Genomic DNA, 51,301 nt, shown 5'->3' on the forward strand with positions numbered 1-51,301 from the left:
AAAGTGAAAGATTTATCTTTTAATAATCCAGTTGATGATATTAATGAAATAGTTAAATATATGATTAGAACTGGAAAACCTGCATATATTACCTTACCTATAGATGTTGCTAAAATTCCTGTTAGTAAAAAAATAAAAGAAAATATTCCTGAAATATTAGACAAAAAAATAAGTGTAAGAAATGACAACAAAAAATTAGTAAATAAACTTGTTTCATATTTAAATACAGCACAAAAACCAGTAGTATTAGTTGGACATGAAATTAAAAATTTACAACTAGGCAAATATGTAGAAAAATTTATTAAAGAAAATAAAGTTCCATTCACTGATCTAGCTTTGGGGAAATGTGCTGTTAATGAAGGATTACCTCAATTTATAGGTACTTATAATGGAGATTTATCTGATGAAAGCATTAAAAAAGTTGTAGATTCATCAGACTTGATTTTATCATTAGGTGCTAAGTTAACGGATTTTGTTACTGCAATGTTTACACAAAGTTTTGATGAAAGAAAAATGATTTCTCTAAATAATAATATTATTAGTGTATTTGGTGAGAGCGAAAACTATATGGATTCTTATGATTTTAGGGAATGCATATCAGAACTTTCAAACAAAAAGTTTAATAATAATTATATTTTTGACAAAAAAATTGAACAAAATAATTTTAAATTAACACCTACTAATAAACCATTAACTCAGGATTTCTATGACAAAGCTTTAGTTAATAGTTTAAATCAAGGAGAAACATTAGTAGCAGAATCAGGTACATCTTTTTCTGGATTATCACCAATGAATCTTGGAAATAGTGTAGATTTTGTAGGTCAACCACTTTGGGCATCAATTGGTTACAGTTTTCCTGCGATGATTGGTAGCCAATTAGCAGATAAAGACAGTCGTCATATTCTATCGACAGGTGAAGGTTCCTTACAACTTACTATTCAAGAATTAGGAATGTTATTAAAAAAACACTTGAATCCAGTTGTTTTTGTTATTAATAACAATGGTTATACAGTTGAAAGACTCATCCATGGTATGAATGCATCTTATAATGATGTACCAGAACTTAACTATACTCTAATGCCCAAAGCTTTTGGTGCAAACAATGATCAATTTTTAACTTATAATGTTAATACTGAGATAGATTTAATTAATGCATTAAAGGAAGCTTCATTGAACAAAGATAAATTCATATTAATTCAAGTTAATATGAAATATAATGATGCTCCTGCATCTTTAGCACAATTGGGAGAAATGATTTCTAACAAAAACGGAAAATAATTCTTCATTATTAATGCAATAAAGGTTCTAAAATTATCAGATTAATATCTGATAATTTTAGAACCTTTTTGTATATTACGGTCCCTATTTTTTAAAATTTTAAATTATAACTATATAAAAACAAAGATGAAATAGTTTGCTGCCTATGTCATCTTTATTAATTAATGTGGTTGAATATAATTGGAAAATAAATGTATGCTTTCACAAACATGGTTTGATTAACAACAAACTTATTATTAATATATAATTTTATTTACGAATAATCTTTCCCGAAGTAGTTCTTGAAAAATCATGTTTCATAAAAATAGGTTTAGTAATTCTTTCAAATAACAATAAACTTTGATTTAAAGTCTTTATATAATCTAATATTATGTTTTTATTAGCATTAGGAGCCCAAATTTTGGCCACTATCCTATCGTTGATTTCACATATAACACAAGCTTCAATTTCTTTACATGCTAGTAATTTATCTTCCAAGTCTTCCGGAGAAACATTTTCCCCATTACTTAGTATAATTAAATTTTTTTTACGTCCAGTTAGATACAAATGATTATCGCTAATGTAGCCTAAATCGCCTGTTTTAAACCAACCATTTACAATTTTGCTATTAGTTAACTTAGCCTCACGGTAGTATCCCCACATTAAAATCTTACCTTTAACTAATATTTCTCGATCTTTGATTTTGATCTTGCAATACTTGTTAATTATTCCCACTGATGTATCTTGTTGTCCAATCCCCAAACTAATTACTGGACCACATTCAGTCATACCATATCCATTAAATAATTGAATGCCTAAGTTCTTAAATAATATTTTCAAACTGTTATTTAAAGTGGCTCCACCAGAACAAATACGATATACATTGCCGCCTAAACAAGCTCGTGCTTGTTCAATAATATTTTCATATTTCTGTATATCGCCAGATCTTTTTTGTTCTAAACGCTCTATTTGGGGTACTTGGCGTTCTATTAATCGCTTAAAATTAATGACACCTCTAGGTACAGTTAAAATTTGCGTTGGTTTAAAATTTTTTAAATCTTGTTGAAAATTAAAATAATTATGACTTAAAAATAATTCATGTCCATTTTGTAAGGACGTTAATAAAAAGGACGTTAAAAAGAAAATATGATGATTAGGTAAGAAAGTATACATTTTTTCTTTAGTTTTAAGTTCTCTGGTGGTGTTAATAAAATCAATATTTTTTAAAATAGATTCATTTGATAGCATAACTGCATGTGGTTGACCATTAGTACCTGAAGTAAATACAATTTCTGCAATATCTGCTAAGTTATTCTCATTATTTTGAAATTGATTTTCATCAATTTTTAGATTGCTTACATCCTGCACCTTTATAAGAATGTTGCTTTTTTCTGGATGCAACATTGTAGTTGTTGCAGTATCTGTGACTAAAGTTAATGTAGGCTGGATAAATTTCAAACGTTGCTGGATTAATTTTTGACTTAATTGATAATCAATTGGAACCGCAATGTTGCCTGACAATAAAATACCAAGATAACTGCTTACCCATTGGTAAGTTGTAGATCCAATAATTGCTATTTTTTGTTTAGACTTTGTCGTTTTAAGTTGAATTAATGTTGCTATTTTTAGTGCCTGATGTAAGGCTTGTGCATACGTTTTATTTACATAATGTTGCTCTTCATAATAGGAACAGAACGTACGATTATTATATTTCAGCATATAATCTTTAATATATGTTCCAAGATTTGATTGCTTTAATAACATGGTACACTCAACTTCTTTCACTAATCTTTCGCTGAACTAAAATATTTAAATCATTTACCGTTTGAATATTTTGGTACTCATCATAGTTAATTTGAATATTAAATGTTACTTCAATATCATGAATCAAACTAACAACTTCCATAGAATATAAACCCAAGTCCATAATTAGATTTGATTGTAGAGTGATGTTTTTAGGAGTATATTTAGCAATCACTATATTTAATTTTGTCATTACAATACCTCATGGTGCATGATAAATTTATCTAAGACATTAAGATCATAAATACTCTTTGTGCAAAAAACATGGCTTTGTGGGTTAATTTGTTTTACTAATTTAGTTAAAACATTTCCTGGTCCCACTTCAATAAATACAACTTCTTCTGAACTTTGTTCAATCATGGCTTTAATACTTTTATACCAATTAACCTTTGAAATCAATTGATTGCTTAGTTCTTGCCGGATATTATTCGCACCTCTAATAATATCGGCATTAATATTACTAACTAATGGAATGTTAATATCCTTAAAATTAATTTTATTTATATATTCTTTTAATTTGACGTTATTAGTCATTTGTAAAATACAGTGAAAGGCTCCATTAATAGGCAATAATTTCACTTTCACTTGATCATTTGCTACAAACTGATTTTGTATTTTGTGTAAAACATCTTTATTGCCTGCTAATACAAACTGATCATTAGAATTTTGTATTACAATTTCGACAAAACGTTTTTCTTTTTTACATAATTGATTTAAGGCGTCTTCTTGCATACCTGAAATAGCTAGCATTCCTTCATTATTTACAGAATTGTTAATAATTTCAGTTCTATGGATGAGAAAACTGAAGAAGTCTGTGTTACTAATGTAGCCTGCTGCACACATCGCTGTAATTTCACCTAAACTATGTCCCATAAAAGTCTTAATGGCTAATCTGGGATATTTATTGGTCAGATAGTTAAAAATCGCCAAAGAATGTACTGCTAAGGTTAATTGAGCATTAGCAGGATTGAATACTTCTTTGCTCTGGTTAATTTTCATTAAATCCATTTTTAAAAAATTACTTGCTTGGGTATAAACCTGTTCAATATCATGAAAAATCTTCAATCCATTAAACATTCCAATGTGTTGGCTACCTTGCCCTGGAAACATGAAAACATATTTCATATTAAGTCCCTCCTAGCTTTTAAAAGCATCAATAAGAAGTTGATCAATCATGTTACCTAATTGTTTACCTAACTTATGATTCATATAAATTGAATAATGATTGCCATTAACATATATAGCTTGAATGGGTTGCTGAAATCTTCTTTGCCATTTACGTTTATCTAAATATTTAATGTGCAGCTGTCGCAATAATTCCGTGTTCTCCTGCTCTTTACAAATAAAAATTTTCATGGGCAGATTTAATTTAGCTGTTGACTGATATGTTTTTAACATTTGATGGTTAATTTTCCAAGTAGTTAAAAAGGTCTTTTTATCTTCAGCTCCAATGTGTTGAACATTTTTTAAGATTTGGCTTTGCATAATATGTTGAGCTGCTTTACTAATAGGAACATTATCAGCATAGGCCTCAATTGGATGTGTATCTAACATTATCAATAACTGCGGTTTTATCGATTTTTGCTCCACTAATTGTTTTGCAATTTCAAACGTGATGTTCCCGCCAAACGAATAACCACCTAAAACAAAGGGTTGATCTTTATTAATCAGTTCAATTGCATTTTTATACAATTGGGCTAACTGCTTTAAGTCATACTGTTTTACATATTCCAAATGTGTGAACGGAAAATCAATTAGAATGATATTATATGGATAATATTTATCTTGGAACATATGTTGATAGCCCATAGTTGTTCCACCAGCAGGATGAATTAAAAATAAGTTTGGTCGACTGCCATAAAAGTCATTTAGATAGGTGATAAAATTAAACGTTTTTTTGTTTTGTAAATGTGTTTGTATTACCGATTCCAATAAATCAGAATTATTAACTTCATCTATTGAAATGTGTAAACCATATTGTTTATTAGCTCTTAGAATTCGTTCAGGCAAGCTGACTTGGGAATCAGTATTTTCGGTATTCCCAGAAGTATTTGTTGACTGAATTGATGTTTGATCTTGTATTAAACTCTTACAAAATGACATTACAGTTTCATCAGAAACCAAAAGGTCAGTCAATTTATATTGCTTTTGAGTGACTTGATTCAAATTTTCAACTAATTCCACTAATAGGAAAGAATCTATAGGTAAATTTTTTAATTTACAGTTTTTTAAATCAATATTATGTTCGTTAGTACAATAAGTTTCAAAAATTTTAAATATATCTTCTATTGTTTTACTATTTGGCTCACTTTTAGCTACTACTTTGGGTTCTAACCATAATTTTTTTTCCATTAAAGGCTCTGATGGCATTTTTATTAAAGGAAACTTCTTTAATTCAAGATGTGCTCTTTTTTCGGTAGTTAAATCATAGTTATCCTCTTGATTTAACAACTTAGTATTAACTTTAAAATGTCCTAACTCATTGGAATAACTGACTTGTAGCCAACTAAGATGTGCTTGTTGGACACTTCTGAATAGTAGATTATGCAAACCACCCATAAGACTAGTAACCGTTTGGGTATCATGAATGAATGATTCAACTCTTTTTATATGTTGTTCATGTTGTGACAATCGTTTCGAAAATATCGGAACATTATATTGATATTGTTGTTTGAGATACGGAGATTTCGGTGATTTATATTGTGTAACAATTATGTGAGCATTGGTCCCACCCATACCAAAGGAATTAATGCCAATAGTTTGGATTTTTTTCGGCATTGAATTAGTCATAACTTTGATACCAGGATTAATTTGTTTTATTATTTCGGATAATTGACTAAAGTTAGCTTGTTTAGGAATAATTTGTTTGTTTAGCATCCAAATGGCTTTTAGTAAACCTAAACCTGCTGAAATTGTATCTAGATGTCCAAAATTAGCTTTAGTCGATCCCACTACTAATGGCTGACTAGGAAAGGCTTGTTTTAGACTAGTGGCTTCAATTGCATCACCAATTTTAGTTCCTGTACCATGCAATTCTAAATAATCGATTGTATGTTTATCTATACCTGCACTTTGATATGCAGTATTAATAGCCTTTAACTGTCCAGTAACTCCTGGTGCCGCATATCCAGACTTAGTGTCTCCATCATTTGAAACCCCTATTCCATTAATTGTACATAAAATTTGGTCATGAGCTTTTTGAGCATCCTTTAATGTTTTTAACGCAATGACAACTACTCCATTACCTGGGACCATACCATCAGCATCATTGTCAAATGGTCTACAAGTGCCAGCTTTAGAAAAAATGCTATCAGGAATGTATTTATAACCGTTTTCTGCATTTGCAATGATATGCGCTCCACCTACAATGGCCATCTTTAAACGATTAGCTTTTAAATCTTCACAGGCATAATATAATGCAGAAGCAAAGCTAGAACAAGCTGAAGAAATATTGGCACTGATACCACCAAAGCCAAATTTATAAGAGGTTTTAGAAGCAGCTGTATCTGGAATATTATTCAAATATGTGGAATACGATAGGTTATCGTTAGAGCTTATATTTTTCATTAAATAATCACTAGCCGACATGGCTGAAAAAACACCTGTTTCCTTCAACAAACTGGAATTATTTCTCAAGCCATACTCAGTAATCAGTTTCCAAACATTGACCAAAAAGCGTCTATGTTGCGGATCCATGTTTTTAATTTCTGAATCAGAAAAGCCAAAATACTCAGCATCAAAGTTTTTATAATCATTTAAAAGATAACAACAATTGATGTTATTTGATTTCCTTTGCTTGTTAAAGCGTTTAATTGTATCTTGACCATTATTGAAAATATCAGTCAAGTCTTTATCATTATTAACTTCAGGCAATTCATATGAACATCCTATAATCGCGATTTTCATAGTTATTCCTTTCCTATAATTGAATGCTTACTTTTAAATTCATCAATACTTTGATATTGAAAAAGATCTACTACTGTTAAAGCTGGATTAAATTTAAACATATCGTTCAATTCACTACATAGATCAATTAAATCTACAGATGATAAGCCCAGTTCCATAAAAGACCGTTTTCGATTATAGTTCTCAAAAAGATTCTTTAAGTTCAAATAGTTAATTAAAAAATTGTCAAATTCATCATTATGTTGCTTTAAAGACTTAACACTTCTAGGATACAAAATAATATTTTGTAATTTTTCTTCATCGATTTTGCCATTTTTATTAGTAGGAAAGGAATTTAAACGAATAAATTTATGCGGCATCATGTATGTTTCTAAAAAGTTCTCTAAAGTCTGTCTAAATAATGCTAATTGCTGTGGGGAAAAACTGGATGCCACATAAAAACAATAAATATGCCCCGTAAGGAAAATACATTTAACCATTTTTAACTCTGTATGGGTTTCAATAATTGTTTCGATCCCTGATAATTCAACTCTATGACCATTCACTTCTACTTGTGAATCTTTACGGTATAAATATTGAATGTTTCCATGCTTATCATACTTACCAAAATCACCAGAATAATATGTGGTTTGCAGAAAATCAAAATGATGCATCGTTGCTTTGACGTTGTTGAGATACCCAAAAGCAACCGTAGGACCAGCTACAACAATTTCTCCAGAGGCTTCACTACGAAGCCCCTTATCATTAACTAAATAAACATTGTCTTTGAACAATCCCTTCCCAATATTTGAAGAATTCGAATTGTCAAAGTCAATGTCAGTAATTTTATGGATAGTAGCATGAATTGTTACTTCCGTTATGCCATATAAGTTAAAAAAGCTAATTTGATGTTTATATTTTTTATAAATTGCTTTTAATTTGTTGTAATCTAGTTTTTCACCACCAAAAAGAATGTGATCAATCTTACCTAAATTAATTTTATCCAAATAAGGATAAAAGTTCATAAAAACAGATGGGGTCTGATTAATCACATTCACATGATGTATATCTATTAAATTAGTTATTTTATCAAATTCAAAGGGCTTAACTTTATCGCCTAATAAGACTAAGTTATCACCATAGCATAAAGGAGCAAAAATTTCCCAAATGGAAAAGTCAAATTCAAAGGAATGTAAGTTGATCCAAACTTTTTGGCTTGTCTGTTTAAAAGTTGGAGTCAATCCTTGTAGCAACATATATAAATTTTTATGCTTAATTTCGACGCCTTTAGGTTTACCAGTAGTCCCCGAAGTAAAGATAATATAGGCCCCATTATTACTATCAAATGGGGGTAAAACATTAGTTTTTTCCAATGGCATTAGTTTATTATTAACCATTAGATCATTATTTGAAGACAGACTAATTTCAGTACTTGAGGATAAGATTTGAGCTATAGAGCTCTTTGTAGTATTTGAAGCATGTTTGTTAATAGGTACATAACATTTTCCAGCTAACCAAATCGCAAGTATTAATTTTAAGGTTTTTGTATTACTCTCCGCGTTTATTAAAATATATTTATCTTTGATATTAACTAATGTTTGTGCCAAATGTTCTGCTTCAATAACCAACTCAGCCACATCGAATTTTTGATTATCTTCAATGACGTATTGGCTCGCTTTGGGAATCTTTTTTATAATGGCTAATAAGTTATTCATGGCAAATTAAGCTCCTTTATAATTCTGTTGTTAAATCCACATTTAAACTATTCATATTGTCATGGATTTTTTTACAAAAAACATTAAAAGTGGATTTGGAATATAATTGTGTTTCAATCGTTAATTGGTTTAGATCATCATAAGTGATATGAATTTCGGTTACTGAATTCATATTTAATATTCTTGTTTTAGTTTTAGTCTGCTTATTTTTATTATTAGGATAGTACGAAAACGTTACATTAAAGGGAGCATATTTAGAAAAGTTACTTGTAAAATCAAAATGGCTATATTTTAGATTCATATATAATTGTTGTTGTACATCGTTTAAAATTTGTTCGCTATGCTCCACCTCATTTCGCTTAATTATTATAGGCATAATATTTACAAAACAAGATATTAGCTTGCGATTAGTTAATTTTCGATTAGGAACGGGAACTCCAATCATAAGGCGATCTATATTAGTCATTTCAAAGATGGCCTTGGCAAGTGCAACAAGCACAATTGCCGACCTCAGATTAGGTTGTTGGTTAGCTAAAATAATTTCTCGTTGATCACATTTAAAATTACTTAAGCTTGTACTACCAATAATTACTGATGGATAAAATTCATTCTTAGTCTTTCTTTGATAGTATTTTTTTATAGTATCTGCGTCCTTGTTATCTGCATGTATAATACTTGCTTTGATTTCATTTTGTGTTTGTTCAGAGATTGGAGTTAAGGCTTGCTGCAAAATTATTTGTTTATAAAAATCTTTTTTAAATTTTAAAAAACTATAAAAATCAAAAATAATATGATGAACTTTTACCAATAATGTATAATGATCATTTTCATACAATAATTTTAAAGCAATCAATTTTTCATTATTGAATAAATTAATAGGCATATGAAAAAAAGCATTTTTTACTTTATCAAAGTTAACATTGGCATCGTTTAAATCATCTACTGCAACATCATTTTGAGTGAATGGATTACCAGAGTTTAAATTAACGCTCTTTCCATCGTAATTAATTTTCGCACATAATTCTGGATATAAATTAATTAAACTGCAAATAGATGCAATGTTTTCTTGAACTGTGTTATTGGAATTATATTCGAAATAAAAACATAAACTGTATTTTAAATTTGCCTTTTTTTGTAACAGTTCATCTAAAAAAATTTTTTTCTGCATCGGTGTCATACATATTTTCATACTTGAATAAATCCCTTCTTAGCTTTAATAACTGCTCAGTTATAATTTCCAAGCAATCAGCTTTAAATACAATCGTAATAATAAAATCATTAATTAAGAATCCCATGCCTATTACAGTAGGAAAACAATGAAATTTACACTTGAATAAAGAATCTGATGTTTTTGTTAGCTTATTAATCCGGTAAATCATAGGATCACATAATAAACCCATGCCTATATATTTGCCTAAACTTTCTTTAAAACTCATTTGGATGATCGTCATATATGTTGATAAATCATTTAATTTATCATATTTAGTATATGCGATTAAATTATATTTATTGGACATACGTTGAATGTCTGCTCCAATAATCAATTGACTGTTAAACAGAACAATTAAAATATATTGATAGCTATGCGAGATAGACAATCCCAAATTATTGTTGGGCACTAAAAATGGTTTACCATTTTCATCTTTGAATAATTTAGCATGATATTGATTATGAATATAATCTAGCACTATTGCATGCTGCTGCTCATAAGAGGGGAATTTATTTTTAATTACTAATAGATTGAAATAAAATGCATTAGTATCAAGCTTCATTTGAAACATCTCTAATAATAAATTTTATTCCATATTGCCAAGTTTGATTACTATCTCTTGCTAAGCGCCTTAATTCGCTATATACAGGCATACCTGCTTGTGGCTTAATCCCACCAACGTCAACCAATTCACCAATTGTAAAGGGACCTTCTATCAATTGAATAATGGCCATGTACCTAGCGGTTAAATTACGATAACCGATTACTGTAATTTGTGGAATATTATTTTGCTCTACATTCACAATTTTTCCCTTACCAGAAAACCTTTTATCTAATAATTCCCTATGATGACAGAAAGGACAGACCAATCGTTTAGGATAAAAAGATTTTTGACATTGCACACAATATGAACCAACTAATCGATATAAACTAGGATAGTTTCTCCATATGGCTAAAGAAGATTTTAAAATAGGATTGCTCACCTGGTCGTAATATTGATTGGCCAATTTTAATCATCTCCATCCATTTTTGATAATATAACAGCTCCTGCATCGGCATAATAGCCACCCATAAATGTAGAAAGTGCATGGTGAACGGGATTTTGAATTTTTAATCCTTGTTGAGTATTCGTTAATTGCCGATATAACTCAATAATTCCATATAGACTAGCGGCTCCACTAGCAAAGCCTCGGCCAATATTCCCACCATCCGTATTTACTGGACATTTTCCATTAACATTAGCTTCTCCATTAATATAAAACATGGGTGCAGTGCCGATTGGACAAATGCCAGTCGCTTCAAGCGCAATGAATTGATTTACAAGTTGATCATAAACCTGTACTGTATCGATATCTGTAGGTCGTAGGTTGGCTTGCTTATACGCACGATTGCAAGCAATTTTCAAGGGTAGCCCTTCAGCCAAATCTGAAACAGCTTTACTTTGATTATTCATTATTTGCTGATCACTATATCTATGTCCCACATAATGGGAAGTGGATAGCCATGAGCGCCCATGCACAACTACTTTATTTTTTCGTCGTGCTTTGACACTCTTGGTTAAAATAATGGCACTTGCGCCCTCACCAGAAGCAAGCGTACAACCTAATGCTGGGAGACTTTTTAAATCATAATAGTTACTAATTTTATCAAAATATTTCGCCTCAGGATTATACTTACCATAATTGCGAGCACTCATAGCAACCGCTAGTAGACTTTGATATTGTATGTCCTTGTTAATATGATGTTTTGCAAAATATTCCGTACCTAACAAAAATGAATCTATATGGGAATAGCCCAAACGATAATCAAATAAGCTATCGGAGCTTAATAACATATAATTTTCAAAGGGAATTACGTCCGTCATTTTACCAAAACCAGCAACTAAAACCGTATCGTAATTACCACTTTCAACCATGTCACACCCCTGCATAAAAGCTGCATGCGCACTGGCACAATTAGCACTATCCGTAAATGCGGGCAGTGGCGACAGACCAAGGGCATCCACTAAGGTAGGAGCAATCCCTCCATAGCCCACTTCACCTTCTCCGGTATAAGAAAAAACTGCACCATCAATTTGCTTAGGTGATATATGCGCATTGTCTATGGCTGCATAACTGGCCTCTACGATTAAGTCTTTAAAACCTTTATCAATATGTGGTTCACCAGGATTAATAGTACAACCGACGCCAATAATAGCGGGCAGCTTTTCATTCATTGAATGAATCTCCTTTCAAAAATCACAAAAAAGAATCAAAAGCTTGATTGCTTTGAACCATTTTGTCTTCTGCTTGCAACATTTCAGCATAATTGACTTTAAATTGCGGGTCGCGACTGACCTGGCTTAAAGTATTGGCTTGTGATACTTGATGCCAATATTGTTTTATGAAATCAGTAACGGTTAAAGATATACATATTGCTTGTGCTGAATGTCCGTATGAGATTAACAATATTTTATCGTTAGCATTGGCTTGGCTTAAAGCAACTTGCAAACTCACAAAAGCTCCAGCACATCCAAGTTCTCCTAATTCTTTGAAGTAACTAATCTCTAATAATTGTTTGGCTGAGATATTTAAGGCCTTAGCTAAACGACTTTTACCATTCAAAGAAACCTCCGGTAGGATAATCTTAGTGTAATCAGAAACACAACTTTTACTTTTAGCTAAACAAGTTTTAAAGGCTTTAACGCAATGTTTAATCATACCTTCATCAATAATTTTAGAATTTAACGATGTTAAGTTTCTAAAAAAGCGTTCGTCCTCTGGTCTAGCCACTTCTGGGAAATCCGAGCTAATACAAGTAACTTGATCAATGGTAGCTATAACATTATCATTGCCTAAATAAATGCTAGCGGCCGCTGACCCCGCATAGTATTCTCTTAGATTTCCTGGTTCAATATGTCTTCCTAAAGTATCGCTACCCACTACTAACACATTTTTACTGATTTTCGCATGAATTAAACTATAAGCATTTACTAGGCCCATCACAGCACCATTTTCTGTATCTTGAATATCTTGAGCCCATACTTTTGAATTTTCTAAGAACATTTCTTTCAGTTGAATAGCATTACACCTATACAGCTCCGGCATAGTGGTACTACCCAAAATTAAACTATCCAAATGAGGAATTTTAGGTGCTAAATATTCACAGCGGATCATTTTATTAATCGCTGCCATCGCTAACGTTAAAGCATCTTCATCACAGCCAATCACATTGCGGGATTCAATGCCAATTTGTGCTTTTAAAAAATGCCAATTCGAATTATGCCAAAAATTTAAAATCGTTTGACTCGCAATCCAATGCTTTGGAATATAATTGCTCATACCTACAATGCCAATGGCATTATCCATAACTTCACCTCCTTTAGAGGTAACAGATGTTACCCTTTCTTAAATAAACAATACCGCAAGCACCTTTTAAAATCAACATAAATATGTAATGCTATAATTATGTATTTTTTGCATTTAAGGAGCATATAGAACATGAACAAATCAGCAATACGCAGTGAAGAAAGGATTGTAAATGCATTTTTTAAACTACTTGATCAAAATGATATTTACAATATATCAGTAGTAAAAATTTGCGAGGTAGCACAAGTTTCTAGAAAAACTTTTTATAAACATTTTAGTGTGAAGGAAGACATTATTGAGCGTTTTTTTGAAACTAAAGGGCAACACTATTTGAACAGTTTGAAATACAAAAGATTTAATAGTTTTAATGAAGTTATTGTTTATTATTTTGAATTTTGGAACCAATATAAAAGAGAAATGCAAACATTGCTCAAAAATAATATGATGGCTCCATTTTTCAATCCCAATTTGCAACCTTTTTATGAGATATACAGGAATTTAAATTTTCCTTGGCATTCCGCAACCAAAAAAAATGAGATCGCAATTGTTTCTTATTTTTTCTCTGGAGGTTTGCAAAGTTTATATTTATATATTTTAAAAAACGATTGTCCAAACAAAATCAATATTATTGCATCAACTTTAATGCAAGCTTTTGCTAAAATTAGTTCCAAAAATAATTTGGCATAAAAAAACAAGGAAGAAATCTTCCTTGTTTTTTTATTATATTTTTTTAATTGCATCATAAATAATTCGCGTTAGCTCGTTAGGGCTAATCGCTTTTTCATCCATCAACCAACGGCTCACGATATTGATATAGCCACCTAAGAAAAAATCAAAAACATATCCTAATTCATGATCATTTTCTTCAATGTGCCAAGGCATTTTAAATGTATGATACATCTTATCTGAATAATTTGAATACACCGCAAAAAGCCGGGAAAACAAATTTTGCTGAATTAAAATTTGGGCTAGTTCTCGATGATTCCACCAGAAATTTAAAAATATTTTAATAATATCATTGAATTCAATGCGCATAGTTTTTTGCTCAATAGTCTGTTGTAATATGAAAAAATATTCATTAACTGAGCATTCAAATACAAATTTTAAAAGCTCATTTTTATTCCTAAAGAACCGATAAAAAGTTCGTCTTGATAAATCAGCATTTTTAGCAATTTCCATTACCGTAATACTTTCATAACTTTTTTGTTTCATAATGCTAAGCAACGACGTACTTAGCCATTGCTTGGACATAACACTTATATTATTTTGACCATTAATTTCCATAAATTACCTCACTGTCACACATGCTAAGTATATGTAGCACTTGCCTAGATTCTATTGACTAATTTTTTCATATTAACTATATTAAAAAAAGTGTTAGGTTACAAGTGAGACATGAAAGATTTATTCATCGAATTGTTTGTATGCCGACCAAAATATAGAAAGAAGTGAGGACATTGTTAAAGAAAAAGCTGATTTTACCTGTTTTAATGCTTGGTTCTTTGTTATGTATGATGGATGTTTCTGTCATGACTATTTTATTGCCTGAGATTCAAAATGCTTTTAATCAAAGTTTAGAAAACCTATCTTGGACTATAAATATTTATACCATTGTATTTGCTACATTGATTATTCCATTTGGCCGTATTGCCGAGAGAATTGGGCAAAATAAATTCGTATTTATTGGATTGTTTGTCTTTGGATTGGGATCATTATTATCCGGTTATTCACCCAATTTAACATTCATGTTAGTTGCCCGTTTTATTCAAAGTGTCGGAGCTTCAGCCATTATTCCCACAAGTATGGTAATTGGGATTTCCAATTTCAGCGTAGAAAAGCGGCATAAAGTTGTAGGTGCATTGGCAGGTTCACAAGGCTTAGCCGTTGCAATTGGACCCAGTTTTGGGGGTTGGATTTCACAATCTTGGGGTTGGAACTGGGTATTTTATGTCAATGTACCCATTGTAATTCTAGCGATGATCATTTTTGCAATGATTTTACCCATGAAAAATGAAAAAACCAGTCCAATAAAAATAGACTATCTAGGTTCCATTTTGAGCATGATAACATTATTTTCTCTGTCACTAGGGCTCATTCAAGGAAACAAATGGGGCTGGTCATCAGTTGCAATTATTTCATTATTCATAATTTCAGCAATTGCATTTATCACTTTTATTACCGTAGAAATGAAATTAGAGCATCCAATGATTGATATGAATTTGTTTAAAGAGAGAAATTTTAATGGGGCTGGATTATCTTTAGTTTCCGCTAACTTTTTATTGGGTGGGTTTGTTGCTTTAATTCCAACTTTTCTAACCAAGATTCATGGCGAAAGTGAATTGCAAGCTGCTTTATTAATAACACCATATTCAATTGCCGTTATGTTTTCAACTATTTTATCATCATTGCTAATTAAAAGGGTCAATAAAAAGCTCTTTATTTTCTTGGGATTCATAAGTATTGCTATAGGCTATTACTTCTTTTCTATTATACCGGTGGATAACAATTTCAAGAATTTATTAATTGGCGCTATAATCCTAGGGATTGGTTATGGAATGGTCGCCGCAACTGCTAATATTCTAGCCGTTGCTAATTTTAAAGGGAGCTTATTAACTGAATCGCAAAGTGTTGCTAATGTATTAAGACAAATTGGTATGGTTTTAGCAATTGCCATTTTTATGACCATTTTATCGGGAAACGTTCAAACAGCAAAAACAAATACCATAACCTATGCTCATAATCAAATTACTAAGATTGACTTGCCTTCTGACAAGAAACAAACAATTAGAAACAAAATTGATGATAAATTAGATACTAAAAGTAACAAAGTTAATAATGTAAATAGTTCTGTTAGTTTCACTCCTGTTAAGGTTAATGCGGACAAGAGAAATAAGATTATTAATCAAATATATTTAAAAAAGATGGCTGCAATAAATCATCAAACAATTATGCCTCAAAACTTCAAACAAATATTAAAGGCTAACATTACAAAGGACGTAAATAGAAAAATCGATGCTAAGGTCAATAAGGTAAATCGGAATGTTAATAATTTAATTTCAGATGTTAAGCAACATATTAAACATCAAATGAATGATGCCTTTTTAAACGTATACAGAATAATGATGTGGTTACCTATTATTTCAGTTTTAACAATTCCAATTTTCAAATTTCGCACAAAACGTAAATAAGAAAACTCAAAATGCTAAAGTACCTTAAGATAATGAACTAAAGGCATGCAATAATGCGTATGCTGTATTGGAAATAACCGTGCGAATATTTCTAATGCAAAATACTATGAAAAAGTAACTTTTCTTGAATACCTTTAGATAATTAAAAAGTGTAATGCTTTAGGCATTACACTTTTTAATATTATATTGTTTAAACAAGAAAACCAGTACTAGTTTATGTAACATATAAAAATTATTACTTAAACATCAAATGGTTCATTAGAATTATATTTTATAGCATAATAATTATTTTTATCGTAATATTTATAAAAAAAGGTTGGTGATTAATATGGATAAAAAAGAGCTAAGTATTATTCAAGTAGAAGACATGGTTTCCAATTGGCTAAATAGTAATAAAAAGGATTACAGGATTAAAAATGTGCAACAAACAACGCCTTGGGTTCCTAATGATGAAATCGTTCTATCAATCAGATGTAAAAGAAAATAAGTGAACATTTAATAATTTTAATGCAATGAATCATAATAAAATCTAATATTTTATGTGGAATCATGATAAATATATTTGTATAATTTAAGTGTAAAATGTTTTTATACCTTATTTCATATATTTTTTATTGTTATCAAAAGCCCCCTCAACATTATTTATTGAAGAGGCTTTTTCATAATTATGATATCGCATCTCTTGATAATGAATGGCATTATCTAAAGATGTAATCGTGAATTTGTTTTCTGGACGCGGCTGTTGTTCATCTAACTTATTTAAATGTTGTTTAACAAATTTAAGCACATCTATTACTTGACAACCATTAACCCCCACTTCTTTAATAGTTCCTTCTTGCCATTTAACCTTAATATATTCATCTTTAATCATTCAATCACGTCCTCATTATTGTTGATATATTAAAAAGCATACGACTGCTGCAGAATAATGTATTGTTATAACATTGTTTATCAATAACTTATATCTTAAAACTTTGTTATAGCATAAAATATATTATTTTATATTGATTGACTTCCGTAATGATTGTTAGGCTACTAGATAATTATTAAAATATGTTATTAGTACATTATATTCACATAATTATAAAGTCAATATGAATTCTAATTTATTTTAAAGAGCTTATATAGTTTTATAAAAAATGGACATATCTAAGATAAAAGTTTAGAGAATAAATCAAAAATCATCTTCAAACCTTTTCAATCCATCATATAATCTGATCATAAATGGCAATTTTCACTCAGAAAAATCTTTCTACTTGATCTTGACATATGATATTTCATAAATTATTAAGTCCATAGTGATTTAGTGGCTGTTATATATAAAAAGGCAGTCAACTTAATGACTACCTAATACTATGAATTATCGGAAATGCATGACTCTAATATAACATAAGTACATTATTTGATACCAATATACAAAACATTTGAAATGAAAAGTTTGTATAGTTTTATATAATAGAGAAGTATTCGATAATAAAGATTCTAAAGGTTTGTTTTTGTTATTGAATACAAACGTGTCAATGTTCAATATTCCCCGTTTGAATGTTGTTCTCCTAAAAGTAGGTGCGATGCTTAACGCATTGTGCCTATTTTTATTGTAAATAACATAAAATATACTATCATAAATCAGATAAACAACTATAATTATTTTATTTGATAAATATATACATAGTAATTGAAATTAATAAAATAACTAGCCTATGAATCAATAACAATGACAACAGGATTAACGTCGCGACAGAAAGCATCAAAATCATTAGCATATTGTTGGCCATCTTTCTGAATTTGTGCTTTAGAACCATAAAAGTAGTATAAATCAGTACAATACCAAACTCTGTTAGTACCTAATTGCCACTTTTCAAAGACCATTGGGTGATAAATACTGTAATCGACTGAAATTAGACTTTTAGTTAGTTGTACACCATCAGGAATAGAATTAGCAACCATCTTATCTCTATTGAAGTTAGGGTAAAATCAGTCCGTCTGCTGATACCCAATTACCTAAGATATAGCGTTCATAGAAAGCACCTGTGTACATATTGGATGCATCTTCAATATCCTTTTTAGTCAGAATAGGATTATCTTGCATATTAAAGTGAAGCCTAATTGCATTCTTTTTAGTTCTGCCGTCAATCCACTCAATTTTAAAATAGTGAAATGGATTAGTGACGTCACCTAAAGTAATAATGAGCATATTCTCAGACTTCTTATCGGTAATTACATAACCAAGCCCACGTAATCGTTTAATCAAGCCTTTAATCACGTTTCTACGAAGAGACATGATAGTCTTACCAGCCATGATAAAGTCGAAACCATTAAACTGGTTCATTTCCCATTGCACAAATCCTAGTGACATCCACATAGTCTTACCTGTACGAATGGAACCATCAGCGATGAATGCTGTTTTATGTTTATATTTAGGATGTAACCACCAGGTCTCAGCGAATAGCTGTTTCCATGATGGAGGCTTAATTGTATCTGCTTCTACTGCCATGTTATATCACCACCTTTGATTGATTTTTATGTATAAAAAAAGAACTCACGAGGAGTTCTGTAAAACATATTTTTATGGTATTATGAAAAAAACTTAAAAATTTCTTAAAAATATTTTGTTTATTAAAAATATTATCAAAACAGTTGGTATATTAATCGCTCATAAGCAATGTGTTTAGCTACCCCTACGCTTTCATAATACTTTCATTATGTAGCTTAATTTCTGCGTTTGATAAACATAATTAATAAGCGTATTATTTGAAATTGTTCTTGATAAGTGATAATTGTATTACAAAATTAAAATAATCACTAGGAGAGACTTAAATACATGAAAAACTTTAAACGCATTTTATGCGCGGCATTTACAGTTACTATATTTGCAAGCACTTTTAGCGGAGTTGCAGCACATGCTGACAATATAACTGGTAAAAATGAGCAAGAAACAAATAATGAAATACAAAGGCTCTACAATCAAGGTAAATCAAAGGGCATAATAACCGATGAATACACCCCTTATAATCAATTCTTTCAAAATATGAAAAAATCATTGATCCCATCATTATTATGCTGACGATGCATCAACATATGCTTGGCATAATATGTATGATAATGGAAATCCATTTTATGCAATCACACCTGATGTATATAATACATTAACTAGCTATTGCTCAAAATATGTTTACCTTTCTTTTTATAAAGGCGCTACTAGTAAGATCTCATCTGGCTGGTCTGATCCATGGAGTAAAGTACTTGGACTAACAGCAGATATTACTAATGCATATAATGTTATAAGGCCTCATGTCTTGACAAAGTACTTTAGCAAAGACTTTAAATTAACATGTCTACATCAAATAACAAGTTATGATTAAAAATTCAGTTAACATTATAAACATAATTCTCAATTCAATATTATTATTTTTCTTAATTATAAATATGTTATTTTCTTTAAATACCCTTTATTACACGGTCAATGCCAATATTATAATATATTACATTTCATTATTTATTTTATTGATAGCGCTTGTGTTTCAAATGATTTGTACAAGCACATTTAAAAAAAATAAAAATAAAATAATGTATCAATTGCTTTTAATAATATTTGATATTTATATATTCTTTTTATTTCCAATAATAGTAATAAATATTATTTCCACTACAATAATTATCATTTTGCTAATGTCAGATAATATGAATAAAAAATAAATATTACATTTTAGTTACAATTTCAAAAAGCCCTGTGATTTAAGATAATCACAAGGCTTATTTTGTTGTTTTGAAGTTGCTTGAAGCATTGTTATCGCAACGTTTATAGCTTGTTAAAAGTTGTCAATAAAAACTGGTTTGTTGCAATTTATTTTGATATTTAGGCACGCAAAACTCATTCTCATTTGTCAAATACAATTTTCACAATTTATTTTGTGAATTCGTAGCTTGTGAAGGGGGCTTCACAAAGTCTAAATTTAGCAATTATTACAAAATTATTTATAAAATAAATAGATTGCATAGCAAAATGACATTAATAAAATATCAAATAAAACAATGATTACATATTGAATTATCTTAAATGACTTTGTATTTTTATTAAATAAATCTAAATTAATTCCTATAAAATCATTATAGTTTTGCAAAAGACGTTTAGCAAATACTGTAGCAAACTGAAAAGCTAGTATTATAAAGAATAATATCCAACATATAACGTATATTTTCAAACTGTAAAGGAACGCAACTATAATGATGGAAATTGACATTCCCATAAATATTCCTAAGCTAACGTTTGAAATAGTAGCAATTTTTCTAGACTTTGTATAGAAGTTCCATCTTGATCTATCTTCAGAGGATAAAGAATCAGCAATTTGTTCAAGATTCTTTTTTCTTTTTGTTGAAAGATAGATTATATAAATGAATGATCCGATTAGCATTAAGAAAAATATTAAAGACATATATTATACGCATCTCCATAATTAATAATTGAAAATATTATAACATTACGCCTAAATATCGTCATTGTTGACTGAGTTCTTCATACTATCTATCAGAAATAGTCTTAACACAATATATAAACCGCAACGGCTTATATAGACAAAAAATTGAAAGTAATTATTATTTGAAATGGTTCTATATAATTATAATGTTTAAAAGATTAAATATAGTATAAATTAATTTATTGAATCTTTAGGTAAAAAAATTTTCATAAAAATTAATCAACGCTACATCTTTTTTCATGAAAAATATCAATCTTAATATACCAAATGTCTAGATATTATTGAATAAATTCCAATATTTGTATACAGTTGTTAATCTAATCTATTAGGTATTGAGCTAATAGTCTCAAAAAATTGAGTAGCATTAATTTCCACTAACTACTTTGTTTTTCAATCTTATGTTGTTTTTGGTCTTAATATAAAATTAAAATTGCTTGTTCAATAAGTTATTTTTTTATAATAATCACTCCTAACTACAGTAATTTAACTTTTCTAATTTTATTAAATTCAGTTACCTTAATATCATGTTTTTTTAAACATTTATTATAGTCACCTGAATTTTTAGGTAGTTTACTAATCAAATTGTCTTTATATAGTTTTTCCATTACTTTATATTTAGTAAGTTCCACTGCTAATATCACACCATTCTTTTCTGCACGATAATATCGGCATTTTAAGTGAAATCTTCCAATAAATCCGTTTATAGAACCAACACTTGTATTTTCTTTTTCAGCAATTTCAGATATCGAATATCCATACCTCAACATCGTTTCAATTCTTTTAACATATGGATTATAAGTCTTTAATTCTTCATCAATACTATTAATAGTGTTTAATTCTTTTTCATTGGGCATATTGGCATTTACTAATTTTTGAATTTTAAGCATAGATATATCATTAGCTGGAACATTCTTAATTGAACCATATCTTTTTTCTAAACTCTCAATTAATTCAATAACTTCTTTCCAATTGCTATTAATCATTCATTGCCCCCTTTATCTGAAAAATTTAACTTTTAAATAATAGTCTTAGTTAGTTTAACAGGTTTGATATGATATTTTTGTGTAAACGCCTTAACACTTCTCTTAAGGTGTTATGTATAATCACTACGGAAAACACTCCATGCATATCTGTTGCTGAAACTTTCAATAAATTAGTAAGTTTGTACTTCTGTTGTAAAAAGGACCAAATATAAAAGTTTAGTTGAAAAAAATAACACAAAAAAGAGGACATCCTAAGCAAATAGGAATGTCCTCTTTTCATAAGAAAAAATAAAAACCGTCCCTTTAAAAATCTTTGGCAGATTATAGGATAGCTTAAATAGTTGTTAACAACTTATGTCACCATCTTTTAAACGACTTTACTTTAAAGTCATGTTCTAACAGAATTTCTTTTTTATTAACAATTGAAGTATAAAATATATTATGACATTTATCAGTTAATTAACATAATTAGTTTTTATACAATTAAGTAATTTTACTAAAAAGGGAAATTTAGTAAATAGTATAATTTTAGTAAATTTACTTAATTTATACTATTTACTATTTTTAGCATCTAATAGTTTATAAAGCTTTCTATCGCCTTCTGGAGCATTATTAATATAGTTATCAATTAATAATTCGATTGCTTGATAGTCAAATTTTTCATTATTAATATCCTTAACAATTTTTAAATGTTGATATAATTCATCTGATATTTTAATTGTATGTTTTTGATTGGATGTTTTTTGTTTACTCTTTTTTATAGTATTAGAATGCTTTTTTTCTTCTTTATAGTTAGATGGTTTAATAGCTCCTGGCTTTCTATTATTAGCGCCATTTAAAATTCCCATTGATTGATTCATTATTTTTCACTCCCTGACATAAATAATCCAATTCTTAGTATTAATTCGTTAGTCACTAATTGATACTTATGCATAATTCTATGTTCATACATATTATCGTTAGTAATGCCTAATACAGGAAAACGTTTTATTCTAGCCATTTGGTTAATAACATTCTTAAACATATTTTTTTCGCCAAACGATTCTGAAGCTTTTTCAATAGTTTCGTTATCAACTCTATTTCTGTCATCAGTCAACATAGGCAAAAGTCCCACTACTTCTATATCTTTCAAATTATATTCTTGAACAAGCGGAATTAAAGTATCGTTAATATAATCAGTTGCACCATCTAAACTACCTTGTTGGGTTTGTAAACTAATCAATACATAGTCTGACATGATAACAGCATTATCATTAATTTCTTTAGATAATGGCGGGGTATCTAAAATAATTACATCATATTTCTTTTTAAGTGGCTTAAATAAAGGTTCAAGTACATGATCCTCATCATAATCATTATCAGTATTTTTATATATATATTTTGGAAAACCTTTAAAATCTACATGAGATGGTAACAAATCCAAGTTATCCATTATATTAATTGGTAAATTTTCCAAACTGTTATCTTCTATTCCACTCATAATAGTTTTATTCAAAATAGTTAAATCATCTTTAACATTATCTCTGGTAAGAACTAACATTTTTGTAGAGTTAGCTTGTGGATCCAAATCAGCAACTAAAGTTTTGATACCCATATTTGCTAAAGTGTAAGCAATCAAGCATGAGTTAGTTGTCTTACCAACACCACCTTTTTGATTACCAACTAATATTGTGGTAGCTTCATTATTCGACTTTATATTATTGATAATTGAATTTATTTTATTTTTTTCTACTATTTCTTTTTTCTGCATAATTATCCCCACCATTTATTATTTAAACAATATTTTAACACTATTTATAGAAACTAGTAAATGTATATAATTTACTAAATTTGTTAAATGTTAATAATTTAGGCAAATGAGTAAATTTAGTAAAAATATAGTGTAATTATTTTTTTCAAATGTTATTAAATTAGCATTTATGGAATTAGGCTTACTCAATTTAGTAAATATTATAAATTGAGTATTTTTAGTAAATTTAGTAAAAAGGGTAATTATTAGTTAGTTTGACAACCAATTATTCTAAGGGTATTCTATAAGCATAAATAAAAAGCACCAACCAAAAGGCTGATGCTTAAAAATAAATGCATAGAAAAAAGAGCGTTGATAGGAAGTTATTGACAGTAACAACTTATCAGCTAACAAGTACCTAACCTACTTGCTTACCTTACGCTCTAAAAAAGAATTTTTATTTAATTAGTTTAGTTGATTGCTACAAACAACCAACGATTATGAATTAATTATATAACTTTTTTGGAGTAATTTCAATGACAATACATAATTGAAAGGGTGCAAGTAAATAAATTACTTGCACCCTTTTTTCTATCTCAACCAAAGGAGATAGTCACAATGAACAATCAATTTACAAAGAATTTTGTAGCATTCGAAGAGGATGGTTTAAATCCAACTGCATCATCAGTAGCAACACATTTATATGATTATGGAAACTTAAGTGTAAAAAATGGATGGATCAAAAACGGAATGGTTTTTGTGAAATGCATGCGTGAATCATTAGCTAAAAAAATAAATGTTTCTGTCGATACAATCACTAGAACTTTAAGAATTTTAGAAGACAAAGGCTGGATTATTGTTAAACGTCAAAGAAATGCAGCTAACATTTACTTTTTGCCAAAATACTATGATTTAAACTTAGATACCAAACAGCAAAATGCGACTCTGGAAAACGCAAATTGCAACCAGAATCAAACTAACTTTAAACAATCATTTACAAATGAAACAGATGTAACAAGTAAATCATCAAAAAATAAGCAAATTGAAATACCTAAGACTAAGATTGGCAACGAAGAAAATAAACAAATTCATATTTCTGGTTTTGATCGTATGCAAAATTTAGTAGACTCACTAAAACAAAAAGCTTGTTTTGGTCATGACTTAATTAATATATTGGTTAAATACTCTGAAAATACCGGGGTTCTATATAACTACGCACAATTAATTTTTAAGGCTAAGAAAACAGTAATTGCTAAGTTAATACAAAATGGGAAACCAGAAGCTAAAGATGCACTAAGATTTGAAAATAATATTAGCTTAATGCCAGAATTAACTGAATTTATGAAATCTCTAATTATCAAGACTAGATGCACTAAGAGCATTAAAAATGTTGCTGGATATATAACTAAGGCTTTGCATGAATTCTTTACAGATGCTGTGGGTGGATATATGAGCATAGAACGCCACGCCAAGCTATCTAAGAATACTAAGGACTTTAGAATTCCAATAATTCAGTTGGATAAATAATAGTCGAAAATTTAATATATGTGAGATGAATGTTTTGGAAGATGAAATTTTGTATAATGATGTTTACACTCTTTTACATGGAATGTTTGCAACTCAATTGCCACCTTTAATTGATGAAATATTAAGTAAAGATTCATGTATGAAATTATATGAAGAATCTAAGGAAGATAAAAAAACTATATTTAAATATAATAAAAATTTTTCTGGATTTATAGATAATTTATCTAATGAAGTTAAGCCACCACAATATATATATGGTAATAATTGGGCAGCTGAGTCAATAAAATTTTTTACAATAAAAAAAGATGATTCATGGAGACCTATGGCAATTCCAAATATAAAACACTCTTTAATGTTTATGAAAAATAGTATATTAATTTCTGAATTTGGATTAAATGAACTATATTCAAAAAATGAACGTTTGAATGGTATAACTCATAATTCTGAATCTCCCATAATAGGAAGAAATGGAATGGTTTCAGCTATGATATACGAAGAAAATGATGGTGATATACAAGGAGTAAATGATGATCAAGCAATTGGTTATATTGGGTACAATGGCACAAATAAATTTTTTCAAGAAAGTAAACTACAAAGATTTAAGATGGAAAAGACATATCCATACATATTAGAAATAGATTTAAGTAATTTTTTTGGTAATATCTATACACATTTATTATCTCAAATAAGTGATAGTAATATTTTTAGTGGTAGTAATCATAAAAAATTAAAAATCTATCTTCAATGGCTAGATGAATATAATCAAAAGATAAATGATAATCATACAAAAGGTATAATTCAGGGGCCTATATCTTCTAAGATTTCAGCAGAATTACTTCAATTGTCATTAGATGAGATAATAAATAATATGATTGATGTAAATAGTATGGATATAACATTTACAAGATACGTTGATGATTACAGATTTTATGCTCGAAGATATTCTGATCTTGATTTATTAAAAAAGCATTTAAATAAATTGTTTAGAAATTATGAATTATTAATTAATAATTCTAAGATAAAAATATATAAAGGTTTTGAATTACAAAGACAGGCACATCTAAATGAGTATCCTTTGATAAAAAGTCTAACTATCGGTAAAACAATTTTTTATTTTAAGGATTATATAAATTTAAGAGAGATGTTATCTCAATTAATTAATAAAGATGATTTACCTACAGTAAAATCCATACTAACATTATTAACAAAACAAATAATTACAAATAATATTAGATTCAATGATAATGAATTAGTAATATCATTTGTAATGTTTTTAATAAAAATAACTTACGTTAAACCAATTCTTTCATCTAAAATATATATGTTAATTAAAGTTATTGCTGACAATACTTATAAAATGAAACATAAAATTTGGAATCTTTTAGTTGAAGAAATGCCATATATTGAGGAAAATTTTTCTGATACAGACTTGGAAACATGGTACTTTTATGTAATAGCTAATATTGGTGACGTAGATGAAACCAGTAAAGCTTTCACCAAATATAAAGGATTAAATAAAAAAATGAGTGTATTAGTATTAACTGCTTTTTTAAAGCGTAATAGTAAAAAAACAAATTGTAGAATTGAAAGACTAATACTAGATATTTTGGATATAGGAAATGATATAAAAGTACAGGAAGTTTCTCAAACAAAATGGTGGTTACCAATTGCAAAATTATGGATAGTAAGCAATAGAAATGTTTGCAAAGAGTTAAAGCAGCTTTTCGTTACTAAAAATAATCAAGTATTTTGGCAAAGATTGGGAATAATTGAATTTTTGCTAAAACAATCTTAAATAATTGTTAAATAAGAATACCCACTAGCTATTAATTTAGTTAGTAGGTATTCTTGTATTTTTAGCTTAATGTTATTATCTATTTGAGGCGATTAATATGAAAAAAGAAACTAAAGATTCATTGAAAGACTGTTGTTGATTTAATTTGTTACTTAGTTGCAAGCATTTTCCATATAATATCTAATATATTTTAGACAAATAAAAAAGACAGTTAAATTAACGACTGTCTAAATACCATGAATTATCAGAAGTGCATGTTCCCATGCATGTCTAGTATGACATGAGTATAATATTTGATATTAATATACAAAACTTTTGAAGTTAATGCTTTGTATATTTTTATATAATAAAGAAGTATTCAATAATAAAATTTTCTATTATCGTTTTGAATATTATTGGATATAAACGACTTTATGTTTAAGCATTCTCGTTTGGATGTTATTCTCCTAAAAGTAGGTGCAATGCTTAATGCGTTGTGCCTACTTTTAGGAGAATAACATAATAAATATTATCATAAATTATGTAAGTAACTATAATTATTTTCTTTGATAAAAATATACACAATAATTGAAATTAATAATTTTATATGATTGCTATAATTAAGTTACATCCTACTTTAAAAAGATAGGATTTTTCTAATTATGCAATTTATGTTCGAATTAGATTTTAAGCTTTCAGCAATGTTCAAATGTTAATTAATAAAGAATGTGGTACATTTTGTACTGCATTCTTTATTTTTATCCTGTATAATAATTTTAGTAGGGAAGTTAAGGCGGTGGCTACTCCAAAGGAAGTGGTGCGTATGGTTTTATAACTATATTCTTCATCTATCCTAGAGAAAGGAGTTGCCGAAGTGTCTGTTGCAGACGCTTTACAATTGATGTTAATGTTTGGCACTTTTATAGTTGCTCTCATTGCATTAGTTGTTGAGATTGTTAAACAATCAAAAAAATAACCGCCTTGGCTCTGGTCAGCTAGCGGTTACTAGTAATTATTATTAACTGATAGTAGCCACCGTCTTAAACGGTCCTACTTGGAAGTCCTGTTGAAGCAGGGCTTCTTTTTGTTTACAAATATAGTATACCATATATTATTTTATTTGCTAGTTTAAAGAATAAAAAATCACCCCCCACAATAAAGAACATCATGGGTGTGATTATGAAGAGTGAAAGCTCAAAAATAAGTAAAACTTCCACAAATTCATTGTATCAATTATTTAAATTCATATTTAACTAATTGATTTGAAATGGATTAGTAGCTTCTGCTAATGAAAATATTTAATATAAGATAATACATTAGTTCATATATGATACACTTAAGTTCAACGAAAAAAACAAGCATTCAAGCTTGAGTTGGAATGTCACTATTAATTTAGTGGCATTTTTTTATTCTAAAAAGTCATGAACACAATTTATTAATTTTTTTACTTCATCTTTCTTAAGATAGGATTTATTGTAACAATTTCTTTCCCAATTTCTGGGAGTAACTAAATCTTTTATATACCAATCTATAGTTCGGGCAACTAAAAATACAGCTAACCCTGGGTAACCAAATTTTACGTTGCTTTCTTTAGTAATTAAAACATGCAATAACAAGTGTTCAATTAGATCACAATAAACTAAATTATCTTTTGTTTGAACTGCGAAAGGTGGCATTTGCTGTGTAATAAAATCCAATTGAACTAAATTTAAATATTCATTTTCTTTAATTATGATGACAATATAAACCATCTTTTGTTCTTGAATGTCTTCCTCTTGTTATGATTCTGATAGGACATAGCATTCGATTAAAAACAAAAAGTCCTACTAGCTGTTAATTTAGTTAGTAGGTACTTTTTGTATTTTTAGCTTAATGTTATTATTTATTTGAGGCGATCAATATGAAAAAAGATACTAAAGATTCATTGATAGATTTTATATGTTCGGGTGCTGATTTTATTTGGTACTTAATTGCGGGTGTTTTTCATATAATATCTAACTTATTTTAGCTAAATAAAAAATGCAATTACACTAATGACTGCATTACATAGATATACTGTTTGATGTTAATACACAGAACTTTTGAAGTTAATAATTTCCATATTCATATATACTAAAGAAGTATTCAATAATAAAGTTTTGCGGGCTTGTTTTTATTATTATTGAATACAAACGACTTTATGTTTTAGCATTCCCGTTTGGATGTTATTCTCTTAAAAGTAGGTACGATGTTTAATACACTGTACCTATTTTTATTATAAACAATACAATACATATTATCATAAATTACATAATCAACTATAATTATTTTATTTGATAAAGATATACAAAATAGTTGAAATTCATATGCTTGCTATAATGGATTTGTCTCCTACTTTCAATATAGGAAGTTTAGACTTATGTAATTTTTATTACCTCTAATTCTTAAAATTTAACAATGTTTAAATAATTAAGTAGTAAAGTTAAGGTAAATGATTATTCCTATGTTTACTAATATAAAAGGAGCAAATATAAATATTTGCTCCACAGGACTTTGACTGTATATGCTTAATTAAAAGCACAAGTCCATTATACAACATATTGTTAGGTATACCTAATTAAGATAAAAGTAAAAAAGATAGCACAACTAATGACTATCTAAGAAACATGAGTTATCAGCACAATATTATGTTTTAATTACAGTTCAAGTAATATAGGGTATATTATTTGAACTAAACATAAAGAATATTTGAAGTTAATATTCACTACGTTCATATATACTAAAGAAGTATTCAATAATGCATAATTTTATTATTGAATATTTATATTTCAATGATCAGTACTCCTGTTTGTATTTGATTCTTCTAATTTGTATTTGGTTCTTCTAAAATAAGTGCAATGCTTAATGCTTTGCACTTATTTTAATCGATGAGCATTTGTAGACTATAATGCATAAAACATGTATTCTCTATAATTATTTTTGCATAAAAATAAAAAACAAGTAATTTTTTTACCTGTTTTTTATTAAATCTAATTTGCTTACGTAGCCTTAGATTATAGGAGAAATATATGTTGGAAATATACTTTGAAAAGTACGTTGAAATAACGATAGCCTACTTTTGATAAAAATGCAAATTATAATAATAGAAAGTAAAATTTATAATTTTTAATCTATTTTATATTTTTACATAAAACCTTTGAAGTTAATCCTAACTTCAGTTATATATAATAAAGATGTATTCAATGATAAAAATTTTACAGAGTTTTTTTATTACTGAATACTAACATAGTAAGATTTAATGTCATTAGTTCTATTTTCCTTATACAAATAGGTACGATGTGAATAAACATTGTACCTATTTTGATGCCAATGTTAAAAGTAAATGTTCACGATCCGGCATATGCAATTAGTTATATTGATTATTTAATCATTAAGAAAAATACATATTATTATGATATAGCTATCGGCTAACTATGTTAGCTACTTCAATTAATAATATTAGAATTAAATAGTTTAATAAAATAGTTAATTCTAATATTATTGAAATTATGTTATCAAATTCCTAATTTGTTAGATGGTATTCTGAAAAATATATTTGTATACTTTAAATGTGAACAGAATACAATCACGCCTTATTTTACAAATGTTTATTCGCGAACAAAGACTTTCAATAATTGTTATTGAGGGTCTTTTTTAGTTTCTATTTAATTTGATACTAATTTCTACATAAATAGAATTTAATAATTTCTATAATACTATAAAATAAAAGAGTAATTATGTTTGAATAAACATTCAATGAATCTTAAAGGAATGTTTTATGTTTATTAGGCTGCCAAATGTTTTATAACGCCTTCAGCAAAATTAAATATACAAAAAAAAACTCCCCGGTAGGCCACCGGGGAATCACATAACAACAGTATGTGATTAATTATATGGTATCTTTTAAAAGAAAGCAAGCGTTAAATAAAAATATAATTAGTTTTATTTGGACCATGCGGGAGCCAAGCCGCATAGATGCGATAGTGATATCAAATCATAGTACTAAGTCAGCTCCGTTATAAGTTTGCTACTTAAAACCGTTGATGGTTGGAAGATAAAAAGTCGACAGGTCGATCTTGAGCCGCTGCTATAAAATCTGGATAGGACCTTCAAGTCCTCTTACACTGCTTGAAGGTCTGAACGTTAGCACCGCAAGTGCTGGAGTGGAAAACGTAGCTTAAACGGAGTTGTAGCAAAACTCATAACGTGAAGACTAGGGACTTTAATATACGTCCTGTTTAGAACTACTAACAAAATAATTAAGCAGGACGTCCAATAAAGGGCGTTTTTTTATTTGGATCAATTCGAAAATGTAGAATTAGTATATTAACGTGATAAGTAAAATTATCAAGAATAGTGTGAGCTGTTTCGATGCCGGAACGACCGACAAACTGTCAACAAAATTGATGATACAGATTATCTTTCTTTTGTATTTATTTTTTAATGTTAAATAATTATTTAAATACAGGGGAGAATCTGTATCTCCGCACAGAACTTCCCTCTAAACTATCAACAACATAACAGAAAAACAATTAAATAACATAAAAAAACAAAATAAAGGAGATAAAATGATTAAAAAAAACAACAATATAGATAACATAGATAACGGAATTAGCGAAGTCTTTTTTTAAATAGTTATTAGTGAAATTTTTAACTTTGTGAAATTTATATGTAAAATCATTGGACATATTATATTACATTAACAATATGTCATTACAAAGATTGCATTCGTATAAAAACACTACTTACTAAACTATTGAAAAAGGAGGCTGATACAATGAAAGCAATATATGAATCTATAAAAAAATTTTTATTGGACACTTTGAGGTTCGTAATCATAGTATTTTTAGAATCAGCCATAGAAATGTTTATAATGAATCCCAATAGTGAAAGAATTTCTATTACCGGGATCAAAATGATTAAAAGAATTTATAGTAATGGAGGCAGTAGTTTTAATATTTCTGGTACATATAAATGTACTACCCTTTATATATTATTTATTGTTTTATGTATTTTGATACGAGTTGTAATAAATAGAGCTAGAAGGTAAAGTATTTGTAAAAGGGGCTGATATCTTTGAATGAATTAATAAATACTTATATACAAAACCAAACTATCTTAGAAATATATTCAAAATCTCGTGATAATTTTGAATATGAGAATTTTATATTAGGCATAATTATATGTAACCTAGACGAATATATATTGGTTAAAACTTTGGATAATGCAGCAATGATTGATTCTTACATATTAATATTGCGCAGTGACATATCTAAGTTAGCTGCTAACACTTTTTACACTAAAATGTTTCAAAAATATATTAATATAAATTTTCAAAATAACGTTTATGATCCCTTTGATTTAGAAGCACAATTTCAAGTATTAAAGAATTTAAAGTTAAATGAAATAATCGGGTATTTTTTAGACAACATCAAGGTTTTATCAGTGTGCACCAATTTAGATGGGGAAACACATAGAGGCGAAATTATAACCTATAACAATCCTTTTATAGCCTTAAATGAAAAAAGATATGAAAAGGCATTTGGTGATTATACTAGGCAAAAAAATACAATAATTAATTTAGCAAATATCACAGCGGTTGAATTAATAAGTAAAGAAAATTGCTTATATGAAGCGTATTTAAAAGATAAATAATATCAAGATAGCCTAAATTTCAAATTGACATTGAATAATATGATATGCCAATGGAATTTCATTTATATTTGCTGAAATCAACCGGCAGCGATTTAGTAGTTTTGGATTAATGTTCAAGCATCCTTTTATTGCGATAAATTGCAGATCGACTGACTCCATTTAATCTAGCTATTTCTGCGACCGTCATTTTATTTTGATCACGGTTTAAATACATGTGGATGGCCTTAATTAATTGCCGATTACCGTTTGTATATTTTTTAGGCCGTCCGTTATAGACCCCTCGCTTTTTGGCTAATGCAATCCCTTGTCGTTGGCGTTCTCTAATATTTTTCCGTTCTTGTTGAGCCTGATATGCCATAAAATTAATTAAAAATTCATTCATCATACTAGCAAAATCATCGTTCATGCCATTATCGTTATAAAAACCCTTAAAACTAGCAATCACAAACATGGCTCCCTTAGCTTTAATCATAGCGGTTAATTTTTTAGTATCTTTATAATCTCTACTGAGTCGATCAATAGAAGTAACAACCACTTTGTCGCCTTCACGTAATGTGTGATGAATAAAGTTCATTAATGCAGGCCGGTGTATATAATCTTTCCCTGATTGTTTTTCGGTAATGATATTTTTACGGGGGATTCCATAATTTTGTAAAAGATTAATTTGCCGTTCCAAATTTTGTTGTTTACTAGACACTCTTGCATATCCAAATTCCATGATTTTAAGCTCCTCTTTTGACACATGTAATTGACACAATTATAAATTGATTATAGCGAACTTACATTTTTGTGTCAACGAGTATACCCAAAGGATACATTTTTGTCGTAATGACAGCATAATATTTAATTTTTCGAATTTGGATTGATTTGGAAATTGAATTGTTTTTTTAATTTATATAGTTTATTTGATAAAAATATCAAAACAAAGTAAAATGTAAGACGTGGAACGTAAGAAGTGAAAGAAGGAGATATTATGGGAAAGACTAATGTAATTACCGCAAAAGTTTCTAGCAAAGGACAAATTGTGATTCCCGTTGATCTGAGAAAACAAATGAATTTAAATAATGGAGATAAAGTATCAATTACTCAAGTTAATGGAGAACTTTTAATTAAAAAAATGCCATCTGGTTTAGAGTGGCAAAATTTAATCAACCAAATTCCTAATGAACAAGTTAATATTGATAACAATGGTAATTATGATGCTGAAGAATCACCAAACTTTGATAAATGGATGAAAGAGGAATAAATGTGTATGCAAGAAGCAATGGATATTTATATTGCTGATGTTCCATATGATTATAAGAATAAAAGTAAAAGGCGTCCAGCATTAGTAGTTGCTATTAATAATAATTATGTAACAGTATTTAAGATAACTTCTAAATATAATAAAAAGTCTGCTGCCATTCAGAAAATTTATTATCCAATTAAAGAATGGCAAAAAGCGGGGCTGAAAAAGCAGTCTTATGTTGATACGCACATTACTTATAGTATTACACGTGCAGAAGTATTTAAACGTCAGCCTCTAGGTAAACTGTCTGACAATGACACTATCAATTTGTATCAGTTTATTAATGACAAAAGTTAATTAACAAAATTATCTCCATATTACATTATTTCTCCAATTTAAATTCATATTAATTCATGAATTTATAATTTAAGTATCAAAGAAGGAGTTAAATATATGAAAAATACTATATTAAGTAAATCAATTGATAATCTAAGCATCAAGGACTTCTTTGATAATAGTAGGGAAATAGATATTTATTTGTTAACACAAAAGCTTTTAAATGAAACAGATAAAGATAAAATTAATGTTTACAAGGCTTTGTATAATTTTGTTTTAGATCAAAGGCAATATGAAGTAATAAAACGAAATAAGTTTATAATATGAAATACAAATAAGAAATCACTTGTCTAGATAATTCGATAAAGTTTAGCAGTCATAAGCTTTAGCCAAAATAAAAACAATCATTCTAATTAGAATGATTGTTTTTATTTTGGTATTTAATGGGTTTATGATTATTAATAAACTCAGCAAAAATTTTTAAGAAGTCTTCAGTTTCTTTGACTGATAAATTATTAATATTAAAATATTTTTCAAGTAAAGCGCCTTTTTGAATTAAACGGCGCGAACGAGCTTTACGCTCCTGCTGATTTTTATAATAGTTAGATTGTTTTAAAGCAAATTCTTCTTGTTTTACTTTTTTTTGAACTTTATCGCGTTGTTGTAATAATCTTCTATAATGTTCGTTCATAAAATAAATTCCTAAATAAATATTTAATTTTGTTGAAGGCTAGTATTAATAGACTGGCTTATTTTTTTTGCATAATTTTGAATCGAAACTTGATCTAATTCTATATATTTTAAACCTAGTTCTTTAATGATAGCATGCCCCAATCTTTGATCAATTTTTAATTTTTGTTCTTTAATCTCAGCATTCACTTTGACTAGTTTTTCTTGTTGCTTTGCTAAGCTGCCCCTTGTCAACGTAATCACCTCTTTTATGTAATTAATTATAATGGATAACCTTTTTAGTGGCATATCAAAGTAATTGTAGTCTATTTCATAGATCTTTGATGGTTAATCTGCAGTAGTAATAGTAGTCTAATGCTAACAAAATACTGATCATATTGCCGAACAGCGTGAGGTAAATGCGCATTTACACATCAAATAAATTGATGTTAACGCAAAAGCTAAGTACCTGTATTAGAAGTCGCCTTTGGCGACAAAAATAAAACAAATTCAAATCATACAATTTAAAAAGAAGTGAATATATTTGGCCATTTTCCATATGAGTTTTAACAATATTAGCGCAGGTAAAAAAAGAAGCGCAATTGCCAGCGCCAGTTATCGTAGTGGTGAAAAACTATATGATGAACGAGAAGAAAGAAATTATTTTTATCCCCGCGATGTCAAACCAGAAACAATGATATTAGTTCCCACAAATGCACCATCTTGGGCGAAAAATCGGGAAAGACTATGGAATGAAGTAGAACGTAAGGATAGGAAAGTTAATTCACGCTATGCAAAAGAATTTAATATTGCACTGCCAATTGAATTAAAGAATAATGAGCAAAAAAAATTATTACAAGAATATGTTCAGGAAAATTTTGTAGATGAAGGTATGGTAGCGGATATTGCCATTCATCGAGAGCATATTCAAAATCCGCATGCACACGTTATGTTAACTAATCGTCCATTTAATCAGGATGGTACATGGGGATTAAAATGCAAAACACAATATGTTAAAGATGCAAAAGGCAGACAATTATACACTAAAAGTGGTTTCAAAAAGCAACGTAAAATTTGGCTGGTCGATTGGGATAAAAAAGAAAAAATAACTGAATGGCGTAGAAATTGGGCAATTAAAGTTAATCAGTTATTAGCACAAAAAGAATTACCTGACCGTATTAGTGAAAAGACGTTAATTGCACAAGGAATTAATGAAGTAGCAATGAAACATGTGGGGGTAAATGGAAAACAACATGAAAGAAAAGCTTTTAACGAGCATGTTAAAAATTATCGAAAAATGCGAGCAAAAGCACATAATTTAGATACTAAAATTGGCAATTATGAACATTTTGAAGTGTTGAAAAAACAATTATCCTTTTCTGAGAAACACTTACTGAGTAATTTAAGTCATGATTTGAAAATGTTTATTGATTTAGAGCATTTGGATGAAAAAAAACGAATGTTATTTAATTGGAAAAATAGTGTTCTGATTAAGAATGCAATCGGAGAGGATATTACTGAACAATTATTAACTATTAGTGGACAAGAAGTTTCGTTAACAAAAGCTAATCAGCTCTTAAACCGAGTAGTTGATAGAACTGTAAGAAAATTATATCCACAAATTAGTTTTACGAATATTAATCAAGCAGAACGACGGGAACTAATAAAGGAAACCAATAGTGAACAAACGATTTTTAAAGGAGAAGAACTAACGGAGCGTATAGTTTTAATTCGTGAATCTTTAATTCATCGAAAATTGTTAACGTTTACCAAACGCCCATATGTATGTTGGCAATTTTTAAAATCACAGGAGAAAAGTAGTAAAGAAAAATTAAGTAAGCTTTTAGCACACCATGGACAAACTTTGGAAGACTTACAACCACTAATCCGAGGATTCTTAAAACAATATACGACAAAAGAACAGACAATCATTTCTAATGAAGTAAAAAATTTACGTACTATTAATGAAATGAAAAAGGTCATTAGAGCACAATATGATGGTGTAATTAAGGCAACTTTTCCACAAGGAGAGCTCGATGCGTTAAATATGGAAGAAAAAGAAAAACTATATACAGTAATTTTTTACTATAATCCGCATTTGAAAATTTTGCCGCTACAACAAGCTATCGATTTTAAACAACAATCTCCAGTAATGTTTAGTATCAAAGAACATAAACAAGGACTTAATTATTTATTGGGAAAAGGTTCCTTAGCCAGTATTGAAAATGATCATTTAAAGCATGTTTTGCAACATGAAAGTACTAGCCAATTATTTTTAGGTGAATGTCGAGAAGACCCACAGCTTGACCAATATAAAGTTGATAGATTGTGTAAACAGTTAGCAAAAAATCTTCAAAATAATGAACAATACCGTAAGCAACAACTACATGCTTATCAACCCTTAAATTATCAAGAAGTAATTCCACGTCATTATCTAAATATAGTTTTAACCGCAACCTTAATAGAAATTGTTTATGCACATGATCATTTAACTCAGCAACAAGCCTATAAGCAAAATAATAATGAATGGGAAATGACAAAAAAGCAACGCAAACATCAAATCAAAAATTATCATGGCCATCGTGGCTCACATCTCTGAACTTTAGGTAATTTGAAAGGAGGTGAAAAGAGATATGCAAGTTGAAAAATGGCAGGATATTAAAGACAAGTTAGTCATTAATCGAGACAGAGCAATCATCGTTCGTAATGATAAAGAATTATTAAATAAAGATATAGTTAGACAACGATTACAGCATGAAGGTAAACCTATTGTTCAGGTACGACGAATATTGTTACGTGATACTTTAAAAAAACAAGTTAAAGTTACTCCGTTAGCGATACGAGGATGGTTTAATCAGCATAATGAAAATGATAATGCACATAAGGTTATTCAATTAATAAGTGACAAACCCACACATCAATTTAAGCAGATTAATAATCAGCTCATGTTTTTTGGGGAAAGCTTTTTAGAGGGATTTTTAAGTTTCTATGGGTTACAAGTTGATAATGCAGTAAAACGATATGAACGTCAATTACATGTATTAGAAACACAAGAACTAGGTCATAACGCTAAAAATTATTATTTAGCAACTAGTCAACGAGGAAAATTGAAGATAGCAACAGAACGATTCGAGAATAAGCAGGTAGCTCAAACACAGTTAGACAAATTCTTTAAGCGATACTATGGATCAACCAAAGAATCGCAATTGGAACAATTATCACAACCAAATGATGATAAGGAGCAATAAAGATGAAAAAACAGCAAAAGTTAAAAATAGTGTTAACGACGTTTGGCGCGACAATATACTTATTCTTAATGAATAATCAATTGGTATTGGCCGCGGATGGCGGACAAATTAAAGGGAAATTAACGCAAGCTGGAAAAACAATACAAGGTATTTTAACTGGGTTGGTTGTGTTAGTTGGGATTTGTGTAGCTTTGTTTATCATTATTAAAAGGATGCCAGATGCTGATGATCCACGTGAAAAAGCAGAAGTTTATCATGCAATTGGTCGAGTAGCTGGTTTAATAGCATTAGCAGCAGCTGTAATTTGGTTATTACCATGGGTATACTCACTATTTACTTAAAAATATTATGTAAATAGTCGAAAGGAAGTAATTAGCATGTTAAAGAAGGGCAAAGAGTTTATCTTTCCAGAAAATGTTAATAAAGATTATGGTATTTGGAAAGACTATACGCTAAGGGATATTGGCTACATTGTTTTAGTGCTTTTAATTGGACTGATATTCATTTTAATGCCTCCATATGGGATTGTGTTTATGTTAATGAAAATCATTTTGCTGATGCTTTTGATGACTGTAACAATGGCAGTCTTAACTATTCGTCCGGTGGCCAGCCGTAAAAATATTAAAGTTCGTGAAGTGTGGTTGATTCAAAGAAAATATGCAAAGAGACAAAAATTATTTTATTTAAAACCACAGAAAGAGGTGGACATACATGCATCTAAAACAATTTATCATGGGTAAATCCAAAAAGCAGTTGAAAGTGGATAAATTAAATTGGGATTATCAGCCACCTAGAATTAATCATGGCCGACAAACTTTGGATGAAATGAGTTTAATTGTTGGCATGTATGGAAATTATGAAGTCACCAAAACTGGCAATTTAATTGGCATATTAGGAATAAGTGGAATTAATTTAGACTTATTAAATGAGATGGAACAACAGGATGTATTTGAAGATTATGGGGCATTCTTAATGAGTACATTAGGAGAAGGGGTTAATGACACTTTACAATTCATTGAGCTTACGATACCAGTTAATATGAATGACTATTTGTCCGGACTAAAGAAAAGGTATCTAGTATTAAAAAACAAGCATCCTAAGCAAATTTTTAAAATTAGATTATTGGCCAGCTATTTAGATCACTTTACGGAGGTACAAAACGCAAAACACATGACTACCAAGCAACATCTATTAATAGTAAAAGTGCCTATCAAAAATAAAGAAGTGACCAATTTAAAACTAGCTGTGAACCATTTAGATGAAAAAATTGCTCAAGTAAAACGTGATATTGAAAATGCCCTAACAGATTTTAATGTAACCGCCACATTATTAACTAGTCAGGTGGTACAGAATATTTTAAAAAATTTAATTAATTTTACGGGATAGGAGTGGCCGATGAAAACAGTCAATAAATTGCTAGAATTGTTTATGCCACCTAAAAAATTAATGAATGAAGATTCGCCAAAAATTAATAATTTCATGTCTGTGATTGATTGTGACAGTGTTCATTCATTATTTCCTTTTTCTTTTGAACAATATCCTACGTATGTTCAATCTGGTGAGAATTTTATTCGAGTGATTGCAATTGCTGATTATCCAAAGCGAGTTTATGGCAATTGGTTATCTGAATTAAAACGTAAGAAAGGCGTTATCGATATTATCCAATATATCGATAGCGCCAGTAACAATAGTATGGTTAATTATTACAAAAAGACCATTCAAAATAAAGAAGCCCAAAAGTCAAATACATTTGACCCTTATAAACGTAAAATACTGCAAAAATATATTGACTCCGCGAATATGCAATTAGATAAATATTTAGACAATTCGACTACCTTCGTATATCAACATATGTTGATATATTTACGCACTACTAGCCTAGAAACTTTGAATGATTTAACTGAGAATGTAAAAAATACGCTCATCAAATTACAAATGAAACCATTAGTACCAGTTAAAGCGACTTATCAAAGCTTTTGGTCTGCCATGCCTATTAATGAGAATCTCATGCACGATTATACCTACAAAGAAAGCAACACTGAAGTTGCTAGTAGCATGATTCCATTTGATGATGCTGAAATTTTAGATTTAAAGCCACATAGTGATATTGAAGGAATAAATATCGATACTAATTCATTAATTGCAATCGATATGCTAGACCGTAATAAAACGTTAAACCAAAATCAAGTGATTATTGGAACCTCCGGGGTTGGTAAAACTACTTATATGATTCAAAAGATTTTACGCTATGCAGTGCAAGATTATTTGATTTACATTATTGACCCAGAAAATGAATACACTAATATCGTAGAAAACTTAGATGGAGTGGTTTTACATCTAACCGCGAATGCAAAATATAAGATTAATCCCTTGCAAATATTCTCTGAAGAAATTTTAAGTTCTAATGAAGCAGTGACTGATTTAAATCTATTAACTAAAGATAAAATTCAACGCTTAAAGAGCTTTTTTGAGGTAATTAAAGAGGGTATTAGTCAAGTTGAGTTGGCCATTTTAGATGATGTTGTAAAGCAAGCATATGTTAATAGTGGTATTTTGAAATATAAAAATTTGCACCAAATTGAAAATAATCAGTGGCCGACACTTGCTAACGTTTATGATGAATTAAGTAAATTGAAAATTAGTGACATTGATAGGTTTAATCGAGTAAAAGACTTTTACTACATTTTAAGTAGTTATGTGCATGGATCTAATAGTCTATTTAACGGCACGACTAATGTTAAGTTAACCGGAAACAAAATCATTTCATTTGATTTAAAACCATTACAAAGCGAGCAAGAAGTTCAATCAGCAGCTTATTTAAATATTTTTCAATATTTATGGGACGAGATTACAAAAAATCATCGAACTAGAAAAAAATTATTTGTAGATGAATTTCATTTCTTAACCTTAAATCAAGGTGCTGCTACTTTCTTTCATCAAGCTTATAAAAGATTTAGAAAATATAACGCCGGTGCAATTGCTGGAACGCAACAAATTCAAGATGTAATTGAAGGGACTACAAAAACTGGACAAAATATTGGCGAAGCAATTATTGGCAATTCCTATACTAAAATATTTTTTGGCCTAGATGGAAAAGGAGTCAATGATGTTATTACAAAATTACGTATGACTTTTTCTGATAAGGAAAAGAAATTATTAGAACGTCGACGCCAAGGCGAAGCGTTAATTATATATGGGAGTCAACGAGCTTTTATGCGCGTTGAATTAACAGAAGAAGAGTTAAGAATCGTTGATACAAAAGCGTATTGTGCTAAATATAATCGCCCTGATAGTAAACAACCAGATTACACGAAAAGAATAGTGCTGATGCCAAGTGACATTGCCGACCTAACCCCTACTAAAAAAGAGGAGGGCGAAGATGAGTAAACGACCATTTAATCTACTTAATATTGAAGTGGGCACATTTGAACAACAATATAATCAACTAGTGTTAACAGTTGACCGCAAACAATTTAACTATAATGCAATTAAAGAACTAAATGTATTGAAGACGGTAAAACCTAATTTTTTAAAGTTAATTAATCTAGTTGAACAGGAAAAGTATGTCATTTTAACTTATGAATTACCTAATAATGTAAGAACCCTTAAAGAATTGCCCAAAGAAAATGCGGTTATTCGAGCGACAATTGGAAAAACAATTATTGCCCAGTTAATTAGCGAGGTCCAGACAATAGAACGCGTATCATTGAATCCAGCCAATATTTGGTATTATCCTATGTGCCACGTTTGGTATGCTTATCGCGCCAATGCATTAATGCCCTATGATGATAATCATACGATCTTAAGACAATATCAAGCATTGATATTGTTTTGCTTGACAGGGATACCATATGAACGATTATTAGATGACTTGAGTATTGCATTAGGTAATCATCAGGATGCACTATTAAATACAATTATTTCTGTTAATTCTCTAAAAAAATTGCAGTTAGTTGTAAATGAAATAGAAGATTTTGTAAGTTATCAAACTTTGCAAAATCTTGAAAAGAAACAGCGACAAGTAAAAAAGAAGCATAAATATTGGATTGGAAGTATGGCCGTGCTCACTCTACTCATAATAGGGGGAGCGCATAAGCAAGCTGAACAAAAATACAACAACCGATATAAACAAATGAAAATTAAAGTTAAGAATTTGAAATACTATGATGAAATTCAAAACGATTTGAAAAATCATTATTGGCATGATGCCAAAGTAATGATGGACAAGGCTGGATATAATGATGATAAACAATGTCAGATGTTTTTAAAAGTTCATCAATACCAACAGTCCTTAAATATTAACCCCTCGCAATTAAATAAGATTGTTAATTTAGCATATAAAAATGATGATAGGAAAAGTATATTAGATTTAGAATTACCATTTAAAGTTTCTGATCGGCTAAAAGATAATTTAAAACTTGAGAAGGCGATTATTAAATATGATACAGATGCGATGAGTAAGCAATTGCCTTTTGTTGTCAACGTCGACACAATGCTGAGAATGGGAGAAGCATATTTGAAGCATAAAGATTATCAAGATGCAACTAATATACAACGTAAACTAGTAAGTATTGATAACCATAAGGCTCAATATCTAAAAGCCTTACAAAATGAAAATGCAACTTTTAATACTGTAAAACGAGCAGAAAATAAGCTCATGCAAGCCCAACATCTAGATGGTAAAAAGCATACAAACAAAAAAGATAAAGTAAAAGACGCCCAAGCTAATTTAGCTAGTGCCAAAAAGGATTTAAAAACTCTCCAGTCGCAGATAAAAGCAGGGGATTAGATGCAATTAATATTGCTAAAATATCAAAGACAAAAATGGAAATTAATTATTTATGTTTTAATTGCAATGATTTTATTAATAGTTTTGATTATCGCCGCTTTATTCAGCCAACTGAATCAAAGTAATTGTAATCATAGTACGTCACAGGTTCAATTAAATAGTAAAGACATGTCAACCAATGCAAAGAATATTTATAAGCATTGGAAAAAGCAATATGGAGCTACACCGCAAGCAACAGCAGGAATATTAGGGGCATTACAACTAGAAAGCAATTTAAATCCTAAAGCAATTAATAGCAACTCTGGAGCTATAGGCTTAGCTCAGTGGTTAGCTGATAGGAAAATAAAATTAGGACGCTTAGCACAACAAGAAAATAAAGATATAACCAACTTAGGACTACAACTACAATATTTAGATCAAGAACTGAAAGGTGCATACCATAGTAATCAAGCAATTTTCAAGTATACCAGTGTGCATGCAGCCACCAAAGCTTGGATTATGAACTTTGAAGGCTTATCTAAAAATCCAGAACAATGGTATTTAAATAAACGTAATAGTTACGCAGATCATTGGTATGCAATCATTGGTACTAATGATCCATTCGCGGGTAATGAAATGAATGATGCTAGTCAGACAATTAAGCAATTAGATTGTGCGAATACCAATTATGAATATTCAAGTAGAGCAATTGTGCGAATGGCAAAAAGTATGAAAGGTTACTTTTATTATAAGCAAAGCCATCCAAGTAATGATTTAGGAAATAACTTGAAAAAACCAAATAAAAATGGTGGCACTGATTGTTCTGGATTTGTATGGCTAGTTTTAAATAGTGCAGGTTACAAAGTTCCAGTCCGTATGAACTGGTTTACTGGAACTATGGAACAAGATGCTAAGAGACAGCAACGTTGGTTAAGAGTAATTAATAAACATGATGCAAAAGCAGGGGACGTTGTCATTGTTAATCAAGGTACTGGAATATCAAATGATGGCCATACAGCTTTGTTGTTAAGCAAATGGAAAGGTAAAGATACAAAAATTATTGAGGAAGGGGGTATAGATGACAGAGTAAACGAGAGTACTTTTGGTGAAGCATTTTTAGACCTATTAGATGCTGGAAATATAACCCTTGCGCGTCCCAATAAGAATTAGGAAGGATATATGAATGAAACGTGTAAAGACATTAGTGATTATAGTATTGCTATGTTCTCTCGGCATGAATGTATATCAAGGAAAGGATTTTTCGCATATACAACAACAAAAGCACCGGATAAAAATGCAACAAGTTATGGCGACAAGTCAATTAAAGCAAATCAAAAACGATAATGAAAATATCAAACATCAGCTGGCTCGGCAAAAAATCCAACTCAATAATAAAGGTAAAAGTGTTAATGAGTTGAATTTTAATAACAAAATCAGAAGATTTATAAATGTGATGAATACATTTGATCCTAATACCTATCGTTATCGTAAAAATGCCGTACGAAATCTTATTTCACCAAAATTATATAAACAGTATTTTGATCATAAACTGACTTATGGAGATAGTAATGAAGTTTCTTCACGATTGAAGCGATTAAATCTGTATACACAAAGTAAACAAGGAACAAAGATGAAAGGTTTAGCGGTAGTTAATGCTGAAAGTAAAAGTAATCATAATCCATGGGAAAAGAATACTTTTATCTATCAAATTACTTTTAATACTGCTACTAATAAAATTGAATTTGTGCAAAATCTTGGCAGCAGTTTTAAAGCAAGTGATGTGCAATGACAGCAAAGAAGATTATTAACATCATCATTATACTAATGGCATTAATCATTGTTATGGTAATAAGTGGTCATTGTTATGTTAACTATGTAGAAAAACAAAGAAAAACGGTGATGATAAGTTCTAAAAAGTCACAAATTTTATTTTTCTATCGTGATAATTGTTCTGATTGTCAAAAAGTTTTTCATCAAGTATATTGGAAAAGCTGTTTTCATCATAGAATCATACTGATTAATATGAATCAATCTCATAATCATAAGTATGTTGCACAATATCATTTGACATCGGTACCAACGATTATCCATGGGAAACGACGCTATACGGGTACTGATATGCCAACAATCAACAAAATGATTGGAGATTAAAAATGAAGTTCTTAAAATCTATCTGGAAATATGTATTAATGATACTACTGGGGCTATATCTTACCGAAATTATCACTGGCTTTATTATGACCCTAGGCAAATATAAATTATATTTTATGAGTCATATTTTAACTAATTTGCAGCAAAACCTTTGCCATCCTCTTTACTATGAACAATTATATTTAAGCCAACAAAATCCTTTTTTGCTTATTACTAGCCTGCTGGTGATTATATATATGGGTTATTTTATTCTAAAACGTAACCGTAAAAATAAGTCCTGGAAAACAGCAGATACTGATACTCATGGCAGTGCCCAATGGGGGAATCTGCATAAATTATTAGCCAATCATTACTTTAGCATGAGTCAACATCATCTAGCTGATAACTTTAATAATACAATTAATACAGAGCAATTAGATAAGTTGATCAAACAACAACGAAAGGAGATGGTTGACCAATGAATGGAACTATTTTGGGGATTTTAGACAAACAAATAATTTATCAAAATAATGGTACCAAACCTAATCGAAATGTCTTTGTTGTTGGGGGACCAGGTTCTTATAAAACACAATCTGTAGTAATAACTAATTTATTAAATGAAACTATAAATAGTATTGTTGCAACTGATCCTAAAGGTGAACTATATGAACAGACAGCTGGTATTAAAATTGCTCAGGGATATCAAATCCATGTAATTAATTTTGCTAATATGTTGAAAAGTGATCGATATAATCCCTTTGATTATATCCAACGAGATATTCAAGCGGAAAATGTAGCAACTAAAATTGTACAGAGTGAGAATGCAGAAGGCAAAAAAGATGTTTGGTTTAGTACGCAACGACAGTTATTAAAGGCACTTATCTTATTTGTTTTGAAGCATCGGGCATCGGGCACCTAATCAAAGAAATATCGCTGGAGTAACCAATGTCCTACAAGAAAATGAAAGTGAGACCTTAATGGAAGGAACCGTTAGTCAATTAGATCGGCTGTTCTTAAATTTGGATTTTACTGATCCTGCACGTCGTGCATACGAACTGGGATTTAAAAAAGCCAAAGGGGAAATGAAAGCAAGTATTATCGAAAGTTTACTAGCAACCATTAGTAAATTTGTTGATAGTGAAGTTGCAGATTTTACCAATTTTTCAGACTTTAATTTACAGGAACTGGGCCAGAAAAAAGTAGTATTATATGTCATTGTTCCATTAATGGATAATACTTATGAAAGCTTTATTAATTTATTTTTCTCTCAACTATTTGATGAATTGTATAAATTAGCCGCGAATCATCATGCACACTTACCCCATGAAGTGGATTTTATTTTAGATGAATTTGTTAACTTAGGGAAGTTCCCTAAGTATGAAGAATTTTTAGCAACTTGCCGCGGATATGGAATTGGTGTAACCACTATTTGTCAAACAATTACTCAACTACAAGCCCTTTATGGACGGGAAAAAGCAGAGAGTATTTTAGGAAATCATGCGGTGAAAATTTGTTTAAACGCAGCAAATGAAATCACTGCAAAATATTTTAGTGACTTACTAGGCAAGTCAACAGTAAAAATTGAAACAGGAAGTGAAAGTACTAGCCGTAGTAAGAGTCCTAGTCACAGTAAAAGTGATAGCTACAGCTATACGAGCAGATCGTTGATGACTCCTGATGAAATTATCCGGATGCCAGCAGACCAGAGTTTAATTGTTTTTAGTAATTTACAACCAATTAAAGCCCAAAAGGCATTTCAGTTTAAGCTATTTCCTAAAGCTGTTCAATTAATAAACCTGTCGCAAAATAATTATCATGGTACACCTGATGATAGTCAGACAAAACATTTTCAAAAGCAAGAGCAACAATGGCAAGAATATTTAGCCAGAGAAAAAGCTGACAAAAAACAAGCAAACTGGTCAAAACAGGAAGAAGATCAAATGCAAGCAGAACTTGATAAAATTGAACAACGAAATAAAGAGAGCATGTTTAAATAAAGGGGGTTGGTTCCCGATGAAAAAAATGGCAAAGTACATGGTTATATTATTAGGAACTTTATTATTAACGTTTAATTTAACAGCATGTGGTAAATCGATTGCAGAAGATTTACAAAATAAATCATGGAGCTTTACAGATACAACAGGAGACGGTATGACTGTACAATTTAATAAACATCAAGCTCAATTTGGAAATTTAGGTAGTGAAGGATATGAACTTAATTCATCTGAAACAGTCATAACATTTAAAGATCATAATAAATTTTCTACAAATCCAATTAAAAAGTTTTCAATTGATCAAAAAGAAAATGAATATACTTTAACCCCTCTAAATAAAGATGCTAAAGAATGGGGAATAATTACACTTGTCCCTAAAAAATAATGGAGTGATATATATGCCTTTTTTTTCTTTAAATTACGTGGATGATCTAGTTAAAAATGGAATTGCTAGCTTTTTTTCCTGGATTTTATCATCGTTATTAGATGGTGTTTTTAGTATTTGTAAAGGAATTATTGATCAAGTTGATCAGGGGTTACCTATTATTCGAACTTGGTATTTGATTTTCCTATCATTCTCTACAATTTTAGTTGTAATTGTTATTTTAGGAAGAATTATTTGTACATTATTAAAAGAGGCTGATATGAGCACAGATGTTACTTGGGCCAATATTATGATTGATGGCCTCAAATCAGCAATAATAATTCCCGTTTTTGTATTCTTACAGGGATTCATACAAAGTGAAATTACTTTACCACTTTTAAAATATATGTTTAATTCTAATCAAAAGTATTCATCTGGAGCAATTAAAGGTATGAAGCACGTTCCTGGATTAAATAATGTGAGTATTTCATTACCAGTACAATTATTGTTCTTATTAGTATTTACTATTGTAGCTGTCGTATTCTTTCTAAAAATGTGTATTTTCGTTGCAGATATGGCATGGTATAACATTACAATTCCATTCGCAGCAATGAGTATGGCCACAGAAACTTTTGATTATTCGGGAACCTGGTGGAAAAAGTATATTTATTATAATGCCTCAATCATCAGCCAAGTATTATGTATGACACTGTCAGTTTGGTGTTTCACTAATATATCTAAGTATGGTTTTATTTCATTTATTGCCTCTTTAGGCTTTGGAATTTTAGTTATAAAAACACCAGACGCTGTGAAAGATTTTTGGGCTTCAACTGGAATGACTAAGGGAACAGGACGTAGCATGATGCGAATAATGAGCCATTATATGCATAGATAAAGAATAATCTTTTTAAATTTTTGGTTTATTTTAAAAATTAATTGATCTAAATCCAATTTTTGATAAATTTTTCTCAAATTTTAGCCTATATTAGACCGTTAAATAATAAAAATGATTAGTTCATTTAGTCATTACTAATTGTTCTAAAAACAATGAAAATATAACGTTAATCCAGTTGTTCTAAAAATGGCCAAATTTCAGTCCCAAAATATTGTTGTTGTATTTATGCATATTATTTAGCACTGCTTTTTACTTCATTAAAAGAATTGTTAAATAATGTGTAAGATTTAAAAAGGAGTTTTTTAATGGCCAAATCATAAAAAACTTTATCATGATTCACGAAATATATTTAAATACTTTGAAATTCAAAGAAAACATTTGAATGGGTCTGCTCTTGGATATGGAATTTATTTAACTGACAATCTAGAAAGAGCTAAAAAATATGCAATTAGCAAGCTTAGTGACGATAAATAACTCTAAATTTTAAGGAAGTAATCATAATATTGCTTAACATACATCAAAAATGATTTAGATTTTTAAAGGATTTATTATATATTTAACATAAGCTGCCGCCATTTAAGGAATTAATGGAGGTAGCTTATGTTTGTCTTTTTTTTATTTTTTATTTAGTTAAAGTAACTACTTATTAATATATGTTCTCTTTATAACCTAGATATAATCTTGGATGTTCATATACATAACATTTGAAGTTAATATTTACACAATTCATATATACTAAAGAAGTGTTCAATAATAATATTTTATAGACTCGTTTTGATTATTATTGAATATTGATAATAATTTTAAGTAACCTTATTTCTCGTTTTTTTCATTAAAAAGGTGCATGCCTAAGGCTTTGTACCTTTTTATTATAAATAATATTATCTAATTATATTCTTTGATAAATACGTACATAATAATCGAAATTAATAAATTTATATGCTTGCTATAATTAACTTGCATCCTACTTAAAAAGATAGGAGGTTTATAATTATGCAATTTATGTTCGAATTAGCTCTTAAGCTTTCAGCAATGTTCAAATGCTAATTAATAAAAGAATGCAGTACAAAATGTACTGCATTCTTTATTTTACATTGATTTCCGCATAATAAGGTACAACTAACTTTTCACTGCTAGGAAATAACCGTTAAGAACGGATATTATTAGATGCTATTAATTCTTGATATTTAATTAAATCTTTCTTATCGAATTTAAATATTAGTTGCTAAGCTTCTTGGTATTTTAATCGTGAATGTAAATATTAGATTTTATATGACCTTGTTTATCAAATAAATAATAATTAATGACAACTATCCAAGAAAAAAATAACACCCTATAACTACCAGCAAGGTAATTGTGTAGTGTTACTTATAATGTCTATATTTAGATCTTTCGTTAAAGTTTTGATTACATATATTTTTTTCTATTATTTTTAATAAATAATTCAAACAAGAATTAAACTTATTTCTTTTTAAATGCATACCAAAAACCTTTAGCGGTTCAAGTTTATCTTTTAATCTTATTACATTAAAATTTTCAAGATTTTCATATCTTAAAAAAGTTTTGGGTAATAATGTTATTGTGTCTGTATTTTTAATTGTATTTAAACAACTTTGATAGTTATTTAGTTCAAATTGATAATTAGGAGTCAGTAACTCATTATAAAAATATTCGTCAATGACTTTTCTAATAGCATAATCTCTTGAAAGTACGGCAATAGGTAAATTAGACAAATCTTTTAAACTAATATCAATCAAATTTTTGTATTTTCCAAATGAAGAAGACACGGCTATTAATTCATCATTCAGCATAAAATCATTTGAAATTTCCGAGTCATTGATTGGTACATAGGTTATTCCAAAATCCAGTTCCTTATTCTTAATTTTGCTAATTATTAGTGAGGATTTTATTTCTTCAATATTTATTTTAACTTCAGGGTATGTATTTTTTAATAAATATAAATACTTATATATATATTTATTACCTGATAAACCAATATTTAATGTCAAATTATTTTTATCAGATCTATTTATAATAGCAATCTGATTATTGAAATTATCCAGCTCTTTTAAAACTTTGGTAACGTTTGTAAATACCTTTATACCATCAGAAGTTAAATCAATATTTCTACCTTTTTTAATAAAAAGTTTTATATTTATTGAATTTTCTAAAGAATGTATTTGCTTACTTAAAGCGGGCTCGCTGATATTCAGTTTACTAGATGCAACTCGATAATTTAATGTTTTTGCCAACATATAAAAATAATGTAATTGATTTAAAGTAAATTGTTCCAATTTCTTTCATTCCTTTCATAACTAAAAGTTATTGAATCATTAACTTTTATCATATTGTTGAAAATAGTTAATAACTATATTGTATAAATAGATTAATTAAAGGAGGAAATATATATGTACACTTTAGCAGATTATTTAGTAGATGTAATTAAATATATGGGTAGCGATGAAATTTTTGGTGTCCCCGGAGATTATAATTTAGACTTTTTGGATCATATTACCAATAGAGATGATATGAAATGGGCCGGAAACGCAAATGAATTAAATGCTGCTTATATGGCAGACGGTTATGCGAGAAAAAAGGGCTTTGCATCACTTGTAACAACTTTTGGGGTTGGAGATTTAAGTTCTGATAATGGCTTAGCTGGAAGCTTAGCTGAAAACGTTCCTGTATTATCAATTGTTGGTGCTCCAACAACTGATAATATTGATAAGCATTTATTGGTACATCATACATTTGGAGACGGCGAATTTAAAAAATTCACTAAAATGCATAAAGATATGGGATTAAAAGTGAAAGATTTATCTTTTAATAATCCAGTTGATGATATTAATGAAATAGTTAAATATATGATTAGAACTGGAAAACCTGCATATATTACCTTACCTATAGATGTTGCTAAAATTCCTGTTAGTAAAAAAATAAAAGAAAATATTCCTGAAATATTAGACAAAAAAATAAGTGTAAGAAATGACAACAAAAAATTAGTAAATAAACTTGTTTCATATTTAAATACAGCACAAAAACCAGTAGTATTAGTTGGACATGAAATTAAAAATTTACAACTAGGCAAATATGTAGAAAAATT

The 51,301-nt window shown here is 29.1% G+C and carries 50 protein-coding genes and 1 pseudogene; 28 read left to right on the forward strand and 23 right to left on the reverse strand.

Going from position 1 to position 51,301, the window contains the following annotated elements; genetic code table 11:
- On the forward strand, positions 1-1,278 hold a 1,278-nt coding region (locus tag C7N44_RS07405), incomplete at its 5' end, for a thiamine pyrophosphate-dependent enzyme (protein WP_105957282.1).
- Between the two features lie 249 nt (positions 1,279-1,527).
- Here the strand turns inward: C7N44_RS07405 and C7N44_RS07410 are convergent.
- From C7N44_RS07410 to C7N44_RS07455, 10 genes are read right to left on the reverse strand one after another with little or no spacing between them, the layout of a single operon-like run.
- Positions 1,528-3,021, reverse strand: coding sequence for an AMP-binding protein (locus tag C7N44_RS07410; protein WP_105957283.1), 1,494 nt, complete (start codon positions 3,019-3,021; stop codon positions 1,528-1,530).
- Positions 3,022-3,028: 7 nt separating this feature from the next.
- Positions 3,029-3,253 (reverse strand): acyl carrier protein, encoded by a 225-nt coding sequence (locus C7N44_RS07415; RefSeq protein WP_105957284.1) that lies wholly within the window; start codon positions 3,251-3,253, stop codon positions 3,029-3,031.
- The gene (locus C7N44_RS07420) at positions 3,253-4,185 is read right to left on the reverse strand and encodes an ACP S-malonyltransferase (protein WP_105957285.1); all 933 of its coding nucleotides are present in this window, start codon (positions 4,183-4,185) and stop codon (positions 3,253-3,255) included. The genes C7N44_RS07415 and C7N44_RS07420 overlap by 1 nt, the downstream gene beginning before the upstream one ends.
- Positions 4,186-4,197: 12 nt before the next feature.
- Positions 4,198-6,966 (reverse strand): beta-ketoacyl synthase N-terminal-like domain-containing protein, encoded by a 2,769-nt coding sequence (locus C7N44_RS07425; RefSeq protein WP_105957286.1) that lies wholly within the window; start codon positions 6,964-6,966, stop codon positions 4,198-4,200.
- A 2-nt stretch (positions 6,967-6,968) separates the two neighbouring features.
- A complete protein-coding gene (locus C7N44_RS07430) occupies positions 6,969-8,660 on the reverse strand; it encodes an AMP-binding protein (RefSeq protein ID WP_105957287.1) in 1,692 nt (563 codons plus the stop codon).
- A gap of 16 nt (positions 8,661-8,676) precedes the next feature.
- On the reverse strand, positions 8,677-9,828 hold the full coding sequence (locus C7N44_RS07435; protein WP_105957288.1) for a hypothetical protein: 1,152 nt from the start codon (positions 9,826-9,828) through the stop codon (positions 8,677-8,679).
- Entirely contained in the window at positions 9,803-10,432 is a 630-nt protein-coding gene (locus C7N44_RS07440) for a 4'-phosphopantetheinyl transferase family protein (RefSeq protein WP_105957289.1), read from the reverse strand. Before C7N44_RS07440 ends, C7N44_RS07435 begins: the two co-directional genes overlap by 26 nt.
- Entirely contained in the window at positions 10,422-10,877 is a 456-nt protein-coding gene (locus C7N44_RS07445; protein ID WP_105957290.1) for a Zn-ribbon domain-containing OB-fold protein, read from the reverse strand. Before C7N44_RS07445 ends, C7N44_RS07440 begins: the two co-directional genes overlap by 11 nt.
- Positions 10,878-10,879: 2 nt before the next feature.
- Positions 10,880-12,085 carry a thiolase family protein gene (locus C7N44_RS07450; protein ID WP_105957291.1) on the reverse strand — a complete coding sequence of 402 codons (1,206 nt, stop codon included), beginning with the start codon at positions 12,083-12,085 and terminating at the stop codon, positions 10,880-10,882.
- A 22-nt stretch (positions 12,086-12,107) separates the two neighbouring features.
- Positions 12,108-13,217, reverse strand: a complete 1,110-nt coding sequence (locus C7N44_RS07455) for a hydroxymethylglutaryl-CoA synthase family protein (RefSeq protein ID WP_105957292.1) — start codon at positions 13,215-13,217, stop codon at positions 12,108-12,110.
- Positions 13,218-13,349: 132 nt separating this feature from the next.
- Between C7N44_RS07455 and C7N44_RS07460 the strand changes: the two genes are divergently transcribed.
- Positions 13,350-13,904, forward strand: coding sequence for a TetR/AcrR family transcriptional regulator (locus tag C7N44_RS07460; RefSeq protein ID WP_105957293.1), 555 nt, complete (start codon positions 13,350-13,352; stop codon positions 13,902-13,904).
- 33 nt (positions 13,905-13,937) lie between these two features.
- On the opposite strand, the gene C7N44_RS07465 is transcribed toward C7N44_RS07460, so the two are convergent.
- On the reverse strand, positions 13,938-14,501 hold the full coding sequence (locus C7N44_RS07465; protein ID WP_105957294.1) for a TetR/AcrR family transcriptional regulator: 564 nt from the start codon (positions 14,499-14,501) through the stop codon (positions 13,938-13,940).
- A 173-nt stretch (positions 14,502-14,674) separates the two neighbouring features.
- Between C7N44_RS07465 and C7N44_RS07470 the strand changes: the two genes are divergently transcribed.
- Complete coding sequence (locus tag C7N44_RS07470; RefSeq protein WP_105957295.1) at positions 14,675-16,405, forward strand: MFS transporter; 1,731 nt, start codon at positions 14,675-14,677, stop codon at positions 16,403-16,405.
- 328 nt (positions 16,406-16,733) lie between these two features.
- On the forward strand, positions 16,734-16,892 hold the full coding sequence (locus C7N44_RS08045) for a hypothetical protein (RefSeq protein WP_157945071.1): 159 nt from the start codon (positions 16,734-16,736) through the stop codon (positions 16,890-16,892).
- A 108-nt stretch (positions 16,893-17,000) separates the two neighbouring features.
- On the opposite strand, the gene C7N44_RS07475 is transcribed toward C7N44_RS08045, so the two are convergent.
- From C7N44_RS07475 to C7N44_RS07485, 3 genes are all read right to left on the reverse strand, one after another.
- Positions 17,001-17,276, reverse strand: coding sequence for a hypothetical protein (locus C7N44_RS07475; protein WP_191983106.1), 276 nt, complete (start codon positions 17,274-17,276; stop codon positions 17,001-17,003).
- 827 nt (positions 17,277-18,103) lie between these two features.
- Positions 18,104-18,352 (reverse strand): hypothetical protein, encoded by a 249-nt coding sequence (locus C7N44_RS07480; protein ID WP_105957296.1) that lies wholly within the window; start codon positions 18,350-18,352, stop codon positions 18,104-18,106.
- Between the two features lie 16 nt (positions 18,353-18,368).
- Positions 18,369-18,899, reverse strand: a complete 531-nt coding sequence (locus C7N44_RS07485; protein WP_105957297.1) for a hypothetical protein — start codon at positions 18,897-18,899, stop codon at positions 18,369-18,371.
- Between the two features lie 327 nt (positions 18,900-19,226).
- Here C7N44_RS07485 and C7N44_RS07490 point away from each other — a divergent pair, with 327 nt between their 5' ends.
- The gene (locus C7N44_RS07490; protein WP_105957298.1) at positions 19,227-19,469 is read left to right on the forward strand and encodes a hypothetical protein; all 243 of its coding nucleotides are present in this window, start codon (positions 19,227-19,229) and stop codon (positions 19,467-19,469) included.
- Positions 19,470-19,497: 28 nt separating this feature from the next.
- Positions 19,498-19,767, forward strand: a complete 270-nt coding sequence (locus C7N44_RS08050) for a hypothetical protein (RefSeq protein ID WP_157945072.1) — start codon at positions 19,498-19,500, stop codon at positions 19,765-19,767.
- Positions 19,768-20,376: 609 nt separating this feature from the next.
- Here the strand turns inward: C7N44_RS08050 and C7N44_RS07495 are convergent.
- The 4 genes from C7N44_RS07495 to C7N44_RS07510 all read right to left on the reverse strand — a co-directional run bounded on the left by C7N44_RS07495 (position 20,377) and on the right by C7N44_RS07510 (position 23,613).
- The gene (locus C7N44_RS07495; RefSeq protein WP_105957299.1) at positions 20,377-20,838 is read right to left on the reverse strand and encodes a hypothetical protein; all 462 of its coding nucleotides are present in this window, start codon (positions 20,836-20,838) and stop codon (positions 20,377-20,379) included.
- 515 nt (positions 20,839-21,353) lie between these two features.
- A complete protein-coding gene (locus C7N44_RS07500) occupies positions 21,354-21,863 on the reverse strand; it encodes a hypothetical protein (protein WP_105957300.1) in 510 nt (169 codons plus the stop codon).
- A 551-nt stretch (positions 21,864-22,414) separates the two neighbouring features.
- Entirely contained in the window at positions 22,415-22,723 is a 309-nt protein-coding gene (locus C7N44_RS07505) for a hypothetical protein (protein WP_105957301.1), read from the reverse strand.
- Positions 22,723-23,613: a ParA family protein gene (locus tag C7N44_RS07510; RefSeq protein ID WP_225362965.1), complete on the reverse strand. Its 891-nt coding sequence runs from the start codon at positions 23,611-23,613 to the stop codon at positions 22,723-22,725. Before C7N44_RS07510 ends, C7N44_RS07505 begins: the two co-directional genes overlap by 1 nt.
- Before the next feature lie 597 nt (positions 23,614-24,210).
- On the opposite strand from C7N44_RS07510, the gene C7N44_RS07515 reads away from it, so the two are divergent.
- The 3 genes from C7N44_RS07515 to C7N44_RS07525 all read left to right on the forward strand — a co-directional run bounded on the left by C7N44_RS07515 (position 24,211) and on the right by C7N44_RS07525 (position 27,869).
- Complete coding sequence (locus tag C7N44_RS07515) at positions 24,211-25,119, forward strand: MarR family transcriptional regulator (protein WP_105957303.1); 909 nt, start codon at positions 24,211-24,213, stop codon at positions 25,117-25,119.
- A 34-nt stretch (positions 25,120-25,153) separates the two neighbouring features.
- Complete coding sequence (locus tag C7N44_RS07520; RefSeq protein ID WP_157945073.1) at positions 25,154-26,914, forward strand: reverse transcriptase domain-containing protein; 1,761 nt, start codon at positions 25,154-25,156, stop codon at positions 26,912-26,914.
- Positions 26,915-27,767: 853 nt separating this feature from the next.
- A complete protein-coding gene (locus tag C7N44_RS07525; protein WP_105957305.1) occupies positions 27,768-27,869 on the forward strand; it encodes a putative holin-like toxin in 102 nt (33 codons plus the stop codon).
- A gap of 430 nt (positions 27,870-28,299) precedes the next feature.
- Here C7N44_RS07525 and C7N44_RS07530 read toward each other — a convergent pair whose 3' ends face one another.
- Positions 28,300-28,644, reverse strand: a complete 345-nt coding sequence (locus C7N44_RS07530) for a hypothetical protein (RefSeq protein ID WP_105957306.1) — start codon at positions 28,642-28,644, stop codon at positions 28,300-28,302.
- Positions 28,645-31,987: 3,343 nt separating this feature from the next.
- Here C7N44_RS07530 and C7N44_RS07540 point away from each other — a divergent pair.
- Positions 31,988-32,566, forward strand: a complete 579-nt coding sequence (locus C7N44_RS07540) for a hypothetical protein (RefSeq protein WP_105957308.1) — start codon at positions 31,988-31,990, stop codon at positions 32,564-32,566.
- Between the two features lie 106 nt (positions 32,567-32,672).
- On the opposite strand, the gene C7N44_RS07545 is transcribed toward C7N44_RS07540, so the two are convergent.
- A complete protein-coding gene (locus C7N44_RS07545) occupies positions 32,673-33,284 on the reverse strand; it encodes a recombinase family protein (protein WP_105957309.1) in 612 nt (203 codons plus the stop codon).
- 255 nt (positions 33,285-33,539) lie between these two features.
- Here C7N44_RS07545 and C7N44_RS07550 point away from each other — a divergent pair, with 255 nt between their 5' ends.
- From C7N44_RS07550 to C7N44_RS07560, 3 genes are all read left to right on the forward strand, one after another.
- Positions 33,540-33,812 (forward strand): AbrB/MazE/SpoVT family DNA-binding domain-containing protein, encoded by a 273-nt coding sequence (locus C7N44_RS07550; protein WP_105957310.1) that lies wholly within the window; start codon positions 33,540-33,542, stop codon positions 33,810-33,812.
- Positions 33,813-33,818: 6 nt separating this feature from the next.
- Complete coding sequence (locus C7N44_RS07555) at positions 33,819-34,151, forward strand: type II toxin-antitoxin system PemK/MazF family toxin (protein WP_105957311.1); 333 nt, start codon at positions 33,819-33,821, stop codon at positions 34,149-34,151.
- 96 nt (positions 34,152-34,247) lie between these two features.
- The gene (locus C7N44_RS07560; RefSeq protein WP_105957312.1) at positions 34,248-34,457 is read left to right on the forward strand and encodes a hypothetical protein; all 210 of its coding nucleotides are present in this window, start codon (positions 34,248-34,250) and stop codon (positions 34,455-34,457) included.
- 82 nt (positions 34,458-34,539) lie between these two features.
- On the opposite strand, the gene C7N44_RS07565 is transcribed toward C7N44_RS07560, so the two are convergent.
- Together C7N44_RS07565 and C7N44_RS07570 are read right to left on the reverse strand one after the other, a co-directional pair.
- Positions 34,540-34,821, reverse strand: a complete 282-nt coding sequence (locus C7N44_RS07565; protein ID WP_105957313.1) for a hypothetical protein — start codon at positions 34,819-34,821, stop codon at positions 34,540-34,542.
- A 23-nt stretch (positions 34,822-34,844) separates the two neighbouring features.
- Positions 34,845-35,054: a hypothetical protein gene (locus C7N44_RS07570; protein ID WP_105957314.1), complete on the reverse strand. Its 210-nt coding sequence runs from the start codon at positions 35,052-35,054 to the stop codon at positions 34,845-34,847.
- 289 nt (positions 35,055-35,343) lie between these two features.
- On the opposite strand from C7N44_RS07570, the gene mobQ reads away from it, so the two are divergent.
- From mobQ to C7N44_RS07640, 14 genes and pseudogenes are all read left to right on the forward strand, one after another.
- Positions 35,344-37,398 carry a MobQ family relaxase gene (mobQ, locus tag C7N44_RS07575; protein ID WP_105957315.1) on the forward strand — a complete coding sequence of 685 codons (2,055 nt, stop codon included), beginning with the start codon at positions 35,344-35,346 and terminating at the stop codon, positions 37,396-37,398.
- Between the two features lie 34 nt (positions 37,399-37,432).
- Positions 37,433-38,047, forward strand: coding sequence for a hypothetical protein (locus C7N44_RS07580; RefSeq protein WP_105957316.1), 615 nt, complete (start codon positions 37,433-37,435; stop codon positions 38,045-38,047).
- Positions 38,048-38,049: 2 nt separating this feature from the next.
- On the forward strand, positions 38,050-38,388 hold the full coding sequence (locus C7N44_RS07585; protein WP_105957317.1) for a CagC family type IV secretion system protein: 339 nt from the start codon (positions 38,050-38,052) through the stop codon (positions 38,386-38,388).
- Between the two features lie 36 nt (positions 38,389-38,424).
- Positions 38,425-38,787, forward strand: coding sequence for a conjugal transfer protein (locus C7N44_RS07590; protein ID WP_105957318.1), 363 nt, complete (start codon positions 38,425-38,427; stop codon positions 38,785-38,787).
- Positions 38,759-39,433 carry a TrsD/TraD family conjugative transfer protein gene (trsD, locus tag C7N44_RS07595; RefSeq protein ID WP_404799045.1) on the forward strand — a complete coding sequence of 225 codons (675 nt, stop codon included), beginning with the start codon at positions 38,759-38,761 and terminating at the stop codon, positions 39,431-39,433. The genes C7N44_RS07590 and trsD overlap by 29 nt, the downstream gene beginning before the upstream one ends.
- A gap of 42 nt (positions 39,434-39,475) precedes the next feature.
- The gene (locus C7N44_RS07600) at positions 39,476-41,434 is read left to right on the forward strand and encodes a VirB4 family type IV secretion system protein (protein WP_404799046.1); all 1,959 of its coding nucleotides are present in this window, start codon (positions 39,476-39,478) and stop codon (positions 41,432-41,434) included.
- Positions 41,427-42,836 carry a conjugal transfer protein gene (locus tag C7N44_RS07605; RefSeq protein WP_105957321.1) on the forward strand — a complete coding sequence of 470 codons (1,410 nt, stop codon included), beginning with the start codon at positions 41,427-41,429 and terminating at the stop codon, positions 42,834-42,836. Before C7N44_RS07600 ends, C7N44_RS07605 begins: the two co-directional genes overlap by 8 nt.
- Positions 42,837-43,985, forward strand: coding sequence for a phage tail tip lysozyme (locus tag C7N44_RS07610; RefSeq protein ID WP_105957322.1), 1,149 nt, complete (start codon positions 42,837-42,839; stop codon positions 43,983-43,985).
- A gap of 13 nt (positions 43,986-43,998) precedes the next feature.
- Complete coding sequence (locus C7N44_RS07615; protein WP_105957323.1) at positions 43,999-44,604, forward strand: hypothetical protein; 606 nt, start codon at positions 43,999-44,001, stop codon at positions 44,602-44,604.
- Entirely contained in the window at positions 44,601-44,966 is a 366-nt protein-coding gene (locus C7N44_RS07620) for a thioredoxin (RefSeq protein ID WP_225362966.1), read from the forward strand. Before C7N44_RS07615 ends, C7N44_RS07620 begins: the two co-directional genes overlap by 4 nt.
- Before the next feature lie 236 nt (positions 44,967-45,202).
- Positions 45,203-45,427, forward strand: coding sequence for a hypothetical protein (locus C7N44_RS08130; protein ID WP_225362967.1), 225 nt, complete (start codon positions 45,203-45,205; stop codon positions 45,425-45,427).
- Positions 45,424-46,942 (forward strand): annotated as a pseudogene (locus C7N44_RS07630) (VirD4-like conjugal transfer protein, CD1115 family). Before C7N44_RS08130 ends, C7N44_RS07630 begins: the two are co-directional and overlap by 4 nt.
- 16 nt (positions 46,943-46,958) lie before the next feature.
- A complete protein-coding gene (locus C7N44_RS07635; RefSeq protein ID WP_105957325.1) occupies positions 46,959-47,324 on the forward strand; it encodes a hypothetical protein in 366 nt (121 codons plus the stop codon).
- Positions 47,325-47,337: 13 nt separating this feature from the next.
- Positions 47,338-48,198, forward strand: a complete 861-nt coding sequence (locus C7N44_RS07640; protein WP_105957326.1) for a conjugal transfer protein TrbL family protein — start codon at positions 47,338-47,340, stop codon at positions 48,196-48,198.
- 1,364 nt (positions 48,199-49,562) lie between these two features.
- Here the strand turns inward: C7N44_RS07640 and C7N44_RS07645 are convergent.
- A complete protein-coding gene (locus tag C7N44_RS07645) occupies positions 49,563-50,492 on the reverse strand; it encodes a LysR family transcriptional regulator (RefSeq protein WP_105957327.1) in 930 nt (309 codons plus the stop codon).
- Positions 50,493-50,606: 114 nt separating this feature from the next.
- Here C7N44_RS07645 and C7N44_RS07650 point away from each other — a divergent pair.
- On the forward strand, positions 50,607-51,301 hold a 695-nt coding region (locus C7N44_RS07650), incomplete at its 3' end, for a thiamine pyrophosphate-binding protein (protein WP_263851173.1).

This window comes from Apilactobacillus quenuiae, from assembly GCF_002994005.1.
GTDB lineage: Bacteria > Bacillota > Bacilli > Lactobacillales > Lactobacillaceae > Apilactobacillus > Apilactobacillus quenuiae.

Bases quoted from the DNA above. Each gene is read 5' to 3' on its own strand.
- C7N44_RS07410 (WP_105957283.1), bottom strand. From the start codon at position 3,021: ATGTTATTAAAGCAATCAAATCTTGGAACATATATTAAAGATTATATG.
- C7N44_RS07415 (WP_105957284.1), bottom strand. From the start codon at position 3,253: ATGACAAAATTAAATATAGTGATTGCTAAATATACTCCTAAAAACATC.
- C7N44_RS07420 (WP_105957285.1), bottom strand. From the start codon at position 4,185: ATGAAATATGTTTTCATGTTTCCAGGGCAAGGTAGCCAACACATTGGA.
- C7N44_RS07425 (WP_105957286.1), bottom strand. From the start codon at position 6,966: ATGAAAATCGCGATTATAGGATGTTCATATGAATTGCCTGAAGTTAAT.
- C7N44_RS07430 (WP_105957287.1), bottom strand. From the start codon at position 8,660: ATGAATAACTTATTAGCCATTATAAAAAAGATTCCCAAAGCGAGCCAA.
- C7N44_RS07435 (WP_105957288.1), bottom strand. From the start codon at position 9,828: ATGCAGAAAAAAATTTTTTTAGATGAACTGTTACAAAAAAAGGCAAAT.
- C7N44_RS07440 (WP_105957289.1), bottom strand. From the start codon at position 10,432: ATGAAGCTTGATACTAATGCATTTTATTTCAATCTATTAGTAATTAAA.
- C7N44_RS07450 (WP_105957291.1), bottom strand. From the start codon at position 12,085: ATGAATGAAAAGCTGCCCGCTATTATTGGCGTCGGTTGTACTATTAAT.
- C7N44_RS07455 (WP_105957292.1), bottom strand. From the start codon at position 13,217: ATGGATAATGCCATTGGCATTGTAGGTATGAGCAATTATATTCCAAAG.
- C7N44_RS07460 (WP_105957293.1), top strand. From the start codon at position 13,350: ATGAACAAATCAGCAATACGCAGTGAAGAAAGGATTGTAAATGCATTT.
- C7N44_RS07465 (WP_105957294.1), bottom strand. From the start codon at position 14,501: ATGGAAATTAATGGTCAAAATAATATAAGTGTTATGTCCAAGCAATGG.
- C7N44_RS08045 (WP_157945071.1), top strand. From the start codon at position 16,734: ATGGATAAAAAAGAGCTAAGTATTATTCAAGTAGAAGACATGGTTTCC.
- C7N44_RS07475 (WP_191983106.1), bottom strand. From the start codon at position 17,276: ATGATTAAAGATGAATATATTAAGGTTAAATGGCAAGAAGGAACTATT.
- C7N44_RS07480 (WP_105957296.1), bottom strand. From the start codon at position 18,352: ATGGTTGCTAATTCTATTCCTGATGGTGTACAACTAACTAAAAGTCTA.
- C7N44_RS07485 (WP_105957297.1), bottom strand. From the start codon at position 18,899: ATGGCAGTAGAAGCAGATACAATTAAGCCTCCATCATGGAAACAGCTA.
- C7N44_RS07490 (WP_105957298.1), top strand. From the start codon at position 19,227: ATGAAAAACTTTAAACGCATTTTATGCGCGGCATTTACAGTTACTATA.
- C7N44_RS08050 (WP_157945072.1), top strand. From the start codon at position 19,498: ATGTATGATAATGGAAATCCATTTTATGCAATCACACCTGATGTATAT.
- C7N44_RS07495 (WP_105957299.1), bottom strand. From the start codon at position 20,838: ATGTCTTTAATATTTTTCTTAATGCTAATCGGATCATTCATTTATATA.
- C7N44_RS07500 (WP_105957300.1), bottom strand. From the start codon at position 21,863: ATGATTAATAGCAATTGGAAAGAAGTTATTGAATTAATTGAGAGTTTA.
- C7N44_RS07505 (WP_105957301.1), bottom strand. From the start codon at position 22,723: ATGAATCAATCAATGGGAATTTTAAATGGCGCTAATAATAGAAAGCCA.
- C7N44_RS07510 (WP_225362965.1), bottom strand. From the start codon at position 23,613: ATGCAGAAAAAAGAAATAGTAGAAAAAAATAAAATAAATTCAATTATC.
- C7N44_RS07515 (WP_105957303.1), top strand. From the start codon at position 24,211: ATGAACAATCAATTTACAAAGAATTTTGTAGCATTCGAAGAGGATGGT.
- C7N44_RS07530 (WP_105957306.1), bottom strand. From the start codon at position 28,644: ATGGTTTATATTGTCATCATAATTAAAGAAAATGAATATTTAAATTTA.
- C7N44_RS07545 (WP_105957309.1), bottom strand. From the start codon at position 33,284: ATGGAATTTGGATATGCAAGAGTGTCTAGTAAACAACAAAATTTGGAA.
- C7N44_RS07550 (WP_105957310.1), top strand. From the start codon at position 33,540: ATGGGAAAGACTAATGTAATTACCGCAAAAGTTTCTAGCAAAGGACAA.
- C7N44_RS07555 (WP_105957311.1), top strand. From the start codon at position 33,819: ATGCAAGAAGCAATGGATATTTATATTGCTGATGTTCCATATGATTAT.
- C7N44_RS07560 (WP_105957312.1), top strand. From the start codon at position 34,248: ATGAAAAATACTATATTAAGTAAATCAATTGATAATCTAAGCATCAAG.
- C7N44_RS07565 (WP_105957313.1), bottom strand. From the start codon at position 34,821: ATGAACGAACATTATAGAAGATTATTACAACAACGCGATAAAGTTCAA.
- C7N44_RS07580 (WP_105957316.1), top strand. From the start codon at position 37,433: ATGCAAGTTGAAAAATGGCAGGATATTAAAGACAAGTTAGTCATTAAT.
- C7N44_RS07585 (WP_105957317.1), top strand. From the start codon at position 38,050: ATGAAAAAACAGCAAAAGTTAAAAATAGTGTTAACGACGTTTGGCGCG.
- C7N44_RS07590 (WP_105957318.1), top strand. From the start codon at position 38,425: ATGTTAAAGAAGGGCAAAGAGTTTATCTTTCCAGAAAATGTTAATAAA.
- trsD (WP_404799045.1), top strand. From the start codon at position 38,759: ATGCATCTAAAACAATTTATCATGGGTAAATCCAAAAAGCAGTTGAAA.
- C7N44_RS07600 (WP_404799046.1), top strand. From the start codon at position 39,476: ATGCCACCTAAAAAATTAATGAATGAAGATTCGCCAAAAATTAATAAT.
- C7N44_RS07605 (WP_105957321.1), top strand. From the start codon at position 41,427: ATGAGTAAACGACCATTTAATCTACTTAATATTGAAGTGGGCACATTT.
- C7N44_RS07610 (WP_105957322.1), top strand. From the start codon at position 42,837: ATGCAATTAATATTGCTAAAATATCAAAGACAAAAATGGAAATTAATT.
- C7N44_RS07615 (WP_105957323.1), top strand. From the start codon at position 43,999: ATGAAACGTGTAAAGACATTAGTGATTATAGTATTGCTATGTTCTCTC.
- C7N44_RS07620 (WP_225362966.1), top strand. From the start codon at position 44,601: ATGACAGCAAAGAAGATTATTAACATCATCATTATACTAATGGCATTA.
- C7N44_RS08130 (WP_225362967.1), top strand. From the start codon at position 45,203: ATGGGTTATTTTATTCTAAAACGTAACCGTAAAAATAAGTCCTGGAAA.
- C7N44_RS07635 (WP_105957325.1), top strand. From the start codon at position 46,959: ATGAAAAAAATGGCAAAGTACATGGTTATATTATTAGGAACTTTATTA.
- C7N44_RS07640 (WP_105957326.1), top strand. From the start codon at position 47,338: ATGCCTTTTTTTTCTTTAAATTACGTGGATGATCTAGTTAAAAATGGA.